We start from the raw sequence: 57,671 nt of genomic DNA, 5'->3' as shown, positions 1-57,671 counted from the left end.
GTCCTCGCCCACTGGGCCTACGACGGCACCGGCCTCACCCCCGACCTCGAACGCCTCGCCGCACTCATCGGAGGTGGCCCGACGGGCGAACAGGGGGTAGCGACTCGTGCGTGACGACGAACTCCTCACCGTCCCCGAGGCAATGGCCCGCCTCAAGATCGGCCGCTCCGCCCTCTACGACCTCCTGCGCACCCGCCGCCTCGCCTCCCTGACCATCGGCCGCGCCCGCCGCATCCCCACCCACGCCCTGGACGACTACGTCCAGCGCCACCTGGAAGAAGCCGCTCGATGACCGCCCCCAAGCGCAAGAAGGCCCGCGCCAACGGCGAAGGCACCATCTACCAGCGCAAGGACGGCCGCTGGGAAGCCGCCGGCTACGTCCTCGCCACCGACTGCAGACGAAAAGCGTGTCCGTGTCTACGGCACCACGCGCAAGAACGCGGCTGACAAGCTCGCCGAGAAGATCGCCGATAGCAACCGCGGGCTGCCGGTCGCCACCGCTGACAGCACGCTTGGTGACTACCTGACGTACTGGCTCGGCAGTGTCGCGGTCCACCGGCTCCGCGAGAACACCCACACCCGCTACGCCGCCTGCGTCCGCCTCCACCTCATCCCCGGCCTCGGCACCAAGAAGATCGCGAGGCTCACCGCCAAGGACGTCCGCACCTTCCTCGACCGGCTCCGCACCACCTGTCAGTGCTGCACCCAGGGCCTGGACACCGAACGAAAGAAGTGCTGCACGATCGGCAAGTGCTGCCAGAAACGGCTGTCCCCCTTGACCGTGACCTACGTGCACTCGGTGCTCAAGTCGGCTCTGGAACACGCTGTCCGCGAGGACGAGCTGCCGCGCAACGTCGCCCGGAACGTCAAAGCCGCCACGCCCCGGCTCAGGCACTTCCGGCCCCTGACTGCGACGGAGGCTCGTCAGTTCCTCGACGCCGCCCGCACGGACCGGCTCCACGCGCTGTACGAACTCGCGCTGCGCACCGGACTCCGCAAGGGCGAACTCCTGGGCCTCCTCTGGGAAGACCTCGACCTCACGACCGGAACGGCCAGCATCCGCCGCTCGCTCCAGCGCACCCGCACCGGCGGCCTCACGCATCTGCCCACCAAGACCCGGGCATCTGAGCGCCGTATCGCGCTCCCGACCGAATGCCTCCACTCCCTCAAGGAGCACAAACAGCAGCAGGACAAGGAGCGCGGGACGGCAGGGTCAGCCTGGCAGGACAGCGGCCTCGTCTTCACCACCCCTACCGGCCGGCCTCTCGACCCGGCCAACCTCACCCGCCGCTTCCACGACCTCCGGCACTCGACCGCCACCTTGCTCCTCGAACAAGGCGTCGACCTCGTCGTCATCAAGGAACTCCTCGGACACGCCCACATCGGCGTCACCGCCGGCGTCTACGCCCACGTCCGACTCCGCCTCCAACGCCAAGCGATCGACACCCTCGGAGTCGTCCTCGCATCAACCGACGACAACCCCGACAACCCATCCGTTACAGCCGTCGTCCGCTGACGTTGCCGTCACCGTTGCCGTCAAGGCACCCGAAAGCCCCACCGGCACCACAGCCGGTGGGGCTTTGCGATCATTCGGCGAATGAATTCTAATTGCTCGCCGCACCCGCTGAAGGGCGCGCTACTTCTTTCGCGTAACCGATCGTCTCGGCGACCACATCGACATCAGCCTCACTCGCCATGGGCATCAGATAGAGCCCCTCTGGAGAATCGATACGGATCTCGCATACGCAATCTCCATTATCCATGGCACGGCATTCAACATAGCTGGCATCTTCGTGAATGCTGGCCACCATGAAGATGCGATATTGACGCCCGGAAATCTCCGCAATCTTCACCCGAGGAACCCTTCGAACGTGAGTCTGCCTCCGCGCATACTCCAGCGTGCACCATAGCTTCCGCTTGGATGCCATATGTCGCGAACAGTTCCCCCATAGTGCGCCGAGGCGGAACCCAGGGTGTCTGTACTACCTGGATTGGTCAGCAACTCAAGGACCATATTGTCGCCCATTTCCGTACGCTCTGCATCCGACGCGAGGGTCGGGAACTTGCTCGCATGCGCTGGCCCTCGGCTGGGGTCTGCATGCTTTTGCAACGCCCGTCCTGCATTGCTTTGACCGCGAGCAATCTTACCGGTACGCGTGTCGATTTTGGCCTTCTTGTACGGCCCAGCCGCCACCTCAGCCAGCTCGTCCACGGACGCATTTCCGCAATTGTGAACAAGAACCGGAGTAGCGCCCGCCAGCACATAGTACGTATGGACGTCCGCCACCGTCAGGTTGTGGACGGTCGCGCGCTGGGTGGTGCTGGAGACCGCGGTGATCTGGACCCAGGTGCCTGCCGAGGTGTGGAGCCACTGGCCCGGCTGGAGTTGGCCGGCGTCGAGCCAGGTGTTCAGTTCCGGGACCCAGAACGGGTGGCCGTCGGTGGCGACGATGGTCGAGGTGGCTTCGCCGTCCTCGCCGTCCTCGTCGGGAGCGAGCTGGGTGGCGTCGACCGGGACCGAGCCGTCGGGCGGTGGGGTGGTGAGGGTGGTCGGGGCGCGCTCGGTGGTGGTGCGGACGGTGACGGTGACGGTGACGAGGGTCTTGTCGCCCTTGCCGATGATGGTGGCGGCGACCGGCTGTGGCTTGGTATCGCCGGTCTTCGGGTCGGTGGCGAGGACCTTGTCGCCCGTCCTGACGTCCTCGATGGGCTTCTTCGAGCCGTCGGCCATCAGGACCTTGGTGCCGGGGACGAAGCTGTTGACCTCGCAGCTCTGTGCCTGTGCCTCCTCACCGACCGCGTCCTTGGCCTGTTCGCGGGCCTCCTCCTTGACCTTGTTGGTCTTGCGCTGGGTCGGCTTGGACTTCTGGGAGGGCTTCGACTTCGGTTTCGGCTGGGACTTGGGCTTCGCCTTGGCCTTGGGGGCCTTGTTGGCGCGGGCCTTGCGGGCGGCGGCGCGGGCCGCCTGGGCGCGCTTGGCGGCGGCGCGCTGGGCCCGCTGGCGGGCGGCCGCGGCGGCGCGCTTCGCCGCCGCCCGCTTGGCCGCCGCGCGGGCCGCTGCCCGCTTGGCCGCGGCGCGGGCGGCCGCCGCGCGCTTGCGGGCCGCCTCGCGGCGGGCCTTGGCGCGGGCCTTCGCGCGGGCCTTGGCGGCGGCCCGGGCGCGGGCCTTGGCCAGGGCGCGGGCCCGGCGCTGGGCCGCCTTGCGGGCGGCGATGCGGGCGGCGCGCTTGGCGGCGGCGCGGGCGGCCGCGCGGATGGCGGCGCGGATCGCGATGCGGGCGGCGATGCCGACCAGGATCGGGAAGAACAGGCCGTCGGGGTCGGAGAAGGTGGCCGGCGCGTTGTTGGCGTAGGCGTAGGGGTTGATGGTGGCCGGGTCGGTGAAGTCGACCATGGGGTCGACGGAGAGGAAGCGGCCGGTGGCCGGGTCGTAGGGGCGGGCGCCGAGCTGGGTGAGACCGGTGTCCTCGTCCTTCAGTCCGCCGACGAACCCGCGTCCGCCGGGCCACCGGGACGGGGCCTCGCCCCGGTCCTCGCCGAACGGCGTGAGCTGGCGGCGGGTGACCGGCATGGACGCCTGCGTCATGTCGACGGAGGTCTGGGTGGAGCCGTGGTGGTCGGCGAGGAGGACCTGGAGTCCGCCGTCGCTGCTGCGGACCGTGGTGGAGCCGTCGGGGTGGGAGTAGAAGCGTTCGGTGGTGGTGGTGCCGTCGGGCTTGGCGGTCAGCTCGGTCTCGCCGAGGTAGAGCGTGGTGGAGCCGTCGGGGCCGTGGCGCAGGAGGCGTTCGCCGCCGGCGTCGTTGAGGTACTTGGTGGTCTTGGTGGTGCCGCCCTCGACGGGCTCGCTGACCTCGGTGAGGGCGCCCTCGGGGTCCCACTTGAGGGTCTGGGTGGTGCCGTTGTGCTGGCGGGAGGTGGTGTTGCCGGCCTTGTCGTAGCCGTAGACGGAGCGGGTGGTGCCGCCCGGGCCCTCGGAGGCGACCTCGGCCAGGCGGTTGGGGCCGCCGGCCTCGCCGCCGTAGGAGTAGGTGCGCTTGATGTCCTTGGCGGTGTTCCCGGCGGGGTCGTGCTCGGTGAGGGCGGTGCGGTTGCCGGAGTCGTCGAAGGTGTAGCTGTGCCAGTACGGCTGGTCGCCGCCGACCGTCGCCTTGCTGGGGCCGCCGGTGCAGGTGTCGTCGGCGGCGGTCCAGGCGGAGGTCATCCGGCGGAGCTGGTCGTAGACGAAGCACTGGGTGTCGGGGCCGGCCTGGCCGTCGGGCATGCCCTGGCCGGGCGTGCGCTTGATGGAGGTGAGGTTGCCCGCGTCGTCGTAGGTGTAGCCGGTGTCGTCGATGAGGGCGGGCTGGACGCCGCGGTCGTGCACGGTGCGGGTGAGCTGGCGGCTGAACTCGTCGTAGTAGTACGAGGAGAAGAGCTTGCGGCCGACCGGGCCGGCCTCGGTGCGCAGGACCTCGCCGAAGCGGGAGTAGGTGACGTTCGCGACGTAGGTGGTGTTGCCGGTGATGGAGAGCGGCAGGTCGTCGGTGGTGGTGTAGCGGAAGACCAGGCGCTCGGAGGCGAGGGTTCCGGCCTTGGGGAGCTGGACCCAGGCGAGGTTTCCGGTGTCGGTGTAGTCGTACCGGTAGTCGTACGTGCCGGCGACCTTGCCCGCGGCCGCCGAGACGGTGGTGCGGGTGGCGAGGGGACGGTTGGCCTTGTCGTAGGAGGTGATCTCCTCGCGATAGGCGTTGCCCTCGTCGTCGTAGCGGATCGCCGCGGTGGGCAGACCCTTGCCGAGGGTGTCGTAGGTCCACTCCAGGCGCTTCTTGCCGTCGGCGGAGTCCTCGCGCAGGGAGGTGGGGCGGCCGGCCTTGTCGTAGGTGGTGACGAGGCGTTCGCCGTTGGGGTTGGTGGTGGCGACGAGGTTGTCGGTCGCGTCGAACTCGTAGGTGGTGCGGCCGCCGTCGGGGTCGGTGGTGGCGGTCTGGCGGCCCCGCGCGTCGTAGCTGAAGGTGTACTCGGCCCCTCCGGGCTCGACGATCTTGGTGAGCTGGTCGAGGGCGTCGTAGTGGTACGTGGTGTCGCGCCAGGCGCTGCGGTCCTTCTTGGTGTACTCGCGCAGGCGGGACTGGCGGCCCTCGGCGTCGGTGTAGGTGGTGGTCACCGTGTCGCCCTCGGGCGGGACGACGGTGGAGGCGTCGCCGTCCTTCTCCAGGGTGGTGCGGGTGGTCTCCTCGCCGTAGGCGTACGAGACCTCGCGGACCGCCTCGCCGGAGCCGTCGTAGGTGACGCGGTTCTGGCTGGGGACGACGTTGTCGCCGACGACCAGGAGGGTGGTGCTGACGGGCTGGTCGTTGTAGTAGCCGTCGTTGGTGACGACCTCGCGGCCGGCGGAGTCGTAGAAGGTGTCGTTGACGATGCGGCCCTCGCCGCCGACGGCGGGGTCCTGGGTCTGGCGGACACGCAGGTGGCCGTCGAGGATCTCGTGGCTGACGGCGTAGCTGCCGTCGTCCTTGAGGGTCTCGTTGGTGACGACGGTGGGCTTGGTCTTGGTGATGGCGTACTGGTAGCGGGCGTTGGGCGCCTTGGTCTTGTCGCGGTCGATGTCCCAGACCTTGAGCAGGCGGCCCAGCGGGTCGTACTCCATGTCGACGCGCTCGCCGTTGGGCCCGATGTCGGCGGTGCTCAGGCCGCGCTGGACGTCGAACTCGGTGGTCTCGGTGTGGCCGAGCGGGTCGGTGGTGACCTGGGTGTGCGGGACGGCGACGGTGGCCGGGGTGAAGGCGACGGTGGTCTTGTTGCCCTCGGCGTCCCAGGTGGCGGTCTCGCGGCCGTGCAGGTCGTAGGAGGTGCGGTCGGTGGTGGTGTAGCTCTTGCCGTCGACGTCCAGTTCCTGGACCTCGGTGACCAGGCCCTTGGTGGGCTTGTCGCCGAAGGCGCCGCCGTCGTAGAGGGAGCGGGTGTCGTCGATGACGGTGGCGGAGGCGTCGTCGCAGGCGCCGTTCCGGGTCACCTCGCGCGACTCGGTGTCCACGATGTACGCGTCGGTGTCTCGGACGTAGCTGGTCAGGGTGCAGACCAGGCGGCCGCCCGCGGTCTTCTCCTCGACCTTGGTGGGCATGCCGTAGCTGTCGTAGGCGGTGGTCTCGGTGGAGCGGCGGTACGTGTCGCCCTTGACCAGTTCGCGGGTCTCGGAGGTGACCGGGTGGACCATCCACGCCTCCAGCGCGGTGGTGCCGGTACGGGCCCGGGAGGCCGTCTTCACGGCGGACGGGGTCACCTTGACGGCGGAGTCGACGGAGCCGCCGACGGCGTCGTAGGTGATCTCCTCGCGCAGCTGGCCCTGGAACTCGGTGCGGTCGGGGTGGGTGCCGCCCTCGGAGTCGGTGACGGAGGCGGTGCGGGTGCCCGAGGGCAGCTTGTCGCCGTGCATGCCGCGGAAGTAGCGGTGCTCGGTGAGCTGCTGGGGGTCGCCGTCGCCGGCGTCGCCGACGCGGGTGCGGACCCGCTCGTAGCCCCGGTACTGCGACCAGGTGCGTTCCTTGGCCGCGGTGTGCTCGCTGTCGTCGTACGCCCAGGCGGCGCCGCCCAGGTACTCGTAGGAGGTGACGGTGGCGCGGGCACCCGCGACGTTGTCCTCCTCGCGGACCTTGGTGACGACGTACTTGTGGAACCAGTCCTGGACCGGGTCGGTGGCGCCCTTCGGGGTCCAGAACTGCGGGTAGCAGCGCATCGTGTTGGTGTGCGGCGAGGCCGGGAGCTTCACGGGGGCGCGGGCGCTGCACTCGGCGTCGGAGTAGGTGACGCCGATGGTGCCGCCGGTCTCGGTGTCGACCGCCTGGACGCGCAGCCGGGAGAAGGGCTCCAGCCCTTCGAAGCCGTCGACGCGGTTGTCCAGCTGCTGGCCGCGGAAGGTGACCTTCGGCATGTCGGCGGTGGCGCCGTCGGCCGCGTGGCCGGTGCGGCCGATGGACTTGAGCCAGAGGGCGGGCGAGGTGCCGTCGCCGGTGGCGGGGAAGCTCTGGTCGAGGGTGAAGGTGTCGACCGGGCGGAGGGTGGAGCCGGCCAGCACCTTGGTGGTGATCTTGGCGAGCCGCTTGGTGGACCAGAAGGTCGGGGTGTTCTTGTTCTTGCACTCCTCGCCGGGCAGGCACTGCTGGTCCAGCGGGGTGTCGGGCCAGTGCTTGGCGTTGGCCGCCTTGCGGTCGGCCTCGGCGCAGGCGAACGCCTCGGTGGGCACGCACCGTTCGGTGACGCCGAACTCGACGCGGGCGGCCGGGTCGCTGGTGAAGAGCTTGTCGGCGCGCTGGCCGTAGTCGATGCGGTGCGGGTAGGCGGCCCGGTCGTAGGTGACACCGGCGGGCTTGTCGTTCTGCCCGTAGCGGTTGGTCTCCTTGGTCCACCAGACCGTCATGGCGTCGCCGAGCGGGTCGACGACCTGGTCGAGCATCCAGCGCCAGCCCTGGGTGCAGAAGGACGAGGCGAAGGCGGAAGCGTGGCAGTCCTCGCCGGGGTGGTTGCCCGCGACGGGGACGGTGAGCACGGAGTTGGTGCGCTGGCTCCCGGCGCCGGGCAGCTTGTTCAGGCCGAAGTGGTACTGGGTGCCGTCGGTGGTGGTGAGGACCCAGTACTCGCCCTTGTACGCGCCGTTGTCGGCGCCGGTCTTGCGCTCCAGCCGGGTGCCGTCGTCGTCGGCGGGGCGCCAGACGCCGGTCTTGTCGTCCTTGACCAGCTCGTTGCTGGAGCCGTCGAGGGACATGACCATCTGCTCGGTGCCCCAGCACAGGTCACCGGTTTTGCCGCTCTCGCCGGGGTTGTTGGCGCCGCTGCCCTGGTCGTCGGCGCAGGGGCGGTAGCGGCGCTCGATGAAGCCGGGCTCCCAGTCCCAGCCCTCGGCGATCCAGGAGGACTGGGAGTTGGTGGAGGCGGTGCGGCCGTCGACGGCCTGCGAGGAGTAGCCGATCTCGATGTCGGGGGCGGGGCCGCCCGGGGTCTCGGGGACGTCGACCGGGTAGCTCCAGGAGAAGCCGCCGGAGGAGCTGCCGGCCATCCAGGAGCCGGAGGGTGACAGGGAGGTGGCGCCGTAGTTGCCGCCCGCGCCGCCGGCCGAGGCGACGGCGGCGAGGGTGACGGGAGCGGCCGAGGCGGACTTGGGGAGGGTGATCTCGCCGGTCAGGGTGCGGTCGGCGGTGTCGTTGGCGGTGGTGACCTCTTCGCCGGTGGCCAGGTCGACCAGGCCCAGGCGGCTGCCCCAGTCGGCGCCGAAGTTCTTCTCGTAGGCGGAGTAGTCGAGTTCGACGCGGATCTTGCCCTCGGCGGGCGTGGCGTCGGAGTCGGCGGAGCGGGCCAGGAGACCGGGCTCGGCGGGGGCGACGGTCAGGAGCAGGCCGTCGGGGACCCCGGCCTTGCGGGCGGCGGCGCGGTCGGCGATCTCTACGGCGACGTGGGCGGCGGGGTCCTCGGCGGCGGCGCGTGCGGCGGCCTTGCCCGCGGGGCGGGCGGCGACGGGCAGGTCGGTGCGGAGGCCGGGGACGCGGTCGGCCTTCTCACCGAGGAGCGGCGCCTGCTCCTTCGCGGGGGTCTCGCCCGCCAAGGTGACGGGGGTGACGGTGCGGCCGGCGGGCCAGCTGGTGGCGCCGGGGGCGTGGGGGCGCGCGGCGTCGTCGGGTCTGGAGCGCTTCTTCGGGACGTGGTCGGTGCCGGGCACCGACTTGTCGTCGACCAGCTCGGGCCGCTCGTCCTTCAGCGAGGCCGCGTACGCGACGTCGGTGGACGGGATGAGGGCGACCAGGAGCGCCACGGCGGTGAGGACCGCCACGGAGACCAGCACTCTCGCGACGTGCTTGAGCTTCGGAAGGGTGTGGTCCACGTACACGGGTGCGCCCTTGTTCGATCCGACCGGAACGGACGCACCTTAAGAGTGATGATTGTGTAATGGCAAGGTGTGATCACCTTCATCAAATGGTCATGGTTGGCTAAAACTTGACCACACGTCAGTCACTTCAGCTCGTTTCCGTACCGCTCCGCCCCGGGCGTGCCCGCCCGGGTCCGGCTCCTTCCGAACAGAGAGACGTGCCATGCCGGTCATGAAGAGACCCGGCGCGCCGCGCCGCGGACGGCTCGCGATATCCGCCGCCGTCGCCGCGCTCGCCTGCCTGATCACCGCCGCACCCGCCCAGGCGGCCCCGCCCACCGCGCCCCCGCCGAGCACCGGCGGCGACCTCACCGAGGAGTCACGGGCGGTGGCCCGGTCCCAGGATTCCGGGACACCGGTGGAGGTGGCCTCCGCCCGCACCGAGACCGGCGAGGTGCACGCCATGCCGGACGGCACCCTGCGCCTCACCCAGCACGCCGCCCCGGTCCGTACCCAGCGGGACGGCGTGTGGAAGGACATCGACACCACCCTCTCCACCCGGGACGGCCGCGTCGCGCCCCGCTCGGCCGCCGGTGACGTGAGCTTCTCCGGCGGCGGTGACGGACCGCTCGCCGTCCTCACCGACCAGGGCCGCAGCGTCGAGCTGAGTTGGCCGGAAACACTCCCCGCACCGGCCCTCCAGGGCAACACCGCCACGTACCGGAACGTCCTCGACGGCGTCGACCTCGCGGTCACCGCCCAGGTCGACGGCTTCTCGCACGTCCTCGTCGTGCACAGCGCCGAGGCGGCCGCCGACCCCGCGCTGAAGGAGATCTCCTACGGCCTGAAGGGCGAGGGCGTCACCGTCGAGCGCGATGCGGAGTCCAACACGCTGCGCGCCGTCAACCCGGCCGGCCAGGAGTTGTTCGCCACCGCCACACCCCGCATGTGGGACTCGGGCGACGCCCCGGCCCAGCGGTCCCAGGGCGCCCGCTCCGCCGACACGCTCTCCCCCGTCGACCCGCTCGCCCCTGACGTCCGCTCCGCAGAGGTCGGCATGAAGACCTCCGACTCCACCCTGACGCTCACCCCGGACCCGGAGTTGCTCCGCGGCGAGGAGACCAGCTACCCGGTCTACATCGACCCCAACTTCAGCGGCTCCAAGCTGGCCTGGACGATCGCCTACGACCGCCACAAGAGCTCGTCCTTCTGGAACGGCACCAACTGGACCGGGAGTTACGCCAACGAGGCCCGGGTCGGCTACGAGAGCGACACCAAGGGCACCTCGCGGGCCTTCTTCCGCCTCAACTCCAAGGAGCTGGCGGGGGCCACGGTGCTCTCCGCCCAGTTCCAGATCACCAACACCTATTCGTGGTCCTGCCAGGCCCGCAACGTCGAACTCTGGCTGACCGGCGGCATCTCCGCCTCCACCACCTGGAACAAGCAGCCCTCCTGGGCGACCCACCTCCAGACCAAGTCCTTCGCCCACGGCTACACCGGCTGCGGCGCGAAGTCCGTCGACTTCAACGCCACCGAGGCCGCCAAGCGCTCCGCCGCCAACGGCTGGGCCAACATCACCCTGGGCCTGCGCGCCAGCTCGGAGTCGGACACCTTCACCTGGAAGCGGTTCAACTCCAACCCGAAGATCATCGTCAGCTACAACCGCACCCCGAACACCGCCCTGGCGATGGAGACCCGGCCCAGCACGGCCAACGACACCGCCTGCGCGGTGGCCCCGTACGTCTTCGTCGGCAACACCGACGTGACCCTTCGGGCCCGCGTCAGCGACCCCGACGGCGACAAGGTCACCGCCCGCTTCCACCTCTGGCCGACCGGCAAGCACCCCAACGACGCGGCCGACGGCGTCTTCGTCGTCAACGTCGACAAGACCAACATCACCAGCGGCGGCTGGGCCGAGCACACCGTCAGCAAGGACACCCTGAAGAAGTACGAAGGGTTCGGCAGCGGCGGCCGCTTCTCCTGGAAGGTGCAGGCCAGGGACGCGCACAGCGCCTCGGACTGGCTCCCGACCCAGGGCGCGCCCGGCTGCCAGTTCGGCTTCGACTCCGCCCGGCCCTCCGCCCTGCCCCAGGTCAGCTCGCCTGAGTTCCCCGGCAGCGGTGACGGTTCGGTCGGCGCGCCCGCCCGCACCCCCGGCTCCTTCACCTTCACCTCCGGCGGCGTCTCCGACGTCGTCTCCTACACCTACGGCCTCAACGTCTCCCCGCCCACCACCAAGGCGGAACCGGCCACCGCCGGCGGCCCGGTCACCGTCAGGCTCACCCCGGGCTACGCCGGACCGCACACCCTGTACGTCTTCAGCACCGACCGCGCCGGCAACAAGTCCGACACCCAGGCGTACTCCTTCTACGCGGACAGCCCGGGTACGCCCGACAAGCCCGGCGACGCCAACGGCGACGGCTTCCCCGACCTGTACTCGCTCGACGCCTCCGGCGGGCTGCGGCTGCATCCCGGCGCCGGCAGCGGTGGCACCGTCGGCACCGCGGCGGCCCTGCCCGCGCTCGGGCTGAAGGACGCGCTGGTCACCCGGCGCGGGGACTGGACCGCCGACTCCTTCGAGGACCTGGTGGCCCGGCACGCCGACGGCACGCTCTGGCTCTACCCGGCCGACGGCACCGGCCGGGTCGCCGACCTCACCCGGCAGCAGGTCCGCCAGTTCACCCGGCCCGGCGACGAGGGGCACATCGACCCCGCCACCTTCCGGCAGCTGGTCTCCCTCGGCGACCTCGGCCAGCCCGACCAGGCCGCCAGCCCGGACTTCCTCGCGGTGATCGGCGACGCGCTCTGGTACCTGCCCGGCTTCGGCAGCGGCTACCTGGACGAGGGCTATCCGCTGGCCGACAGCGGCTGGGCGGGCCGCACCCTGGTCTCCCCCGGCGACCTGGACGGCGACGGCCGCCCCGACCTGCTGGTCCGTGACACCGCCGACGGCAAGCTCTGGCTGTACCGGGGACGGGCCGGGGCGGACGGCTCGACCGACCCGCTCTCGCTGGCCGACGACACCCGCCGCACCGCCTACGGCACGGGCTTCACCCCCGCCGCCCACCCGCTGCTCGCCGCACCCGGCGACGCGAACGGCGACGGCGTGGGCGACCTGTGGACGACGGCGCCCTCCGCCCAGGGCGGCGCGCTCCTCTTCCACCGGGGCGGCACCTCGGCGCCCGGCACCCCGGTGACCGTGCAGGACGGCACGTGGGGCCAGGTGAGGTCACTGACCTGACGCCCAGGATGTCTGGAGCGGCCCCCGCCTCACCGGCGGGGGCCGCTCGCGTTCACACCCCCGGGTCGGCGACGCAGACGCCCGTGGCGGACGGGCCGCTGACGGTGACCCGGGCGCGCTCCCGTCCGCCGACGGTGACCACCAGATCGGCCCGGCCCCCGTCCTCGTCCAGGGTGGCGCTCAGCACCGGGATGGCGACCGGGCCGCGCATGGTGACCTCCTGGCGCCACGGCAGCCGGGGCTGGTCGACGGAGATCTCCTCCTCGCCCTCCTCCCCCTTCGGCGCGTAGGTCAACTCGACGACGCCGCGTCCCTCGACCCGGTACTCCACCCGCAGCCGCGTCCCGCCCCCGGCCACCGAGAACCGCGGCGACCCGGTGATCGCCCCGTCCAGTCCCCCGGCGTCACCCCAGCGCCCCCGCCCCTGGTCGTGCTCGCTCATGGTCTCCCCTCCCTCTGCGCGGCCCCGTGCCTGCGCCCCCGTACGGTAAGCGCCCGGCCGGCGGACGGTGCGTCAGGCCCCGGCCCTGAGCGCCGCCAGGACCCGGGCGACCGGGCCGCCGCCCTGTTCGGCGCCCCGGCGGACGGCGGCGATGACGTGGCGGCGCGGGCGGTCGGCCTCCAGGGGGCGGATCACGACGCTTCCCGGGGTGTACTCGGCGCTGACCATGCGCGGGACCAGGGCGACGCCCAGTTCCGCGCCGACCAGCGCCAGGATGGCGGGCCAGCCCGTCGCGGTGTGGGCCTGTTCCGGGCGGAACCCGGCGGCCTCGCAGGCGGCGCGGGTGATGTCCGACCAGGGGCCGTCGGCGCCGTAGATCCAGGGGTCGGCCGCCAGGTCGGCCAGGCGCAGGTCCGGGGCGCCGGCCAGGGGGTGGGCGCTGGGGAGCGCCACGTCCAGGGGGTCGGCCCGCAGGGGGACCCTCGTGAACCTGGGGTCGCGGACGGTCGGGGCGTGGGCCGCCAGCGACAGGGCGAGGTCGACCTCGCCGGCGGCCAGGAGGTCGTAGGCCTCCCCCGCCTCGGCCTCGCGGACGCGTAGCTCCAGGCCGGGGGCCTCCTCGCGCAGCCTCGTCACCAGGGGGACGACCAGGGCGGCCACCGCCGTCGAGAACGCGCCGATCCGGACCTGGCCCGCGTCGCCCCGGACCAGGGCCGCCAGGTCGGCGTCGGCCCGCTCCAGCTGGGCGAAGACCTCGTCGGCGTGGTGCAGGACCAGGTGGGCGGCGTCCGTGAGGCGGACGCGGCGGCCGTGTGCCTCCAGCAGGGGGACGCCCAGCTGCCGGGCGAAGTTCGACAGTTGCTGGGAGACCGCCGACGGGGCCATCAGCAGAGCCTCGGCTGTCGCCGTGACCGTGCCGTGCTGGTGCAGGGCACGCAGGATTCTCAGTTTGCGGAGGTCCCATTCCGGGGCGGGGGGCGCCATGTCCCGCACCTTACGCCCGGCCCCACCTGCCGCTGGGCTTGTCTTTTGCCTGGGGGCCGCTTGCCCCGCACCGGTCGGATGGCCTCAATCGCCGGCCGGGCTGCTTTTGGCTGGGCTCCGTCTCCACCGCGCCGGTCACAGATGGCCTCAATCGCCGGCCGGGCTGTGGGATTCGCGGTTCGTTCGCCGTCTGGGTCGGGCGGGGCCGCACCGGGGTACCTCCTCACAAACTGCAAGGTGCGGGGTCAGTCGCTCCAAGACGGCCGTGTGTGCAGTTTGCTGCGGGGGCACCCCGGCACGACCCCGCCCTTCCGTCTCGTCGGCGTCGTCCCGCCGGTGGGAGAGGAAAAGACAGACCGTCCCCGATTGATCTTTGTGGCCAACTGGACCGACGACGGTGGTCGCTGTGGAGAAGCCCGGTATGGGTGACGGCCTCTTCCCCCCTCCGGCGGTTGGCCGCGTACGAGACCGTGGGGTGGGGACGTGTCGGGGTGCCCCCGCAGCAAACTGCACACGAGGCCGCCATGCTCCAACTCACCCCGCACCCTGCAGTTTGTGAGGAGGTACCCCGGCGCGGCCCCGCCCCACCCACGCACCGGAGGAACCGCGACCCTCACAGCCCGGCCGGCGATTGAGGCCAATCAGTGACCGGCACGGGCAGCAAACCGGCACTCCCAAACGCGGCGCAGCCACATTCCAGCCCGGCCGGCGCTTGAGGCCTCAGTGAGGGGCGCGGGCGAGCGGGCGCCCAGGCAAAGGACAAGCCCGGCCGGGAGGCCGAGGGCCACCGAGCCGGGCAGGCAAACCAGGGTTCAGGAACGCTTGCCGGACTTGTCCATGACCATGACCAGCCCAGCGATCACCAGGAAGAGCACGATGGGCAGCGCCACGTAGAGCCCGAGGGTCTCCACCACGCTCAGCCCCGTCCCCGGGTCATCCCCGTCATCGCGCGTCAGCGCCAGCGCGGGGGACGTCATGAGCAGCGTCGTCAGCGTCGTACCGGCGACCACCGCACCGGCGCGCAGAGAGTTCTTCTTGTCCACGGTGCCAACGTAGCGAACGCCTAGACGGGCCGCGCGTCCGGGGGTGCCGTACGGGCCATGGGGGCGGGTGTCTGGTCCTCGGTGGCGACGGTGCGCAGCAGGCGGGCCACGCGCGGGGAGGCGGTCAGTTGTTCGAGGGCGACGGGGTGTCCCTGGGCGTCGGCGACGGGGAGCCGCCAGTTGGGGTACTGGTCCCAGGTGCCCGGGAGGTTCTGGGGGCGGCGGTCGCCGGTGCCGTCGGGGAGCCAGACGCCGATCATGCGGGCGGGGGTGCGGAGCAGGAAGCGGTGGACGGCGAGGACGGCGGCCTCCTCGTCGGGGGCGGCGCCGGGAAGGTGGCCGCCGGGGGCCGCGCCCATCAGGCCGAGGCCGTCGAGGACGGTGAGCCAGGTGGCGGTGGCGGCGGCCTCCTCGGCCTCCTCCTCGGCGAGGGGGCGGGTGAGCAGCCCGAGGCGGTTGCGGAGGCGGACGTGGTCGCCGGTGAGGCGGGAGGCGGTGGAGGGCAGGTCGTGGGTGGTGGCGGTGGCGACGCAGGAGGCGCGCCACGCCTCGGCGGGCAGCGGCAGCCCGGTGCCGTCCCAGTCGCGCTCGAACCAGAGGACGGAGGTGCCGAGCACGCCGTGCCGCTGGAGGGTCTCGCGGACGCCCGGTTCGACGGTGCCGAGGTCCTCGCCGATGACGACGGCGTCGGCGCGGTGGGCCTCCAGGGCGAGGACGGCGAGCATGGCCTCGGCGTCGTAGTGGACGTAGGTGCCGTCGGTGGGCGGGGCGCCGACGGGGACCCACCACAGGCGGAAGAGGCCCATGACGTGGTCGATGCGCAGGGCGCCCGCGTTGCGCAGCAGGGAGCGGAGGAGGCCGCGGTAGGGGGCGTAGCCGCCGGCGGCGAGGCGGTCGGGGCGCCAGGGCGGCAGCCCCCAGTCCTGGCCGAGGGCGTTGAAGGCGTCGGGGGGCGCGCCGACCGACATGCCGGCGGCGAAGACGTCCTGCTGGGACCAGGCGTCGGAGCCGTCGGGGTGGACGCCGACGGCCAGGTCGTGGACGAGGCCGACGGCCATCCCGGCCTCGCGGGCGGCGCGCTGGGCCTCGGCGAGCTGGGTGTCGGTGTACCAGGCGAGGCGGCGGTGGAAGTCGACCCGGGCGGCGAGTTCGGTGCGGGCGGCGGCGGTCTGCGGGGAGCGCGGGTCGGTGAGCGGGGCGGGCCATTCGGACCAGTGCGGGCCGTGGCGTTCGGTGAGGGCGGCCCAGGTGGCGTGGTCGGTGAGGGCCTGGCCGTGGGCGGCGGTGAAGTCGTCGTAGGCGGCCTGGCGGCCCGGCGGGAGCGGTACGGCGCAGAGGTGTTCGAGCGCTTCGCGCTTCAGCTCCCAGACGGCGTCGCGGTCGATGAGGGCCTGGCCGGAGAGGACCTGGCCGCGGAGTTCGGCGGCGCGGCGCAGCAGCCCGTCGAGGTGCGGGCGGACGTCGGCGGTGAGCGCGGTGTACTCGGGGATCGCCTCGACGCGCAGGTGCACCGGGTCGGGGAAGCGCCGGGAGGACGGCCGGTACGGGGAGGGGTCGGTGGGGGTGCCGGGGACGGCCGCGTGCAGGGGGTTGACCTGGACGAATCCGGCGCCGTGGACGCGTCCGGCCCAGGTGGCGAGTTCGGTGAGGTCGCCGAGGTCGCCCATGCCCCAGGAGCGGTGCGAGAGGAGGGAGTAGAGCTGGACGAGCAGGCCCCAGGCGCGGGACTCGGGCCCGCGGATGTGGTCGGGGGCGATGACGAGGTGGCTGGTGGCGGTGCGTCCGTCGGGCGTGGTGGCCTCGATCCGGTGGACGCCGAACGGTACGGCCCACAGCACGTCGGCGGCCGGGGGGAGGGCGCTGTCGGCGGGGGGCGGGGGCGCGGTGGCGGCCGGGACCAGGGGGACGGTCCAGTTCCAGGCGGGCGGCGGGGCCTCGCCGACGGGGGCGGCGCGGCGGACCGCCTCGCCCGCGTCCCGGCCCCCCGCGGGGGCGGGGCGGGCCGGGACGGGGTCGGGGTCGCGGGTCAGGCGGACCCGGGTGCCCGGGGGCAGTGCCGCCAGCTCGGGCGCGGTGCGCGGGTCGGCCGACGGGGCGGCGGACCGGAGCACCACGGTGGGCGGCAGCAGGCGGGCGGCCTGTCCGGCTTCGGCTTTCTCCAGGGCGGTCCGGATCGCTTCGGGGCTGCTCGCGTCGACGCCGAGGGCGGCCAGGGCGGCCACGACGGCGGATTCGGCGGCCGGAACGGTGCGGTCCGGGGAAGGGGAGTAAGAGGTGGCGACACCATGGAGCTTGGCGAGCCGGGACAGGGCCAATTCAGCCTCCTGAGGAAACCGCTCCGAGCAGGGCGTCCTCCGCGACGACGGCGGCGGCCGCGGCCGGCTCGCTGGTCAGCGGGGCGGTGTCGGGCAGGGGTGGTTCGCTGGTGAGCGGCGCGGCGTCGGCCAGCGGCGGCTCACTGGTGAGGGGCGGCTCGGAGAGTCCGTAGGCGCACGAGCCTTCGAGGCCGGAGTCGGGGTGGGACACCAGGGAGTAGTCGACGGTGTCGGGGTCGAAGGGGTCGTCGGGTCGGCCGGCGAGGGTGGTGGGGTGGGGAATCGCCGGGAGGTCGTGCAGTTCCGGACGTTTGGAAAGGGCGGACAGAAGCAGGTGTGCCGATGCGGCCACGGGGGCCTCCTTGGTCGCGGGTGCGAAGCACGGTCAGGGCAGCCCTACCCAGCTTGTCGACACGCAGACGTGTGCGTTCGGCCAACGTGTTCCGGGTCACATTGTGCGCGGTGGGCGGTCCATCGCGAGGGGGCGCGCCCGGGGCACGCACAATGGAGGGGCCGCCGGGAACGCCGAACGCCCCCTTCCGGCCGTTGACACCGGCACTTGGGGGTGATGGGCTTCCTAGCCGTCCGGCCGTGTGGCCGGAACAGGCTCGTCCCGCGCATGCCCCGTCATCCGCGCGCCACACCTCGCGCGTCATACTCCTTCTGGCCCACCCGTCCCCGCCGCCCGTTGGGAGAGGACCCGTGCAGCTCCGCCGCAGCAGGACCGCCGCCGCTCTGGCCGTGGCCGTGATCGCCGGAACGCTGGGGGGCGCACCGACCGCGCTGGCCGCTCCGCCCGCCCCGGACCCCGCCACCGCCGCCGACGAGGCCCCGGACGACGCGAAGGGCGAGACCGCGGGGCTGCCCTCCGTCTGGCCGCGCCCGCAGTCGCTGCGCGCCGCCGACGGCAGGGTGGCGCTGGGGTCGCGGGTGGTGCTTCTGGCGCCGATCGGTACCGACCCGTACGCGCTGAAGGCGCTGCGGGAGGTGCTGCGGGAGGCCGGGGTCCGTGACATCGACGAGGTGAGCGCCGAGAGCGACGTGCCCGCGGGCGCGACGCCGGTGGTGCGGGTCGGCGGCGAGTCCGCCGCCCGGGCCTCGGCCGGCGCGACGGGGCTGGAGAAGACGCTGCGCGCGCTGGGCGCGAGCGCCCGGGACGATCTGCCGCAGGGCGGGTACCGGCTGGCGGCCGGTGAGGCCGGCGGGCGGCCGACGGTGGCGATGGCGGGCGTCGGCGAGGACGGCCTCTTCCACGCGGTCCAGACGCTCCGTCAGCTGGTGCGCGACGGGGTGGTGCCGGGTGTGGTGGTCCGCGACTGGCCCGGGACGCCGGTGCGCGGCCTCTCCGAGGGCTTCTACGGCACCCCGTGGACGACCGAGCAGCGGCTGGGCCAGCTGGACTTCCTGGGCCGCACCAAGCAGAACCACTACCTGTACGCGCCGGGCGACGACCTGTTCCGGCAGGCGCGCTGGCGGGAGCCGTACCCGGCCGAGCAGCGCACGGCGTTCCGCGCGCTGGCGGAGCGTGCCCGCGAGAACCACGTGACGCTGGCCTGGGCGGTGGCGCCGGGTCAGGCGATGTGCCTCGCCTCCGAGGACGACGTGAAGGCGCTCAACCGGAAGATCGACGCGATGTGGGCGCTGGGGGCGCGTGCCTTCCAGCTCCAGTTCCAGGACGTGTCGTACAGCGAGTGGCACTGCGGCGAGGACGAGGCGGAGTTCGGCTCGGGCCCGGCCGCGGCGGCCCGTGCCCAGGCGCGGGTGGCCAACGCGGTCGCCGCGCACCTGGCGGAGCGTCACCCCGGTTCGCGGCCGCTGTCGCTGATGCCGACGGAGTACTACCAGAAGGGCGCGACGGAGTACCGCCGCGAGCTCGCCACCGAGCTGGAGGCGGACGTGCAGGTGGCGTGGACCGGCGTCGGGGTGGTGCCGCGCACCATCACCGGCCGGGAGCTGGCGGGCACCCGCGAGGTGCTCGACCACCCGCTGGTCACCCTGGACAACTACCCGGTCAACGACTACGCGCAGGACCGGATCTTCCTCGGCCCCTACACGGGCCGTGAACCGGCGGTCGCGACCGGCTCGGCGGCGCTGATCGCCACCGCGATGGAGCAGCCGGCCGCCTCGCGCATCCCCCTGTTCACCTCAGGGGACTACGCGTGGAACCCGAAGGACTACCGGCCCATGGAGTCCTGGCAGGCCGCCATGGACACGCTCGCCGGGGAGGACCCCGAGACCCGCGAGGCGGTCCGGGCGCTGGCCCGCAACACCGCCTCCTCGGTGCTGGGCGCCGACGAGTCGGCGTACCTGCGGCCGCTGCTGGCGAAGTTCTGGGCGACCCGGGCGGACGCGGCGCGGGCAGCCGGGCGGCCCGGCACCGAGGCCGCGAACGCCGCCGCGCGGGCAGCCAAGGAGCTGCGCGCCGCCTTCTCGGTGATGCGGGCGACGCCCGAGCGGCTGGACGGCGGCGGGTCGGGGCTGGGCGAGGAGGTGCGGCCCTGGTCGGAGCAGCTGGCGCGGTTCGGGCAGGCCGGTGAGCTGGCGGTCGACCTGCTGGCGGCGCAGGCGCGGGGCGACGGCACGGCCGCCTGGCACGCCGAGCGGGCGCTGCGGGCGGTCCGCGCGGAGACCTCGCGGAACAAGGTGACGGTCGGCGACGGCGTCCTCGGCCCCTTCCTCGACCAGGTCGAGAAGACCGCCGACAGCTGGCACGGCACGGTCGGCGGCGACGGCGAGAAGGTCGCCGACACCGGCTCGGCGTACACGGTGGCGCTGCCCCGGGTCCGCCCGCTGGCCGGGGTGACGGTGCGGACCGACCCGGGCGTCTCCGGGGTGGTCGAGGCGCGGGTCCCGGGCAAGGGCTGGCAGCCGGTGACGCGGCTGGAGCCCGGCGGCTGGACCGACGTGGAGAGCCGGGGGCTGCGCGCCGACGCGCTGCGGGTCACCGGCCCCGAGGCGGAGCGGGTCGACCGGCTGGTGCCCTGGTACGAGGACGGCGCCGAGGCCGCGCTGCGGCTGGGCCGGGGCGAGGCGGACGCCGAGATCGGCGGCAAGGCCGGCGAGGTGACGGCCCGTCTGACGGCCCACCGCCCCGGCACCGTACGCGGCGCGCTGAAGGCGAAGACCCCGGAGGGCATCCAGGTCTCCGCCCCCGGCGAGTCCGTCCTGCCGCGCGGCACCGAGGTCCGCATCCCGGTCTCCGTGCGGGTCGCGGACGGTGTGCGCCCGGGGAGTTACGAGGTGCCGGTGGAGTTCGGCGGCCGCTCGGCCACGCTGACGGTCCGCGCGTTCCCGCCCACCGAGGACCGCGACCTGGTCCGCTCCGGCAAGGCCACCTCCTCGGCCGACGAGACGGAGGACTTCCCGGCCCGGGCGGCGGCCGACGGCGACCCGGAGAGCCGCTGGTCCTCCCCCGCCGAGGACAACGCCTGGTGGCAGACGGAACTCCCCGAACCGGCCCGCGTCGGCCGCGTGGAACTCCACTGGCAGGACGCCTACGCCGCCGCCTACCGCGTCCAGGTCTCCGAGGACGGCCGGATCTGGCGCACGGCGGCGACGGTCAAGGACGGCAAGGGCGGCCGCGAACGGGTCGGCCTGGACGCGAAGAACGTACGGTTCCTCCGCGTCCAGGGCGACAAGCGCGCCACCCGGTACGGCTACTCCCTCTTCTCCGTCGAGGCGTACGCGGTCGCGGAGAGAGAGAAGGAGAAGGGCGAGGACAAGGGGAAGGGCGACGGGAAGGCGGAGGAGAAGCCCGGCCGCGACTAGGTCCTGTCCGGGCCCTCACTCCCACTCGACGGTGAGCTTGGCCTCCGTCCCCGTGCGCAGGAAGAGGTACGCGGTCGAGGCGGGCGCGTCGGCGAGGCGCAGTCTCAGCTGGGTCGGGCCGGTGCGGTTGACCTCGGTGAAGGCGGTCGAGTCGGCGCTGCCTGAGGTGAAGCGGGCCAGTTCGGCGGCGCCGGAGGCGGTGGCGGGCGCGGCCCAGTCCTCGGCGGCGGTGGCGCAGCTCGCGCCGAAGCAGCCGTTGCGCACGTCGATCAGCAGCCGGTTCCCGCCGGCCCACGGGTCCCCGCTGCCACTGGCCCGGCTGACGGTGACGTAGGCCCGGGTGACCGTGGCGTCGTCGGGCACGGCGGAGGTGTCGAAGGAGAGCAGCGTCCGGTTGTGCTGCCCGTCGGTGCCCCGCCCGACGGCGGCGCCCATGGCCCCCTCCAGCGTGCCGACCGCGGCCCCGGTCCCGCTCGCGGACGCCTTCACGTACCCGTCCTCGGCGGCGGTGCTGGGGATGACGGCCCGCTGGGCGGGGGTGCCCGGGCCGGTGCCGCCGCCGTCCTCGGCCAGGCCCCAGAACCGCCCGATGTGATAGGCGGCGCAGATGTTCACGTCGAGGATTTACGCCCCCGCCCTCCCGCACTGCTCGGCCCCGCTCCCCGGGTCGACGGGCTGCCCGTGGCCCATCCCGGTGATCGTGTACGTCTCGACGACGTCCCGGCCGCTGCCGTCCCGGTAGACGGCGTGCGGGTGACCGCCCACGGTGCCGGTGGCGTCCGGGGTGGTGTCGGTGCCGTGCACGGCGGTCCACTGCTCGACGGTCTCGGTGAGGTTGGCCGGGACGACGGTGGTGTCCGTCGTCCCCTGCCAGACGGAGACGGCCGGCCAGGGCCCGGCGTACCCGGGGTAGGCGTCGCGCACCTTGGCGGCCCAGGCGGCCGGGGTGAGGTTGCTCCCCGGATTCATGCAGGAGTACGCGGCGACGACGCTGGTGGCGCAGGCGTACGGCAGCCCGGCGACCGGCGCGCCGGAGGCGAAGACGTCCGGGTAGGCGGCGAGCATCACGTTGGTCATGGCGGCCCCGGCCGACAGCCCCGTGGCGTGCACCCGCGCCGGGTCGCTCCCCACGTCCGCCTTCATCCGGTCGGTCATCTGCTTGACCGACAGCGCCTCGCCGGCGCCCCGCCGGATGTCACCCGCCTCGAACCAGTTGAAGCAGCTGTTCAGGTTGTTGGCCGACTGCTGCTGCGGCAGCACCAGCGCGAACCCCCACTGGTCGGCCCACTTCGTCCACCCGGTCTCGTCGTCGAACCCGCCCGCCGACTGCGTGCACCCGTGCATCGCCACCACCAGCGGCCGCCCCGCGGGCAGCCCGTCCGGCACGTACCGGAACATCCGCAGATTCCCCGGATTGCTCCCGAACCCCGTCACCTCGGTCAGCGAGGCGGCCCGCGCGGGAGCGGTGAGCGAGGCCGGGCCTGCCACTCCGAGGAGGGAGACCAGCAAGGCCCCGACCGCGGCCCCCGCGAACGGCCTCCGAAAACCGCCGGGGCCGCGCCGCGCCCCCTCCCGGCCTACGCGTGCGCGGACGAATGACAGCCTCATCGCGACTCCCTCGGCTCACCCCCGCCACCCGGCCCCGGCGGGGTACTGCCAGGGACGGTAGGCCGCGCCAAAGGCCCGGCGGCACGGGGCGGCACCCCATGGAGGGGAGAGGGCTATGGGGTCCGGGCCCATTTACGGCAGGGCATCTTCAGGCGCGGCCAGAACCAGCTCCGAGCCCGGCAAAAATCAGCCCGGCCGACACACTCCAAGCCCGGCCGGCGTATGAGGCCACTTCTCAAGCCCGGCCGGCGCTTGAGGTCACCTTTCAAGCCCGGCCGGCGCTTGAGGCCATCGTGAACCGGCACAGGAAGCCGGAACTCAGCAAAATCCAGCCCGGCCGGCGCTCGAGGCCAGAAAAGCCCAGCCGGCGCTCGAGACTAGGCCCCGGCCCGGGCGGGCCGCACAGCAACAGCCTCACCCCCGCCCCCCACATGCTCGATGCGCGCCAGCGCGTCATCCCCACCGAAGGGCTGAAGATAAGGCAGCCACCGCGGATCACGGTGCCCCGTCCCGATGATCCGCCAGGCCAGCCCGGTGGGCGGCGCCGGCTTGTGGCGCAGCCTCCACCCCAGCTCCATGAGGTGCCGGTCGGCCTTGACGTGGTTGCACCTCCGGCAGGAGGCGACCACGTTGTCCCACACGTGCCGCCCGCCCCGGCTCCGCGGAATGACATGGTCCACGCTGGTGGCGACACCCCCGCAGTACACGCACCGCCCACCGTCCCGGGCGAACAGCGCCCGCCGCGTCAGCGGCACGGGCCCCCGGTACGGCACCTTCACGAAGCGCTTGAGCCGGACGACGCTCGGCGCGGGGACGGTACGGCTCTCGCTGTGCAGGAAGGCGCCGGATTCCTCCAGGCACACCGCCTTGCTCTCCAGCACGAGCACGAGTGCGCGGCGGAGCGGTACGACGCCGAGTGGCTCGTAGGACGCGTTGAGGACGAGGACGTGCGGCACGTGTGCCTCCTTGTACGCCGGCGGCGCGTGGCTCGCGCCGGGACGATCTGTTTCAGTTTCCCCTCACGCCCGGCCGGAGCGCCACCATGTCCGGGTAACGGGGTGAGGGGGTTTTTCCGCGTCCGGGCCCGCCGTGGGGCCGGACGGACGGCTGTGACCTGGGGTGCGACCGGTCCGGGGGTCGCGAAGGGTACCCGGGTGTGCGGTCGGCCACACCGGTGGCGGGGCGTGCGGGCAGCGCCGCAGGCCGGGGGTGGTGCGCCGGAGCCGGGCGCCCGGCGCGCGCATGAGGGGCCGTTAGTGTGGAGGAGCCGTCCACACCGTCTTCACCCCGCCGCACCGCGCGGCGGGGCCGCGTACTCCGGTGGACGGCTCGTCACCGCCCGGAGGTACCCCGTGTTCCCATCCGCACCGGCCGCAGGCCGGGAGGACACCGTCACGCTCGAAGAGGCCCAGGAGCGGGCCACCGACGCGGCGGGCTGGGTGTCGGAGAACTGGTCGACGTGGCTGGAGACCGGGCTGCGCATCCTGCTGATCATCGTCGTGGCGGCGGCGCTGCGGATGGTCATCCGTAAGACGATCACCAACCTCATAGACCGGATGAACCGCACCGCCTCGGCGGTGGACGGGACGGCCCTGGGCGGGCTGCTGGTCAACGCGGAGCGGCGGCGTCAGCGGTCGCAGGCGATCGGCTCGGTGCTGCGCTCGGTCGCCTCGTTCCTCATCGTGGGCACGGCCGCGCTGATGATCCTCGACACCTTCCAGATCAACCTGGCGCCGCTGCTGGCCTCGGCCGGTGTCGCCGGTGTGGCCATCGGTTTCGGCGCGCGCAACCTGGTCACGGACTTCCTCTCCGGCGTCTTCATGATCCTGGAGGACCAGTACGGCGTCGGCGACACCATCGACGCGGGGGTCGCCACCGGCGAGGTGGTCGAGGTCGGCCTGCGCGTCACCAAGCTGCGCGGCCCGAACGGCGCCGTCTGGTACGTCCGCAACGGCGAGGTCAAGCGGATCGGCAACCTCAGCCAGGGCTGGGCCACCGCCTCCGTCGAGGTCACCGTCCGCTCCGACGAGGACCTCGACAAGGTCCGCGACACGCTCACCGAGGTGGGCGCGCAGATCGCCAAGGACGAGCCGTGGAACGAGCGGCTGTGGGGCCCGGTGGAGGTCCTGGGCCTCGACTCCGTCCTGCTGGACTCCATGGTGGTCGGCGTCTCCGCCAAGACCATGCCCGCCCAGGACCTGGCCGTGGAGCGGGAGCTGCGCTGGCGGATCAAGAAGGCGCTCGACGCGGCGGGCATCTCCCTCGTGGGCGGCCCCGCGGAGATCGCCGAGGAGGACGCCGCCGACCCGTCGGCCGGGATGGCCGCGCCCTCGGCGTACGCCTCCGCGACCTCGCCGCAGTCGCTGGCCGCCTCCCCGATACCGCCGCCCGCGTCCGGCCCGAAGCTCGGCAAGTAACCGGCTCCGACCCGCCCCGCTCCGTACCGCCGCCCCGTTCCCGGTCCTCCGGGGGCGGGGCGGCGGCGTTCCCGCGCAGGTTCCCGCAGGTTCCGGAGGCTTGTCCTGCGGGGCGCGGATCGGTAGGTTCACGAACTGGCAGGAAAGTTTCCTGTCAGTTGCCGGAAGGCGCCTCGTGGGCGTCCCGGTGACCGGTGCGGAGACGGGCGGCGCGGATGGTGGCGGGGACTCCCCGGGTACTGCGGGTGATGAACGAGCGGGCCGCGCTGGACCTGCTGACCGAGCACGGCGCCCTCTCGCGGGCCCGGCTCGGCGCGCTGACCGGTCTCTCCAAGCCCACGGTCTCGCAGCTCCTGGCCCGCCTGGAGGCGGCCGGACTGGTCGGTTCCGCCGGCACCAGCGAGGGCAGGCCCGGCCCCGGCGCGCGGCTGTACGCCCTGCGCGGCGAGGTGGCGTACGTGGCCGCGCTCGACGTACGCCCCGGCCGCGTCCGTGCGGCGGTCGCCGACGTCACCGGCGCCGTCCTCGCCACCCACACCCTGGCCACCCCCGCCCGGCCGGGCCCCGGCGGTGTCGCGGCCCAGCTCACCGCCGCCCTCGACGGCGCGGCCAGGGCCGCCGGGATCGAGCGCCCGGCCCTGCGCCGGGTGGTGGTCGGCACGCCCGGCGCCTTCGACCCGCGCACCGGCCGCCTGCGGTACGCGGGCCACCTCGCGGGCTGGCACTCCCCCGGCCTGCTGGCCGAGGTGGCCGCCGCCCTGCACCCCGTACCGGTCGAGTACGAGAACGACGTCAACCTCGCCGCCGTCGCCGAGCGGCGTCTCGGCGCGGCCCGCGGCCACGAGGACTTCGTCCTGCTGTGGAACGGCACCGGACTGGGCGCGGCCCTGGTCCTCGGCGGCCGCCTGCACCGGGGCTGGACCGGCGGCGCGGGCGAGATCGGCTTCCTCCCCGTGGCGGGAACCCCGCTGGTGCGAGGCGTGGCCAGGACGGGCAGCGGCGGCTTCCAGGAGCTGGCGGGGGCGCAGGCGCTGCCCCGGCTGGCACGGGAGCTGGGAGTTCCGGTGCCGGAGGCGGGGCCCGGGGGCGCGGACCCGGCCGACGGGGAGGCCGTCGCGGCGGCGTTGCTGCGCACGGCGGCCGAGGCGTACCCGCGGCCCGGCGAGGACCCGGTCCCGGGAGGGGCGGAGCTGCCGCACGACGGGACCTTCTCCCCGCACGCCGGCCCGGTGGCGCTGCTGCGGGCGTACGCCGTGCGGCTCGCGACCGGGATCGCCTCGCTCGTCGCCGTGCTCGACCCGGCGGTGATCGTGCTGACCGGCCGGGTGCTGGCCGCCGGCGGCGAGCCGCTGCTGCGGCTGACCGAGGCGGAACTGGCCGAGCTCGCACCGTCCCGGCCCCGCCTGCTGGCCGGCGAGGTCACCGGCGACCCGGTGGTGCGCGGCGGCCTGGAGGTCGCCCTCACCACCGTCCGCGACGAGGTCTTCGACACCGCCGCCCTGTAGCGACTGCGGCGCGTACCCACACACTCCACCCACTCCACACCCGAGGAGCCATCAATGAAGCTGACCGTCGTAGGGGGCGGGTCCACCTACACCCCCGAGCTGATCGACGGGTTCGCGCGGCTGCGGGACACGCTGCCGCTGACCGAACTGGTCCTGGTCGACCCCGACGCCGGGCGGCTGGAGCTGGTCGGCGGGCTGGCCCGGCGGATCTTCGCCCGGCAGGGCCACCCCGGGACCATCACCACCACCGCCGACCTGGACGCCGGGGTGGAGGGCGCGGACGCCGTGCTGCTCCAGCTCCGGGTGGGCGGGCAGGCGGCCCGGCAGCGCGACGAGAGCTGGCCGCTGGAGTGCGGGTGCGTCGGCCAGGAGACCACCGGCGCGGGCGGCCTCGCCAAGGCGCTGCGCACCGTACCCGTCGTCCTCGACATGGCCGAGCGCGTCCGGCGTACCAACCCCGACGCGTGGATCATCGACTTCACCAACCCGGTCGGCATCGTCACCCGCGCCCTGCTCCAGGCCGGCCACAAGGCGGTCGGGCTCTGCAACGTCGCCATCGGCTTCCAGCGGAAGTTCGCCCGCCTCCTCGACGTGGCACCCGCCGAGGTCCACCTCGGCCACGTCGGCCTCAACCACCTCTCCTGGGAGACCTCCGTCCGGCTCGGCGGCCCCACCGGCGAGGACGTCCTGCCGCGTCTGCTCACCGACCACGGCGACACCCTCGCCGCCGACCTGCACCTCCCCCGCCCCCTCCTGGACCGCCTCGGGGTCGTCCCCTCCTACTACCTCCGCTACTTCTACGCGCACGACGTGGTCGTCGACGAGCTGCGCACCGGCCCCTCCCGCGCCGAGAAGGTCGCGGCCATGGAACGCGAACTCCTGGAGCTGTACGCCGACCCCGCGCTCGACGAGAAGCCCGAGCTGCTGTCCCAGCGCGGCGGCGCCTTCTACTCGGAGGCCGCCGTCGACCTCGCCGCCGCCCTCCTCGGCCGTGGCGGCAGCCCCCTCCAGGTGGTCAACGCCCGCAACGACGGCACCCTCCCCTTTCTCCCCGACGACGCCGTCATCGAGGTCCAGGCCGAGGTCGGCCCCGAGGGCGCCCGCCCGCTGGCCGTCCCCACCCTCGACCCGCTGTACGCCGGACTGGTCCAGCACGTCACCGCGTACGAGGACCTGGCGCTCCGGGCGGCCCTGGAAGGCGGCCGCGACCGCGTCTTCGCCGCCCTGTTCGCGCACCCCCTGATCGGCCAGTACGACCAGGCCGAGGCCCTCACCGACCTCCTCCTCGCCCACAACCAGGAGCACCTGCCGTGGGCCTGAGCGGAGCCGTGCTCGCCATCGACGCGGGCAACAGCAAGACCGACGTGGCCGTGGTGACCGCCGGCGGCGAGGTCGCCGGCACCGCGCGCGGCGGCGGCTTCCGGCCGCCCGCGACCGGCGTCGAGGCGGCCGTCGACACCCTGGCCGAGGCCGTCGCGCGCGCCCAGGAGGCGGCGGGACACCTCCCCGTCGCCCAGGTTTCGGCCTGCCTCGCCAACGCCGACCTCCCCGTCGAGGAGGCACAGCTCTCCGCCGCGATAACCGCCCGGGGCTGGGGCGCGTCGGTCGAGGTCCGCAACGACACCTTCGCCGTCCTCCGCGCCGGCCTCCTGGAGGACGCCGCCCCCCGAGGCGTCGCCGTCGTCTGCGGCGCCGGCATCAACTGCGCCGGCATGCTCCCCGACGGCCGCACCGCCCGCTTCCCCGCCCTCGGCCGCATCTCCGGCGACTGGGGCGGCGGGGGCGGCCTCGCCGAGGAGGCCCTGTGGCACGCGGCCCGCGCGGAGGACGGGCGGGGGGAGCCTACGGAGTTGGCGCGCGCCCTGCCCGGGCACTTCGGGCTGGGGTCGATGTACGCGCTGATCGAGGCGCTGCACCTGGGGCACGTCCCGCCCGGGCGACGACACGAGCTGACGCCCGTGCTGTTCACGGTGGCGGAGGCGGGCGACCCGGTGGCGGCCGGGCTGGTGGACCGGCTGGCGGAGGAGGTCGCCAACATGGCGGCTGTCGCGCTGGGGCGGTTGGCGTTGCTGGACTCGCCGGCTCCGGTGGTGCTGGGCGGGAGCATCCTGGCTGCGCGGCGGCCGGGGCTGGATGCGGGGGTGCGGGGGGAGTTGGCGCGGCGGGCGCCGTTGGCGGAGGTGCGAGTGGTGGAGGCTGCACCGGTGTTGGGGGCGGTGCTGTTGGGGATGGATGCGGTGGGGGCGGGGGTGGGGGCTTATGAGCGGGTGCGGGGGTGGTTTGGGTGAGGGGGGCTGTGGGGGGGCTTGAGGTGGGCTTCAATGGGGGGAGGTTGGCGTTTGCGAGGCCGGGGGGATCTCATGAACCGTTCGCGCGGAATGCCGGAATTTCTGAAGTTGGCGTGGGTCGGGGGTTGGGCGGGGTAAACCCGCAGGTTGGAGAGAGTGGTCCCCGCGCATGCGGGGGTGGTCCCATGCCGCCCGGCGCGCCCGCCGCAGGAAGCGAGTGGTCCCCGCGCAGGCAGGGCTTCACCCACGTCAAGCCCGATCCAGTGGGCTAAACCCGCACCCAACCACCCCACCCCGCACACCCCCGATCCCCCAGCCCCGGGAACCAACCCCACCCCCCACCACGTATCCCCCACAGAGCCGCCCACCGCACCCCCCGCCCACCCGGGCGCCCGCCCCCGGATCAGGTGAACGCCCGTGTGGTTCGTGGGGAGTGCGGCCATACTGGCGGCCGGGCACTAGCTTCCCCGGGAGTGGGGAAGGGTGTTCTGCGACAGGACCGAGGGGGAGGTCGCGTGAGCAGTCAGCCGACGGGCGGGGCGCCGCCGGGGTCCGCCGTGGGCGCGTTGTCGGTGCCCCCGCCTCGTTCGCCTGCGCCCCTCCCCGACCCGCCTGGTCCGGCCGGTGTGCCCGGGCCTGTTCCCGACCCACCCCAAGAGTCCGGCCTGCCCGCCCGTCTCCGGGCGCAGGCCCGTACCGTGCCCGGTGGGCTGCGGGTGGTGGCGGGGTTGTTGACGGTGTTGATCGGGGCGTTCGGGGTGGTGGCCTCGTTCCAGGTGGCGGAGAGGTCGGATGCGGCGCGGGACGTGTTGAGTCGGTCGCAGCCGCTCAGTGCCGACGCGGCGGCGGTGTACCGGTCGCTGGCCGATGCCAACACGGCGGCTTCCAGTGGGTTTCTGGCCGGGGGGCTGGAGCCGGTGGAGGTGCGGGAGCGGTACGACCGGGACATCGCGACCGCGTCGCGGAAGCTGGTGACGGCCGCTGCGGCTACCGACGGGTCGGCGGATTCGGCGGCGGAGATCGAGAAGTTGAGCCGGCTGCTGCCGGTGTACACGGCGCGGATCGAGGCGGCGCGGGCCAACAACCGCCAGGGGCTGCCGCTCGGCGGGGCCTGGCTGCGGAACGCCAACGACCTGATGCAGGAGGAGATGCTGCCCGCCGCCGAACGGCTCTACCAGGCGGAGAAGGAGCGGCTGCGTACCGACTACGCCACCGCGCAGGGCTTCCCGTGGGTGGCGGTCGGGCTGGGTGTGCTGACGGTGGGGGCGCTGGGCGGGGTGCAGCACGCCCTGTACCGGCGGACCAATCGGCGGTTCAACGTGGGGCTGCTCGGCGCCACCGCCGCCTGCGGGGTGCTGCTGGTGTGGGTGACGGCCGGTCATACGCTGGCCTCCGCCGGGCTCTCCGACTCGTACGAGCACGGCGTGCGGTCGCTGAACGTACTGAACGACGCGCGGATCAGCGCGCTGAAGGCGCGGGGCGGGGAGAACCTGACGCTGGTGGCGCGGGGGGCCGTGACGGTTCCGGCGGGGCAGAAGTTCGCGGGGCAGGACAGTTACGACGTGGCGTACCGGGCGGAGATGGCGCGGCTGCTGGGTCCGGAGGGCGCCGGCGGGAGCGGCGGGCTGCTCGGGCGGGCGCTGGAGCTGGCCGACGACGCCGGGGGCGGTGACCCGGTGCGGGCTGCCGCCGACCGGGCCGGGGAGTGGCGCGAACGCCACCTCGAAGCCCGGGAGTACGACGAGGCGGGCGAGTACGAGCAGGCGCTGAAGCGGGTGATCGGCACCGAGGAGGACGAGGCGACCGGGGCCTCCTTCGACCGGCTGGACGCCGCGCTGGAGAAGGCTCTCGCCCATGAACAGGGCGAGTTCGAGCGGGCCGCGCGGGCCGGCGGCGGCTCCCTGACCGGGCTGGTCGCCTGGTCGCTGGTGCTCGCCGCGCTGGGCACGGCGGGGGCCGGGGTCGGCATCGCCCGCAGACTGGCGGAGTACCGGTGACAGGAGACGCCATGAACCGTAGCGACCGCGAGCGGCCGCGCCCCCGCCCCCGGCTGCGCGGCTGGGGCGGGGTGAGCGCGATGGCGGTGGCGTGCGCGCTGACGGCGGCGCTGGCGCTGCTGCCGCTCCAGCGGGTGAGCGAGGCGACGCTCGGCATGGACGACACCGCCCCGCGCGGTCCGGCGGCGGCGGAGCCGGCCCGGGCCGAGGCGTGCGAGAAGCCGGAGGCGTCGACGGCGCGGCCCTCGCGGGCGGAGGGGGCGACGCTGGAGCGGATCAAGTCCCGTACGGACAAGCCGCGGAAGCTGATCGTCGGGATCGACCAGAACAGTTACCGCTGGGGCTACCGGGACCCGGCCACCGGTTCGCTGGAGGGCTTCGACATCGACCTGGTGCGGGCCATAGCGGAGGAGCTGATGGGCGATCCGGAGGCGGTGGTCTTCCGGGCGATACCGACCAACCGGCGTGTCCAGGCGATCGACAGCGGCGAGGTGGACATGGTGGTGCGCACCATGACCATCACCTGCGACCGGATCAAGGAGGTGGCGTTCTCCACCGCCTACTTCGAGACCGGACAGCAGCTGCTGGTGCCGAAGGGGTCGAAGATCACCGGTCATGACACGTCGTTGAAGGGCCGCAGGGTCTGCGCGGCGGCCGGGTCGACGGCACTGGCGGAACTGGAGACGGAGTCGCACGGCGCGGACATCTCCACCACCGTCCCCAACCAGCTGGACTGCCTGGTGCGGCTCCAGCTCGGCGAGGTCGACGCGGTCGTCACCGACAGCGCGCTGGCGGCCGGGCAGGCGGCGCAGGACCCGATGGTGGAGCTGGTGGGCGAGCCGTTCACCGAGGAGTTCTACGGCGTGGCGATGCACAAGGACGCGAAGGACCTGGTGGCCCGGGTCAACCAGGTGCTGGTGGAGTACCGCGAGGACGGCTGGGAGCGGTCGTACGACAAGTGGCTGAAGGACGGCATGGGGAAGTCCCCCGGGCCGCCGTCCGCCACCTACCGGGACTGACCGGGCCCGGGGACGGGGCGGCGGCACGGGGCGCGTGGGCACGGGACGGAAGCGGCGGCGGGCCGCCGGGCGGTACTCGCCCGGCGGCCGCACGGTGAAAGGGGAGCGATGGGTGTCGCGCGAGCGGACCCCGGGGCCGAGGGTTCCGGTGGTACGGCCGGTGGGCCGGTGCTCGACAGGGACGAGGCGGACCGCGCGCTGGCGCGGCTCGGCGCGGAGCGGGAGGCCGTCGAGACCTCGCTGCTGGCGCTCCAGGACCACGCCGGGCGGCGGCTGCTGGAGGGAGCCGAGCTGACCGGGACGACGGCCGAGCGGTGGCGGGCGACGGAGGCCGACATCACCCGGCTGTGGGCGTACTTCGACGCCTACTCGGCGGCGGTCACCGAGGCCCGTGAGGTGCGGGCGCGGCGGCGCTGGCCGGGCCGGGAGGAGCTGGCGGCCCTCAGCGGGCTGCTGCGGGGCGCCTCGGTGACGGTGCCGGGCACGCCCGGCGGCGGGCCGGGGGCCGCGGTGCTGGCCGAACGGTTGTCGCTGGCCGAGCTGGTGGACCGGATGAACACGCTGTACGCCCAGTCGCTGGCGGTGGTGGTGGCGGCCGACGCGGTGTGGTCGGCGCTGCCCGCCCGGATCGATTTGCTCGCCGCCGAGCAGCGCCGGACGAAGTCGCTGGCCGGCTCGGTGGGGGTGCTGCCGGGTGAGCATCCGGCCGGGGACGACCTGGAGCGGATCGGGCGGGTGCTGACGGTCCTGCGGGAGCAGGTCGTCTCGGACCCGCTCTCCTTCTGGGTGGCCTCGGACGGCGGCGCCACGCCCGGCGCGGGCCGCCCGGACACCCGGCGGTACGACCGGGAGGCGCGGGCGCTGGAGGAGGTTCGCCGGGAGATCGAGGCGGTCCTGCAGGTGCGCCAGGACGCCGAGGCGCGGCTCGCCCGGCTGCGGGACGTGCTGTCGCGGGCCGACCGGACGCTGGCGGAGGCGCGGACGGCGCGCGGCGAGGTGCTGGCGAAGATCGCCGCCTCGGAGGTGCCCGCGGTGAGCGGGCCGCCGAGCGCGCTGAAGGAGCAGGTGGCGGCGGCGGCGGACCACCGCAGGCACGGCCGCTGGCACCGGCTGTCACCGCTCCTGGAGGCGCTGGAGCGGCGGGCCGACGACGAACTGGAGCGGGCCCGCGCCTCGTTGACGGCGGTGACGGCACCGCTGGCGGTCCGCGCGGAGCTGCGCGGGCGGCTGGACGCGTACCGGGCGAAGGTGTCCCGGCTGGGGCTGGCGGAGGACCCGGTGCTGGCCGAGCGGTACGACGCGGCGCGGCGGGTGCTGTGGAGCGCCCCGTGCGATCTGCGGGTGGCCGAGGAGGCCGTCCTCAGGTTCCAGCGGGCGGCCGCCGAGGCGCTGGAGCCGGGGGCGAGTGACGACGGGAGGGGCGGGGCGTGAGACGGAGCTGCCAGCGGCCGGGGTGTGCCGGCGCGTACGAGGACGTCGGCGGGGGTGAGTTGTACTGCGACGAGTGCGGGATGGCACCGGTGGTGTCGCCCGACGGGTCGCTCTCCTCGCCGCCGACGGGGGTGGCGGCGGGCGGCTCGGGGCGTTCGGGCCGGTCGGCGCGGGGCTCGGTGGGGTCGGCACGGGGTTCGGGGTCGGCGCGTACGGCGGCGTCGTCCGGGTCGCGTTCCTCGCGCCGGTCGGTGTCGGGGCAGCTGTCCCGGTCGCAGTCGGGCCGGGCCACCACGCGGTCGGTGTCGGTGCGCAGTTCGGCCTCGAACAGCTCCTCGCAGCGGGGTCGGCTCGGTGCGGGGCTGGTGGCGGTACCGGACGTGCCGCGCCCCGATCCGCGCACGGCGGTGGCGGCCGATCCCCGGGTGCCGGAGCGCAAGCGGTTCTGCAGCCGCGCGGAGTGCGGGGCGCCGGTGGGGCGGTCGCGGGGTGAGCGGCCGGGCCGTACCGAGGGGTTCTGCACCAAGTGCGGCCACCCGTACTCGTTCGTGCCGAAGCTGCGGGCGGGTGAGGTGGTGCACGGGCAGTACGAGGTGGTGGGATGTCTGGCGCACGGCGGGCTCGGCTGGGTCTACCTCGCGGTGGACCGGGCGGTCTCGGACCGGTGGGTGGTGCTGAAGGGCCTGCTGGACACCGGGGACCAGGACGCCATGGAGGCGGCCATCTCCGAGCGGCGCTTCCTCGCCGAGATCGAGCACGCCAACATCGTGCGGATCTACAACTTCGTGGAACACCTCGACCAGCGCACCGGCTCCCTCGACGGCTACATCGTGATGGAGTACGTCGGCGGCAAGTCCCTCAAGGAGCTGGCCAACGAGCGGCGCACCCCGGAGGGCCGGCGCGACCCGCTGCCGGTGGAGCAGGCGTGCGCGTACGGCATCGAGGCGCTGGAGGCGCTGGGCCATCTGCACAGCCGGAACCTGCTGTACTGCGACTTCAAGGTCGACAACGCCATCCAGACCGAGGGCCAGCTGAAGCTGATCGACATGGGCGCGGTCCGCCGGATGGACGACGAGGAGTCGGCGATATACGGCACGGTCGGCTACCAGGCCCCCGAGGTCGCCACCCACGGCCCGTCGGTCGCCTCCGACCTGTACACGGTCGCCCGCACCCTGGCCGTCCTGACCTTCGACTTCCAGGGCTACACCAACGTCTACGCGGACAGCCTCCCGGACCCGCACGACGTGCCGGTCTTCTGGACGTACGAGTCGTTCTACCGGCTGCTGATCCGCGCCACCGACCCCGATCCGACGCGGCGGTTCGCGACGGCCGAGGAGATGGCGGAGCAGCTGACGGGGGTGCTGCGGGAGGTGGTGGCGCTCCAGTCGGGGCGGCCGCGCCCGGCGGTCTCCACGCTCTTCGGGCCCGAACTGCGGGTCACCGACACCGAGGTGGTGCCGGACGACGGAGTGGTCTCGCGGCTCGGCGAGCGGCCCGCGCCGGTCGCCCGCGCCCTGCGGCGGGCACGGACCTCGCCGGAGCTCGCGGCCGGGGCTCCCCCGGCGCCGGTGCTGCCGCCGGGCGGCCCGGCCGGGCACGGCGCCCCGGACCCGGCGGCGGCCGCGCTGGCCCTGCCGATGCCCCGGGTCGACCCGGGCGACCCGAACGCGGGGTTCCTCGCGGGGCTGGCGGCCGCCGCCCCCGGCGAGCTGGCCTCGGCGCTCGGACTGGCCTCGGTCGACTCGCCGGAACTTCGGCTGCGCAAGCTCCGGGCCGAGCTGGAGCGGGGCCGGGTGGCCGCCGCCGAGCAGGGGCTGCGGGAGCTGGAGGGTCACGTCCCGGACGACTGGCGGCTGGTCTGGTACCGGGGGGTCACGAGCCTGGCCTCGGGGGACTTCGAGGGGGCGGCGCTCTCCTTCGACGCGCTGTACGACGCGTTCCCCGGCGAGCCGGCGCCCAAGCTGGCGCTGGGCCTGGCCGCCGAGGTACTGGGGCAGGGGGAGAACGCCGCCGAGTACTACCGCCTGGTGTGGAGCTGCGACCCCAGCTACGTGAGCGCGGCGTTCTCGCTGGCGCGCGTGCAGTGGGCGGCCGGGCTGCGCCAGGAGGCGGTGCGGACCCTGGAGTCGGTTCCGGAAGCCTCCATCCACTACACGGCGGCGCGGGTCGCGGCGATCCGCGCCCGGCTGCGCAGACGCGACCCCACCGAACCGCTGCTGCCCGACCTGACGGCGGCCGCGTCCCAGTTGGAGGCGTTGGAGGGGCTCGGTCTCGACCCGGTCCGCCGGGAACGGCTGGCCACGGAAGTGCTGGGAACGGCACTCGACTGGGTACTCTCGGGTAGCCCGGGGCAGACGCCCGACGGAGCTTCCGGTTCCGGGCTTCGGGCCGGTGGCACGGCCCGTACGGTGCTGCTGGGCAGCGAACTGGACGAGCGCGGTCTCCGATTCGGTCTGGAGCGCGCCTACCGGACGCTGGCCAGACTCGCCCGGCGCGGCGAGGAGCGGATCGAACTGGTGGAGCGGGCCAACCGCTTCCGCCCCCGGACGATGGTGTGATTGATGTCGCGGATTCCCCAACTCTCCGCCTGCCCCAGCTGCGAGGAGCCGCTGGAGCCGGCCGACCACTTCTGCGGGGCGTGCGGGTTCGACCTGTCGTCCGTGCCCGAGCCGCCCGCCGGCCGGCCCGGAGCGGTCCCGCCCGACGGCCCGGCCCCCCAGGGCGCCACGGGCACCCCGGTCGCCTGGCCGGCCGCCCCGCCCCTCCCGCCGCCGACGGCCCCCGGCGAGACCTCGCCGCTGCACCGGGCGGAGGACCTGCCGGGCACGGACTCGGCGGGGGCTCCGCTGCCGGGCGCGCCGGCCGAGCCCCCTCCCCCGGCCGGTCCCGCCGCGCCGGACACGCCCGCCCCGGCGGGCACTCCCGCCGCCCCGGCGCCCGCGGCCGGGCAGCCGTGGGGAGCGCCGCCGGCGGCCGGGGCGCGCGTTCCGGAGGCCCGGAGCGGCGGGGCGGAACCCGCGGCTGAGCAGGGCGACTTCGCGCTGGCCGAGCCCGGGGCCGTACCGGCGCCGCCCGTACCGCCCGTGCCCGAGGCGCCGCCCGCGCCGCCCGCCGGGGACGGGCCGCCGACGCTGGTGGACCCGGCTCCGGCAGTGGAGCCCGCCGAGGGGGACGCGGAGGCGGTTCCTGCCGGGGAGGACGCGCCCGCCGATCCCCGGGAGGCCGTGGCCGCTCCCGCCGATGGTGGCGGGAAGACCTGTGTGGCGTGCCGGGCCGGGCAGGTGGACCCGGACGGGTACTGCGAGAACTGCGGGCACGCCCAGCCGCGCGAACGGGACCACATGGAGGAGGAGATCGCGGGGGCCGCGGCCGTCAGCGACCGGGGGCTGCGTCACCACCGCAACGAGGACGCGTTCGCGCTCGCCGAGGCGGCGCTGCCGGACGGCTCGCCCGCCGTGGTGGCGATCGTCTGCGACGGGGTGTCCTCCGCGACCCGGCCCGACGAGGCGTCCCTGGCCGCCTCCCGCGCCGCCAGTGAGGCCCTGGTGGCCTCGCTGGGCCAGGGCGCGCACCCGCAGACGGCGATGCACGAGGCGATCGTCGCGGCCGCCCGGGCCGTGGACGACCTGGCCGAGGAGCGGCCCGCCGACGCGGAGGCGCCCCGGCAGAACGCCCCGGCCTGCACCATCGTCGGCGCCGTCGCGGCGGGCGGGCTGCTGGTCGTCGGCTGGATCGGCGACAGCCGCGTCTACTGGGTGCCCGCCGACCGCGAGGGCCCGGTCGCCCGGCTCACCGAGGACGACTCGTGGGCGGCCCAGATGGTCGCCGCCGGGCTGATGAACGAGGCCGAGGCGTACGCCGACTCGCGGGCCCACGCCATCACCGGCTGGCTCGGCGCCGACGCCTACGAACTCGACCCGCACACCGCCTCGTTCAAGCCGGACCGGCCGGGCGTCGCGGTGGTGTGCAGCGACGGCCTGTGGAACTACGCGGAGTCCGCCGAGGAGATGGCGGCGGCGCTCCCGGCCGACGCCCTCACCCGCCCGCTGCACAGTGCCCAGGTCCTGGTGGGCCACGCTCTGGACGGCGGCGGGCACGACAACGTGACGGTCGCCGTTGTCCCGTTCGACGTACAGCCGCAGGAGGGCTCCTGACCGTCCGGCGGGCCCGTTGCTCCGCCCCGCCGGACGGCACATGACCGACACGCCGGACACGGCACAGGATTGACCGGCCGCCCGGCAGGGGCAGGATCGGGCTGACCGGGCCGGGCCGAAGCCGCCCGGCGTACGTCAACGCTGTCCGCGCGCGCCGGGTTCCGGCCCGGCCACGCGGTTCCCAGGGGGGACCGGAAAGATGGCCAACTTCGCCAAACCGGACGTACCGCGCTTCGCCGTGGAGGTCTACCAGAACGAGTTCCTGCCGGAGGGCGGGCAGGACGTCAACGCGATCGTCACCGTCACCGCCACGGGTGGCGGCACCCTCGGCGGGCTCCCCGCGCACGACGGCGCCCCGGGGACCGCGTCGGCGGTGGCGCTGATGGTGGACTGCTCGGGTTCGATGGACCACCCCTCCTCGAAGATGCGCCACGCCCGGGACGCCACCCGGACCGCCGTCTCCGCGCTCCGCGACGGCACCCGGTTCGCGGTGATCGCCGGGACCCACGTCGCCCGGGAGGTCTACCCGGGCGGCGGGCGGCTCGCCACCGCCGACGACCGGACGCGGGAGGAGGCCAGGGAGGCGGTGCTGCGGCTGCGGGCGGGCGGCGGTACCGCGATCGGCTCCTGGCTGCGCCTGGCCGAGCAGCTGCTCACCTCGGAACCGGCCGGCGTCCGGCACGGCATCCTCCTCACCGACGGGCGCAACGAGCACGAGACACCCGAGGAGCTGCGGGCGGCGCTGGACCTCTGCGCCGGGCGGTTCACCTGCGACGCGCGCGGCGTCGGCACCGACTGGGAGGTGAAAGAGGTCACAGGGATCGCCACCTCGCTGCTCGGCTCGGCGGACATCGTCGCCGACCCGGCCGGGCTCGCCCCGGACTTCGGCCGGATGATGGAGGCGGCGATGGGCAAGGAGGTCGCCGACGTGGCGCTGCGGCTCTGGACGCCGCAGGGCGCGGAGGTCACCTTCGTCAAGCAAGTGGCGCCCAGCGTCCACGACCTGACGGCCCGCCGGTCCGCCGCGGGACCGCGCGCCGGGGACTACCCGACCGGTTCCTGGGGCGACGAGTCCCGCGACTACCACGTCTGCGTACGGGTGCCCGCGGCCGACGTGGGCCGGGAGATGCTGGCCGCCCGCGTCTCGCTGGTCGTCCCCCAGCCGGACGGCGGTGCGACGCCGCTCGCGCAGGGGCTGGTGCGGGCGGTGTGGACCGACGACACGGCCGTCTCCACCTCGCTGAACCCGCAGGTCGCGCACTACACGGGCCAGGCGGAACTGGCCCAGGCGATCCAGGACGGGCTGGCCGCGCGGAAGGCCGGGGACGTCGACGGGGCGACCGCGAAACTGGGCCGGGCGGTACAGCTGGCGGGCGCCTCCGGCCACGCCGATACGGCGAAGCTGCTGGCCAAGGTGGTGGACGTGATCGACGAGGCGAACGGTACTGTGCGGCTGAAGGCACGGGTCGAGGACGCCGACGAGATGACCTTGGACACCCGCTCGACGAAGACGGCCCGCCTTCACCATCGCCCGCCGGCGCCTCGATCCGGGACGTGACGGCGGGCATTGCCGTCCGTGCGGTCACAGCGGAGACTGACGACTGCGGTCGCCGGTGCCCGGTGCCCGTGGTGGGCGGCGGTGCCGTACACCGACGAGACGACGACGTGCCCGAGGGCACGGACGCGGCCGCGTGGCCGCCGGAGGAGAGGGGAAAGGCCCACCATGCCCACCTGCCCGAACGGACACCGGTCGGACGCCGACGACTGGTGCGAGGTCTGCGGCCACCGCATGGCGGGCCCGGGTGTGCCTCCGGGCCCGGGCGGCCCCGCCGGCACCGTTCCCCCGCCGCCCCCGCCGCCACCCGCCCCCGGTTACGGCTACCCGCCGCCCGGCCCGGGCCACCAGCCCGGCGGCCCCGGCCCCGCCTTCCCCGGGCCCGGCGGCCCGCAGAGCGGACCCGGTGGCCCCGGCGGCCCGGGCGCTCCCGGCGGCCCGCCGCAGCTGTGCCCGCAGTGCCACACCCCGCGCGAGGCCGACGAGCCGTTCTGCGAGGAGTGCCGGTGGAACTTCCTCACCAACATGGCCACCTCGTACACGCCCGCCGCACCCCGGCCCCCCGCCGGCTCCCCGCCCGGCGGCTTCCGCACGCCCCCGCAGTCGTACGACTACCAGGGCTCGCGGCCCTCGCAGATGAACCGCCCGGCCGAGCCGCTCACCCCCGGCCCCGAGCAGACGCCGCCCCCGCCGGTGGTGCCGAACCAGCCGGGCGTACCGACGGCCTATCCGGCGCCGCCGTACGCGGGCGGGCCCGCGCAGGCTCCGCCGCCGCCCCCGCCCGCGACCGGCGGCGGGACCTTCCCCGCGCAGGCACCGGGCACGGCCGGGCAGGACGACGACTGGGTACTCTCCCCGCCGTCGGCCCCGGCCGGGGCTCCGCAGGGCCGGCCGCCGCAGCCGCCCGCGCCCGCGGGACCGGCGAGCTGGTCGGTGTCGGTGGGCCCGGACCGGAGCTACTTCATGGCGATGATGCAGCGCAGCGGCCCGGAGGCCAACGGGCTCAACCTGCCCGCGTACTCGCCGGAGCAGCGCCACGCCCTGGTGGGGAACCAGTTCACCATCGGCCGGCGGCGCCACTCCACGGGTGACACCCCGGACATCGACCTGTCGGTGCCGCCGGAGGACCCGGGCGTCTCGCACCAGCACGCGATGCTGGTGCAGCAGCCGGACGGCGGCTGGGCGGTGGTGGACCAGAACTCCACCAACGGCACCACCGTCAACGGCGGCGAGGACCCGATCCAGCCGTACGTGCCGGTACCGCTCTCCGACGGCGACCGGGTCCACGTCGGCGCCTGGACCACGATCACCCTGCACCGCGACTGACCCGGAGCCCCGCTCCGGCCGAGGCCGCGCCCTCCCCCGCGACGGGGTGGGCGCGGCCTCGCGCGTACACCCCCGGGGTCAGGCCAGCTGCCAGCGGTCCGGCCCCTCCGGGTCGTCGAGCCAGGCGGTCAGGGTGCCGGAGTCGGCGGTGAGGCCGAACCGTTCGCGGACGGGGTGGCGCGCACGCTGCCACACCTCCAGGGCGTCGGCGGGGCTGAGCCGGCCGGCGGTGAGCGTCAGCAGGAAGCGGAACCCGTCGTTATTGAGCAGGTGCCGGGCGATGCCGTCGGTGGGCAGGTCGCGGGCGGCGCGGGGTGTGGTGCCGCGCAGCGGGACGAAGAAGGCCGGGGTGGGCAGGAAGCGGCCCTCGGCCCGGTCGGGCCCGTGCACGGTGAGGCGGACGAGGCCGGTCGCGAAGGGGGTGAGGATCAGCCCGCCGGGCCGGGTCTGCTCCAGCCAGGGGCGCGGCACGGTGTCCAGCGCGCAGGTGGCGAGGATGCGGTCGTAGGGGGCGTCGGCGCGGCAGCCTCGGGCGCCGTCGCCGGTGACGACGTGCGGGTGGAGTCCGGCAGCCTCCAGGTGGCGGCGGGCGGAGTCGGTGATGTCCGGGTCGAGGTCCACGGTGGTGACGTGGGCGGAGCCGAGCCGGTAGGCGAGGAGGGCGGCGTTCCAGCCGGTGCCCGCGCCGATCTCCAGGACCTTGTCGCCCTCGCGGACCCGCAGTTCGGCGAGCATCTTCGCCATCAGCGAGGGCTGGCTGCTGGAGGAGAGGAGTTCGCCGTCGCGCAGCCGCGTGGCGAGCGGGGTGTCGGTGTAGACCCCTTCGAGCCAGGCCAGGCGGCGCACCGGGTCGGGGTCCTCGCCCCACATCCGCCGCCACCCGCCGGCCGAGGGCCCGAAGTAGCTCGGCACGAAGAGGTGGCGCGGAACGGCCGCGAACGCCTCCCGCCACTCCGGCTCACCGTCGAAGCCGCCCTGGTCGGCGATGTCCTGCGACAGCCGGGCCCGTGCCCGGACCACGGCCTGCTCCCACTCGCCCCCGGCCGCGTCCCCCTCCGGCGCCCGGCGCGGCCCCGGCGGCCCTTCGACTCCCTGCGGATCGGTCATACCTCCACTGTGCTGCGCGGAGCCGAAGGAGGCCAGCGCGTGCCCGTGGCTACCAGCGGCCCTCGACCTGTTCCCGGACGCGCCGGTCGTAGAGGTCGCCGATGGCCGCGAGCGTCTGTGGGGACAGTTCGGGGAGCTGGGCGGCGGCCGCGTTGGACCGGGCCTGCTCGGGCGAGCGGGCGCCGGGGATGACGGTGGTGACGCCGGGCTGCTGGACGATCCAGCGGAGCGCGAGCTGGGCCGGCGTGTACCCCTCGGGTGCGAGCGCGGCGAACTCGGCGGCGGCCTCCACGCCGGTGGCGAAGTCGACGCCGGAGAAAGTCTCGCCCTGGTCGAAGGCTTCGCCGTGGCGGTTGTAGGTGCGGTGGTCGTCGGCGGCGAAGACGGTGTCGCGGGTGTACTTGCCGGACAGCAGCCCGGAGGCGAGCGGCACCCGGGCGATGACGCCGACGCCCGCCGCACGGGCCGCGGGCAGCACCTCGCGCAGGGGCTTCGTCCGGAACGGGTTGAGGATGATCTGCACACTGGCCACGTGCGGCCGGGCGATGGCGGTCAGGGCCTCCTCGCAGGTCTCCACGCTGACGCCGTAGGCGGCCACGCGCTCCTCGGCGACGAGGGTGTCCAGCGCGTCGTAGACCTCGTCGCGGGAGTAGACGGGGGTCGGCGGGCAGTGCAGCTGCACGAGGTCGATGACGTCCACGCCGAGGTTGCGGCGGGAGCGGTCGTTCCACGCGCGGAAGTTGTCCAGCACGTAGTTCTGCGGGAGCTGCTCGGCCCGGCGGCCCATCTTGGTGGCGACGGTGACGCGCAGGTCCGGGCGGCCGCGCAGGAACGTGGCGATGGTCTGCTCGCTGCGTCCGTCCCCGTAGACGTCGGCGGTGTCGAAGAAGGTCACCCCCGACTCGGCGGCCGCCTCCAGCACCGCGTGGGCCTGCCGGTCGTCCACGTCTCCCCAGTCGGCGCCCAGTTGCCAGGTGCCGAGGCCGATCACCGAGGCGTGCTGATCCGTCCTGTCGAATGTCCGCTCGTCCATGCCGTCATCCTGCCACCGTCCCGAGGACCTAGGCCCCCGGTCCTCCGCCCCCGCGTCTGCCACCATGGTGACGTGACTAACGATCCGCGCGACACGCTTCAGGAGCAGTCCTTCTACGAGCAGGTCGGCGGCGAGGCGACCTTCCGACGCCTGGTGCACCGCTTCTACCAGGGGGTCGCGGAGGACCCGCTGCTGCGGCCCATGTACCCGGAGGAGGATCTCGGCCCGGCGGAGGAGCGGTTCGCCCTGTTCCTGATGCAGTACTGGGGCGGCCCCCGGACCTACAGCGACGAGCGCGGCCACCCCCGCCTGCGGATGCGGCACGCCCCGTTCAAGGTCGACCGGGCCGCGCACGACGCCTGGCTCGGGCACATGCGGGTCGCACTGGACGAGCTGGCCCTGCCCGAGGAGCAGGAGCGGATGTTGTGGGACTACCTCACGTACGCCGCCGCCTCCATGGTCAACACCGAGGGCTGACCCGGCCCGGCCCCTTCGTCGCCCCCGGCTCCCCGCATCCCCTCCCCTGCGTGAGGGGATGCTCACATTCCGGCACCGCGCGTACGCATTCCGGTCACAATCTGATCAAGTCGGCTCCCGGAGCGTTGTGGCGGCCGCCCCGCGCCGGAGAGGCTTCCCGGCAGACGTGCGGGAGAGCCGCGGGGGTGCGGGGGCGCCTCCCCACGACGGGGATTCGGGGGATGTTCGTGACCAGGTTCGTGCTCCTGCGGCTGCGCGCCCACCGGCTGCTGCTCACCGCGGCGCTCACCGCCGTCCTGCTCACCGCCTCCGTCCTGGCGACCCTCACCGCCTTCTCCGGCTCGGTGGGCGAGGCGGCCCTGCGCCACACCCTCGACCACCGCGCCGCCGCCGACGCCGCCCTCGTCGTCCGGGGCGAACCGGAGCCCAAGGCCCGCGAGGCCGCCGACGCGGCCGTCGCCGAAGGAGCCCGCCGCGCCTTCGGCGGACTGCCGGTCACCGTCCGTACCCTGCCCCGCTCGGCCACGTACGCACTGCCCGGGGCCCGGGGCGGCGACGAGCCGCCGCTCACCCATCTCGCCGCGCTCGACCGCTCCCAGCTGCGGCTGGCCGCCGGGACGTGGCCGGGCGACGGTGGCAGCGGGACCCGCGAGGACCCGCTGCGGGTGGCGCTGCCGGAGAGCGCCGCCGCCGCGCTGAAGCTGGCGCCGGGCGGCGAGCCGCTGACACTCACCGACCGGACCACCGACCGCACCCTGACCGTGGAGATCACCGGCCTGTACCGGCCCGCCGACACCTCGGCGCCGTACTGGCTCCTGGACGAACTGGGCGGGCGCGGCCAGCGCACCGTCGACTTCACCACGTACGGCCCGCTGCTCACCGGGCCCAAGGCGCTGGCCGCGCCCCGGGTCGCGCCGGGCCCCACCGGCTGGCTCGCCACCGCCGACTACGCCACCCTCGACACCTCCACCACCGACGCCCTCGCCCGGACCGCCACCGCCTCGGCCGCCGCCCTCGCCAAGGACCCGGTGCTCGGGACGGGCGCCTCGGCCGAGACCGGGCTGCCGCAGGTCCTGGAGCGCTCCGAGCGGGCCCTGACCGTCTCCCGGACCACGCTGCTGGTGGTCGCCCTCCAGCTGGTCCTGCTCGCCGGGTACGCGCTGCTGCTGGTCGCCCGGCTGCTGAGCACCGAGCGGGCCGGGGAGACGGGGCTGCTGCTGGCGCGGGGTGCCTCGCGCCGCCGGGTCGCCGCCCTCGCCGCCGTCGAGGCGCTGCTGCTCGCGCTGCCCGCCGTGGTCCTCGCGCCGCCGCTCGCCGGGCCGCTGACCCGGCTGCTGGCGGGGCAGGGCGCGCTGGAGCGGATCGGGCTGCGGCTCGACACCTCGCCGACGCCCGCCGTGTGGCTGGTGGCCGCCGCCACCGCGCTGGGCTGCGCGCTGGCCGTGGTCGCGCCGGCGCTCTCGGCCGCCTCCGGCGAGCAGCGGGCCGGGGCCCGGACGGGGGCGCTGCCCGGCTGGGTGAAGGCGGGCGCGGACGTGGCGCTGCTGGTCGTCGCCGGGGCCGCGTACTGGCAGCTGGACCGTCAGGGAACTCCGGGCGAGGGGGCGTTCGGCGTCGACCCGCTGCTGGTGGCCGCGCCCGCCCTCGCACTGCTCGCGGGCACCGTGCTGACCCTGCGCCTGCTGCCGCCGGTCGCCAAGCTCGCCGAGCGGCGCGCCGCGAAGGGCCGGGGGCTGGCGGGGGCGCTCGCCGGCTGGCAGCTCAGCCGCCGCCCGCTGCGCGGCGCCGGGCCGGTGCTGCTGATGGTCCTCGCCATGGCGATGGGCATGCTCGCCGTCGCCCAGGGCGCCACCTGGGAACGGTCCCAGCGCGACCAGGCCGACTTCGCCGCGGGCACCGAGGTCCGGGTGGCGGGCGGCCGCGTCCCGGAGGCCGACCGGGGGCGGGTGTACGGGAGCGTGGACGGCGTACGCGACGCGGCGCCGGTGCTGCGCTCCACCATGGACCTGGCCGCCGACCGGACGGCGGAGGTCCTGGCGGTGGACGCCGGGTTCACCGCCGAGGGGCTGCTGCTCCGCGAGGATCTCGGCGACCGGGCGGAGCTGGCCCGGCAGTTGCGGCCCGCGCCCACGCGCCAGGCGGGGCTGCCGTTGCCGGAGCAGACCGGCCGTGCGGTGCTGACGACGCGGCTGAAGGCGGTCGGCGGGGACCACGGGGAGCCGCTGGCACCCCGGCTCACGGTGGTGGTCGAGGACCGGTTCGGCGCCCGGCACCTGGTCCACGCCGGGGAGCTGCCCGCCGACGGCAGGGCCCGGGACGTCGCGGTGCCGCTCGCCGCCGGGGAGCCGGGCGCGAAACCGCGCGACGCCGCCGCGCCGTACACCGTCGCCGAGCTGCGACTCCAGGTCGAGCAGCCCTTCGAGCGCGGGCAGCAACACGAACTCACCGTCGAGAAGATCCGGGCCGTACCGGCGGGCGAGGACGGCGCGGGCGCGCCGGTGCCGCTGCCCGACGGCTTCGCCTGGGAGGGCCTGCGCGACACCGGCGAGGAGGCCCCGGAGGGCGGCCCGCCGCAGCTGACACCGCTGGAGCCCGCCACCACGGCCAGGACCCCGCTGCGCGTCAGCTACCGCACGGGGGTCGCCCCCGCCACCGAGGACTCCCGCTACCGGTTCGAGCCGGGGGTATCGCCCGGGCTCGGCATCACCGTCGGCGTGAAGCGGCCCGGGCCGCCGAAGCTGACGGCGGTCGCCACCCCACGCTTCCTCGCCTCCAGCGGCGCGAAGATCGGCTCGGTGGTCGACGTGCCGGTGGGCGCCGAGACGCTCAGCGCCGAGATCACCGGCACCGTCGAGGCGGTGCCCACCACCGGCGACCGCGCCCCGGGCACCTCCAGCGGGGACGGCGGGGCGCTCCTGCTGGACCTGGCGGCCGTCAACGCCGTCCTGCACGAGAGCGGCGCCACCGCCCCCGTCCCCGGCGAGTGGTGGCTGCGGACCGCGCCCGGCGACGCGGCGCGGACCGCCGCCGCCCTCGCCGCCCGGCCCGACACCGACCCGGAGCAGATCACCGACCGCCAGGCCATCGGCGAGCGGCTGCGCGACGACCCGCTGGGCGCCGGGCCGCAGGCCGCCCTGCTGGCCGTCGCCGTGGTCGCCGCCGCGCTGGCCGCCGTCGGCTTCGCCGTCAGCGCGGCGGGCTCCCTGCGCGAACGCGGCGCCGAACTCTCCGTCCTGCGGGCCCTCGGCGCCCCCCGCCGCCAGCTCGCCCGGCTCATCGCCATCGAACAGGCGGTGCTCATCGGCATCGCCCTGCTGGTGGGGCCGCTGCTCGGCGCGCTCCTGGCCCGTGCCGTGGTGCCGCTGGTAGTCCTCACCGGGGAGGCGACCCGCCCCCTCCCGGACGTCCTGGTCGAACTCCCCGCGGGCCAGGTCGCCGCGCTGCTCGCCGGGGTCGTCGCCGTCCCCCTCCTCATCGTCGCCGCGCTCGCCCTGCGCCGGGGCGACCCGACCGTGACCCTGCGCCACGAGGGAGGCCGCTGACATGGCCGTACGACCGGCCGCACCCTGGGTGCGCACCCGGCTGCGGGCCGCGCCGCTCCAGGCGCTCTCCCTCGCCGTGCTCGTCCTCGTCACCGCCTTCCTCGCCGGGGCGCTGCCGCGCGCCGTGGAGGGCGCCGAGGCGGAGGGGCTTCGGCACGCCCTGGCCGAGGCCGGGCCGGCCGACGGCGCGATCGAGGTACTGGCCGACACCCCGGCGCCGCACCACCCCGTCCCCGTACGGGAGAAGGCGGCGCGTCCGGCGGCGCTGCGCGAGGTCGGCGCCCGGATCGACGCACTCCTCCCGGCGCCCCTGACCCCCGCCGAGGAGCGCGGCTCGCGCGGCGTGCAGCTCTCCGAGCCGCTGCCCTCCGAGGACGCGGGCCTGCCCCGGCCGGACGGGCTCCCGCCGCGTTTCCTCGTCGCCGCCCAGGACGGCCTCACCGACCACGCCCGGCTGGTGGCCGGCGCCTGGCCCCGGGGCCAGGGGGTCCGCTCCGCCGACCGGAGCGCCGAGGCCGTCGTCACCCGCGCCACCGCGAAGACCATGCGGCTGAAGCCCGGCTCGGTCGTCCACCTCCCCGCCGTCCAGGGCCCGGACCGCGCCGTGAAGATCACCGGCGTCGTCGAACCCCTCGCCCCCGCCACCACCTACTGGTCCCACACCGACGTCCTGCGCACCCCCGGCCTGCTCGCCGCGCCCAGCAACTCCCCCTTCAACACCAGCTACTACTGGCAGGCCGCCCTGCTGCTCGCCCCCGACGCGGGCCCCTTCCTGTACGGCCTGGACCCGCTGCCCCAGGCGTACTGGCGGATCAGCCCCGACACCAGCGGGCTCACCGCGCGGGACGTGCCGGCGCTCCAGGCGGGGCTGGCCTCGCTGGAGGGCGGGCCGCTCCAGTCCACGCTGCGGAGCGAGGTCGCCTCCGGCGCCGCGGTCAGCACCGGGCTCGACGGGGCGGTGGACGCCTTCGCCGGGCTCAGCCGGGCCGTCTCCTCGGTGACCGCCGTCGCCCTCGTCGGGGCCGGCACCGTCGCCGGGGTGGTGCTGCTGATGGCGCAGGCGCTGACCGCGGCCCGGCGGCGCCCCGAACTGACCCTGCTGCGGGCCCGTGGCGCCTCCGTCGCCGGGATCGCCGGGCGGCTGCTGGCCGAGACCGCCGTGGTGGTGCTCCCGGCGGCCGCCGCCGGGCAGGCGCTGGCCTGGCTGCTGCTGCCCGAGGCCCGCGTCTGGCCCTCGCTCGCCGCCTCGGCCGCCGTCGCCGCCCTCGCCTGCCTGGCCCTGCCGGTCCGCGCCGCCCTCGCCCACCGCACGCCCCGCGTCCACGAGGCCCGCGGCGACCTGGTGCTGGCCCGCCCCTCCCGGCGCCGTACCGTCGCCGAACTCTGCCTGCTGGTCCTCGCCGCCGGAGCCGTCCTCGCTCTGCGTGGTGGCGGTACCGAAGTGGCCGCGACCAGCATCAGCCCGCTGGTCGCGGCCGCGCCGGTGCTGGTCGCGGTGATGGCCGCGCTGGTCCTGGTCCGCCTCTACCCGCTGCCGCTGCGCCTGGCGCTGCGGCCGCTCGCCCGGACCCGGGGCGCCCTCGGCTTCCTCGCCGTGGCCCGCACCGGGCGCGGCTCACCGGCGCAGGTGCTGCCGCTGCTCGCGGTGCTGACCGCGCTGACCACGGCGGCCTTCGGCGGGGCGGTGCTCACCGGGATCGACGACGCCCGCGACCGGGCCGCCCTGCTGGCCACCGGCGCCGACGCCCGCGTGGAGCGGAGCCGGGCGCCGCTCCCGGACGGTTTCGCGGACCAGGTCGCCGCCGTGGAGGGCGTACGGCGGACCACCGCCGTCCACCTCGACTACAGCCTCTCCCTGCCCGACGGCACCACCGTCGCGCTGGCCGTGGTCGAGCCCGACGGGTACGCGCGGCTGACCCGGGAGACCGGGCTCGGTGCCTTCGACGCGCAGGCGCTGCGCGAGACGCCGCCGGGCCCGGCCGCCACCAAGGACTCCGGCCCCGTCCTCTCCGCCGTCGCCTCGCCGAAGACCGCCGCACTGCTCGGCGAGGAACGGCACCGCTGGGGCGGGCCGCTCGGCTCCTTCACACTCCAGGTCACCGAGGTGCGGGCCACCACGCCCGCCCTGCCCGACCAGGAGTTCCTGGTGATCGACGGGGCCGAGCTGCCGAAGGCGCTGCCGACCCTGGTCCTCGCCACCGGCTCGGGCCTGGACACGGCCGCGCTGAAGAAGGTCACGGAGGCGGGCGGCTCGCACACCGAGCTGACCCTGCGGAGCGTCGAACGGGCCGCCTTCACCGACTCGCCGCTCCAGTCCGGCGCCGAACGCCTCTACCTCGGCGCGGTCGCGGCAGGCATCGCCTTCGCCGCCCTCGCCGTGCTGCTGGCGCTGCTCCAGTCGGCCTCGGAACGGACGGCGCTGCTGGCGCGGCTGCGCACGATGGGGCTGAGCGCGCGGCAGGGCCGGCGGCTGCTGGTCCTGGAGGCGCTGCCGCAGGCGGTGCTGGCGGCGGCCGGGTGCGTGCTCGTCGGCCGGGCGGCGGTCGCGCTCATGGCGGACGGGGTGAGCCTGGAGCTGCTCGCCCTGCCGCCCGGCTTCGACGCGGTCACCGCCGAACTGCGCGCCGATGCCTGGTCGTTGCTGCTCCCGGCCGCCGGGAGCGTCCTGCTGACCGTGGCGGTGGCGGCCGCACAGGCCTGGTGGACGGCGCGCCGCACGGCGGCGACCGAGCTGCGCGCCGGGGACGGCCGGTGAGGCCCCGCCCCGGTCCCCGGGACCGTTCCGCGCGGGCGCGTCCCCCATTCCGTACGGCATCCAAGGCGGGAGTCCGACCATGACCCACTCCACCGAATCCGGGCCCGGCACCGGCGGCGTCTCGCTGGCCGAGCTGGAGGCGCGGGCCGCCGCCCGCCGGGACCGTCCGGCGTACGGGCACAACGCGCTGATCACCTGCGACCGGCTGGTGCGGATCTTCTCCGCCGACGGGGTGGAGGTGCAGGCGCTCCAGGGGCTGGACCTGCTGGTGCGCGAAGGTGAGCTGATGGCGCTGGTCGGTGCCTCGGGCAGCGGCAAGTCGACACTGATGAACATCCTCGCCGGTCTCGACGAGCCGAGCGCCGGGGCGGCCACCGTCGCCGGGTGCGACCTGCTGGCGATGGGCGCAAAGGAGCGGCTGCGCTACCGGCGGGAGGTGGTGGGCTTCGTCTGGCAGCAGACCGCCCGCAACCTCCTGCCGTACCTGACGGCGGCCCAGAACGTCTCGCTGCCCATGCAGTTGCGCGGCGGCGCCCGCAAGCGCGCGGGCCGCGCCCAGGAGTTGCTGGACCTGCTCGGGGTGGGGCAGTGCCGGGACCGGCGGCCGCACCAGATGTCCGGCGGCCAGCAGCAGCGGGTGGCGCTGGCGGTGGCCCTCGCCAACGAACCGGCGGTCCTCCTCGCCGACGAGCCGACCGGTGAACTCGACTCGCACACCGCCGAGGAGATCTTCGCCGCCTTCCGCACCGCCAACGAGGAGCTGGGCACCACCATCGTCATCGTCACCCACGACCAGGCGGTGGCCTCCGAGGTCCGCCGCACCGTCGCCATCCGCGACGGCCGCACCTCCACCGAGGTCCTGCGCCGCACCGAGGTCGACGCGGCCACCGGCCAGGAGGCGGTGGTGGCCCGGGAGTACGCGATGCTCGACCGCGCCGGACGCCTCCAGCTCCCCGCCGACCACGTGGCCGCCCTCGACCTGCGCGACCGCGTCCTGCTGGAGCTGGAGAGCGACCACCTCGGGGTCTGGCCGGACCCCGAGCAGCACGAGAGCTGACCGGGTCGGCCGCCTGAGGGCTCGACCGGCTGCCGCCGCCGGACCGCGGTCAGCGGACGCTGACCCCGAACGCCCCTAGCCCGGCGCGGCGTACCGCCACCGAGCCGTACGGCGTGCGCAGCCGCAGCCATGCGCCGGCCGAGCGCAGGGCGAACGGCTCGGCCGGGGCGCCACCGTCGCCGGGGACGGAGGCGGCGGGCACGCGGACCGGGGCCGGGCGCAGGAAGCCCATGGCGTGGGCGGCGTGGGCGGCGCGGACCGGCAGGGCGGTGTCGCCGAGCGGCCGGGACCAGATCTCGTGGCCGATCGCGTCGAGCGCCGTGCGGGTCCGCTTCTCGGGGGCCAGCGCCTCGGTGCGGGTGCGGAACTCGGCGACGACGGCCGCGACGGCGGCGCGGATCGCGTCGGGGGCGGGCAGGCCCGGTTCGGCCCGCCAGCCGGTGCGGGGTGGCAGGACCCCGGCCCAGGGCGGGCCGGTGACCGCTTCGGGGACGCCGAAGGGCGCGCCCGGCTCGCTCTCCGCGTGGACCAGCTCCAGCAGCTCACCGGCGGAGACGGTGCGGTCCAGCTCCGCCGGGGCGTCGTCGAGCAGCACGGTGCGAACTGCCAGCACCTCGAACGAGGCGGGCCGGCCGAAGACCGCCAGCCGCTCCCCGGTGAGCTGGAGGCGGACGGCGGCGGCCTTGTCGTAGTGGACCAGGCGGCGCAGGAAGGCGGCCAGATCGGCCGCCTCCCCGCGGTCCGCCGGGCGCAGTGGTGCCGTACTCACGCGGTCCGCGCCCCCGGCACGCCCGCGTCCTCGGGCCCGGGCTCCTCCGGGAGGTACTTCTCCAGGAAGTGCCGCTCCTCCTCGGTGATGCGGCGCGGTCGCTGCGTCTCGAAGTCGTAGGGGACGACGACGGTCGAGGCGCGGACGTAGACGGTGCCCGGTCCTTCCTCGGTGTCGGGGTCCTTGACCTCGTAGGCGATGGTCAGCGAGGCGCCGCGGATGCCGGTCACCCAGGACTCGACGAGCACCGGCTCGTGCCGGTGGACGAGCGGGCGCTTGTAGTCGATCTCGTGGCGGGCGACGACGGAGCCGCCGGAGAAGGACTTGCTGCCGTTCCCCGGCGCCAGCCGGAACATGAAGTCGATCCGCGCCTCTTCCAGGTACCGCAGGAAGACGACGTTGTTGACGTGCCCGAAGGCGTCCATGTCCGACCAGCGCAGGGGGCAGCGGTAGAGGTGGCGGGCCACTGCGGTCAGCTCCGGGTCAGCTTCTTGTAGGTGGCGCGGTGCGGCCGGGCGGCGTCGGCGCCGAGCCGCTCCACCTTGTTCTTCTCGTACGACTCGAAGTTGCCCTCGAACCAGAACCACTTGGAGTTGCCCTCGTACGCCAGGATGTGCGTGGCGACGCGGTCCAGGAACCAGCGGTCGTGGGAGACGACCACGGCGCAGCCGGGGAACTCCAGCAAGGCGTTCTCCAGCGAGGAGAGCGTCTCGACGTCCAGGTCGTTGGTGGGCTCGTCGAGGAGGAGGAGGTTGCCGCCCTGCTTGAGGGTGAGCGCGAGGTTGAGGCGGTTGCGCTCACCGCCGGAGAGGACGCCGGCCGGCTTCTGCTGGTCCGGGCCCTTGAAGCCGAAGGCGGAGACGTAGGCGCGGGACGGCATCTCGACCTGGCCGACGTTGATGTAGTCGAGCTCGTCGGAGACGACGGCCCACAGCGTCTTCTTCGGGTCGATGTTGGCGCGCGACTGGTCGACGTAGCTGATCTTGACCGTGTCGCCGACCTTGATGGAGCCGGAGTCGGCCTCCTCCAGGCCCTGGATCATCTTGAAGAGCGTGGTCTTGCCGGCGCCGTTGGGGCCGATGATGCCGACGATGCCGTTGCGCGGCAGGGTGAAGGAGAGGTCGTCGATGAGGACCTTGTCGCCGAACGCCTTGCTGAGGTGCTCGACCTCCACGACCATGCTGCCCAGACGCGGGCCCGGCGGGATCTGGATCTCCTCGAAGTCCAGCTTCCGCATCTTGTCGGCCTCGGCCGCCATCTCCTCGTACCGGGCGAGGCGGGCCTTGGACTTGGCCTGGCGGCCCTTGGCGTTGGAGCGGACCCACTCCAGCTCTTCCTTGAGGCGCTTGGCGCGCTTGGCGTCCTTCTGCCCCTCGACCTTGAGCCGGGTCTGCTTGGTCTCCAGGTAGGTGGAGTAGTTGCCCTCGTAGCCGATGGCGCGGCCGCGGTCGAGCTCCATGATCCAGCCCGCGACGTTGTCCAGGAAGTACCGGTCGTGGGTGATGGCGACGACGGTGCCCGGGTACTGGGCGAGGTGCTGCTCCAGCCAGTTCACCGACTCGGCGTCGAGGTGGTTGGTGGGCTCGTCGAGGAGGAGCAGGTCCGGCGCCTCAAGGAGGAGCTTGCAGAGCGCGACGCGGCGCTTCTCACCACCGGAGAGGTTGGTGACGGCCCAGTCGCCGGGCGGGCAGCCGAGGGCGTCCATGGCCTGCTCCAGCTGGGCGTCGAGGTCCCAGGCATTGGCGTGGTCCAGCTCCTCCTGGAGCTTGCCCATCTCCTCCAGCAGCGCGTCCGAGTAGTCGGTCGCCATCTGCTCGGCGATCTCGTTGAACCGGTCGAGCTTGCCCTTGGTCTCGGCGACGCCCTGCTGGACGTTCTCCAGGACCGTCTTCGACTCGTCGAGCGGCGGCTCCTGGAGCAGGATGCCGACGGTGTAGCCCGGGGAGAGGAAGGCGTCGCCGTTGGACGGCTGCTCCAGCCCGGCCATGATCTTCAGCACCGTCGACTTACCGGCACCGTTGGGCCCGACGACGCCGATCTTGGCCCCCGGGAGGAAGCTCAGCGTGACGTCGTCGAGGATCACCTTGTCGCCGTGCGCTTTACGCGCCTTGCGCATGGTGTAGATGTACTCAGCCAAGAGAAACCGTCCGGCAGTCTGGATCAGGCGTGTGGGTGGTCAGCTCCGCCGTGAGGGCAGATACACCCATCTTGCCGCACCGGCGGCGCACGGCGAAAACGGGTATCACGGCGGACGCGCGGTCCGGCACGGGCCCGGGGCTCCCGGACGGGCACGCCGGCACCAGCGGAACGCCGGGGTCCGTCGGAAGGACGGACCCCGGCGCCGGGGCGCGGAACCCAGGTCAGGGCAGGGTCCCGCGATGCCCGCCGCGCGCCGGGACGGCGGCGGACACCAGGTGGCGCGGGTGAGGCGCCGGGATCACATCAGCTCTCGGTGGCGACCTTCTTGCGGCGGAGCAGGAAGACGGTCGCGCCGCCGATCACCACGAGCGCCACGGCGATGCCGCCGATGACGGGGGTGGCGCTGGAGCCACCGGTGGCGGCCAGGTCCTCACCGGCGCCGCCGACCGGGGTGCTGCCCGCGGAGGCCGGGCTGGGCTCGCTGGACGGCCGGCCGTCGCCGGCACCGGTCTCACCGGCGGTCTTGCAGTCGAGGACGCCGGTGACGCGCTTCTCGAAACCGTTCGGGCCGGTGATCGTGAAGTCGTACGCCTGGTCCTCCTTGAGCGGGACCGTGACCGTCTGCGTCTTGCCCGCGGCGATGGTGTGCTCGACGCCCATCAGCTCGAAGGTGAAGTCCTCGTCGCCCTGGTTGGAGGCGGTGAGGTCGATGCCCGAGGCGGAGCAGTTCTTCTCGGCGGAGACCGCCGGGATCGCGCCCTTGCCGGCCCAGTGCGCGGTGGCCGTCGCGGAGACGGTCGACTCGCTGGAACCGGCCAGGATCTGCGTCTGGCTCTTGGTGTCCGAGGCGAAGGCACGGCCGACCGGGACGGTGGTCGACGCCTGGACGGTCAGCGCGGCGCTGCCGCTGTGCTCGGCGCCCTCCTCGGCGGCGGGCACGTCGAAGAAGAGGCGGCTGCCGTCGGCGGCCTCGGTGACGGGCTTGCCCGCCTCGTCCACCACGGTGACGCCGGCGGCGGCGTCGGCCGGGCCGGTGACGCTGACACTGTCGGCGTCGGTGTGGACGGTGACCGGGCCCAGCTTCTCGCCGGCCTTGCCGGAGACGGCCGGCGGGTCGAGGGTCAGGGAGGCCTTCGGCTCGGCCAGCGCCTGCGCGCTCTGCTCCAGGTAGTCGGCGAGCTTCTCGGCCGCCGGGTCGAGCGCCTCGACGTCGGCACCGTCCGAGTATCGCCAGATGGCCACCTGCGTACCGGCGGCCGCCGTCTTCTCGGTGAGCGCGCCCGCACCGGCCTTGCTCGCCAGCGCCGCGAGGTCGTTCACCTGCGGGTAGGAGTTCTGGAGAATCCAGCGGATCTTCCCGGCGTCCTTGTTGGCGTTGAGGGAGGTCGCGTCCCAGGCGGTCTCCCGGTACTTGGCCTCCTTCTGCGTGGGGTTGTGAATGTCGATGCAGTACGTCTGGAGCGAGCCGCCGCCGTCGACCACCATCTCGAAGAGCCCAGCGGACACCTTCTGGTCGCGGCCCTCCCCGCGGATGACGGCCTGGTCGTACGTCTTCAGTCCGCTCAGCGTGGCGGAGGCGCCACCGGGGTGCCCGGCCGCCGCCTCGTCGGCCACCGCGGTCCCGGCTCCGGTCAGGACACCCGCCGCGACCAGGCCCGAGGCAACGGTCGCCGCCGCCAGGCGCGAAACAGCCCGACTTCTAACAGAAAACATGCAATTCCCCTCCGGGCAGGACGCGTTCACGAGGGGGGAAGTCGTCCCGCCAGCAGAATCAAGTGCCCCGTGAGCTATGCCGGGCATCCTATGGAGGCGAAACCAGGGCCTTGCCCACGAGAGCCTCCGCCCAATCGATCCGCGTCGGAATCGTTATTGGCGGGGCGTCAGAAGTCGGGGGGAAGAGGCGTAGAAACGGCATACGGGTGCTCTTGGGGAGGGGGTGGGGGCTTGTTGGGTGTATGGGGCACGGGATCGGCGGGCAAGCATCCTCGCGGCGCAGGGCCCTCAGTGCCCGTCCGTCGCGAGCCGCCGCAGCCGGCAGACGTACCAGGCGGTCGCCGTACAGACGGCCAGGTGGATGACGACGCCCGCGTGGCGTAGTCGCCGTAGTGGGAGCAGTAGTTGGACGATCAGCACGGCCACGTACACGCGACCGAACCCCGGGACCGTCAGGCCCTGTCCGGCGGGGCCGACGCAGGGTGTCGTCCGCCGCCGGTTATTCGGTTGCGGGCCTCCGGAAACGTTGTGTCTGATCCCGGCCATGACCATTGCGCTGGGCACGCCGACAGTCGACGGGGTATGCGAGGCCATGGCCGCGCTGCGGGAGTGGCAGGGGGACGAAGCACCGATGCAGTTGCATCCGGGGGACATCGGCTGGCACTACCGGTTCGGACCGGCCGAGACGGCCCCGGTGATCCGGACCTGGAGTCGCGCCGGGCGGATCGTCGCGGTCGGGATGCTCGACTCGCCGACGCTGTTCCGGATGACGGTCGCCCCCGACGCCTTCCAGGACGAGGACCTGGCGCGGCGGCTCGTCGAGGACCTCTCCCTGCCTGAGCGCGGCGTACTGCCGGCTGGAGCAGTCTCCGTCGAGGCGCCGGTGGGCCTGCTCCTCCACGACCTGCTGAGCACGGAGGGCTGGGGAGTCGACGAACCATGGACGCCCCTCTTCCGCGACCTCACCGAGCCCGTGGCGGACCCCGGCGTACGGATCGCACCGATCGGCCCTGATCAGGCCCAGGACTTCGCCGACGTCCTGCGGTCGGCGTTCCACACCTCCCGGCCCACGAGCGAGTACCGGCACGCGATGTCGGCGGGCCCCTTCCACGCCGACGCCCGCTGCCTGGGCGCCTACGACGACCAGGGCGAGGTGGCGGCGGTCGTGACGGTGTGGTCCGCCGGGCCGGGAAGGCCGGGGCTGGTCGAGCCGATGGGCGTCCACGAGGACCACCGCGGCCGCGGCTACGGCAGGGCGATCACCGTGGCCGGGGCGTCCGCGCTGCGGAAGCTGGGCTCGTCCAGCGCCCGCGTGTGCACACCGAGTTCCTATGCGGGAGCCGTCGCCACGTACAGGGCGGCAGGGTTCGAGGTGCGGCCGGAGGTGCGGGACCGGATTCGGCTCGGGTGAGCCGACACCTGCCTCAAGACTCCCCCCGCCCAGGCGACACCCCCTCCGTCTCCGCCTCTCCTTCCGGCTCCCCGTCCACGACCTCAGCCCCCTCCCCGCCCTCGGCCTTCTCCCCACCAGCACCACCGCCCTCGCCCCCAGCTCCCCATTCGCCACCAGCCCCCACCCCGCTCACGCTCCAGTCCGGCTCCCCCGCCGCCCGCTGCGCCGCCGCGGCGGAACGGCTGTCCTCGGTGGCCGTCCCGCCCGGCCAGGTGCCGACGGGCTTGCGCACGCGGCGGAAGGCGGCCGTTCCCCGGGTGAGGTCGTGGCCGACCGAGGCGGCGTCGATCTCGGCGGTGGTCCACTGCTGGCCACCGCGCTCGGTCTCGCGGACGCGCAGGCGGCCCTGGACGATGACGGGCTCGCCGACGGTGACCGACGCCGTGACGTTGGAGGCCAGTTGCCGGGTGGTCCAGATGGTGAAGAAGCTGGTGGGCCCGTCGGTCCAGCTCTGCCGTTCGCGGTCCCAGCGGCGCGGGGTGGCCGCCATCCGGAAGCGGGCCATGGGGCCGTGCGCCGACTCGCGGTAGACCGGCGTGGTCGCCACGTTGCCGACCACGGTGACCATCGTCTCGTTCATCCTCGTCCACTCCCGCCAGGTGCGGAGGGAGGCCGCGCGGACCGCCCGCGCCGTCACCTGCCCACCGGTGCGCGGGACCGGTGTCCCGCGCACCGCCCACTCTGGCCGGGCCGCAAGGGGCCCGCCGGGACCTGTGGGTTACCGGCCGGTTGTGGACAACTCCGTCACCCGGACGTGCCTGCCGCCGGCGCGTCCCCGCGCGCCGTCCCCGCCGACCGGGTCGAGCACCCGCGCGTACTGTTCGCGCACCTCCCGGTACCGCAGCAGTTCCGCCGCGACCGGGTCGAGGACGCGGGCCCGTCCGCAACCGGCCGCCGCGTCCCGCAGGGCCCGTTCGGCGTCGGCCCCGTACCGGCGGGCGGGCCCCCGGGCGGCCAGCCTGCTGCCGTACTCGACGCAGGGGCCGCCGAGAATGCCCGCGACCATCAGCAGGACCGGCGGGAGGAGGTCGGGGGTGAACACGCCGAGCACCTGGCCGAGGAGCCAGATGCCGCCGACGACCTGGAGGAGGGTCATCGACACCTGGGCCAGCACCGCCACCGGCCACCAGCCGGGCCGGGGCGGGCGGGCCGGGGCCGGCTCGGGCGCGGTGAGGCCGTCCAGCGCCTCGGGCAGGCCGTCGGCGCCGCGCGCCGCGGCCTCCCGTACGGCGTCGGCCCAGGGGGTGGGGAGTCCCGAGGCGGCCTCGTCGGCGACGACGCGGACGGCCTGTTCGACGCGCTGGCGGGCGGCGGTCGCCTCGGCGCCGGGAGTGCCGCCGGGGGGCCGCTCGGCGGTCCCCGGCGTGCGGCGGGCCTCGTACCAGCGCCACAGGCGCAGCCACGGGGTGCCGCAGGCGCGGCCCGCGTTGCGGCGCCAGGCGCGTTCGGCGGTCTGGCCGGCTGCGGCGGCGCCGACGGCTTCGGCGAGGCGGTCGGCGAACTCCTCGCGGGCCTCCTCGCTGAGTCCGACCCGGCCGGTCGGCACGTAGGCGGGGCGCAGCCGGTCGGCGGCGGCGTCGAGGTCGGCGCCGATGCGGCGGGCGGCGGCGCGGCGTTCGGAGGTGAGCTGGCCGAGGCAGTCGCGGAGTTCGCCGACGCCCTCGCCGGTGAGGGCGGAGAGGGCGAGGACGGTGGCGCCG

Annotated in this window: 36 protein-coding genes and 3 pseudogenes (2 of these 39 only partly in view); 21 read left to right on the top strand and 18 right to left on the bottom strand. The window is 74.5% G+C overall.

Annotated features, from left to right (window positions below):
* From OIM89_RS30045 to OIM89_RS21175, 3 genes and pseudogenes are all read left to right on the top strand, one after another.
* A pseudogene (locus OIM89_RS30045) lies at positions 1 to 114 on the top strand (replication initiation protein) (its annotated part extends 52 nt beyond the left edge of the window); the annotation flags it as partial.
* On the top strand, positions 107 to 292 hold the full coding sequence (locus OIM89_RS21180; protein ID WP_047465243.1) for a helix-turn-helix domain-containing protein: 186 nt from the start codon (positions 107 to 109) through the stop codon (positions 290 to 292). The pseudogene OIM89_RS30045 and the gene OIM89_RS21180, both read left to right, overlap by 8 nt.
* Positions 289 to 1,516 (top strand): annotated as a pseudogene (locus OIM89_RS21175) (tyrosine-type recombinase/integrase). The gene OIM89_RS21180 and the pseudogene OIM89_RS21175 overlap by 4 nt, the downstream one beginning before the upstream one ends.
* A gap of 88 nt (positions 1,517 to 1,604) precedes the next feature.
* Here the strand turns inward: OIM89_RS21175 and OIM89_RS21170 are convergent.
* Positions 1,605 to 1,853, bottom strand: coding sequence for a hypothetical protein (locus OIM89_RS21170; protein ID WP_264491530.1), 249 nt, complete (start codon positions 1,851 to 1,853; stop codon positions 1,605 to 1,607).
* Positions 1,850 to 8,848: an RHS repeat-associated core domain-containing protein gene (locus OIM89_RS21165; protein ID WP_264491529.1), complete on the bottom strand. Its 6,999-nt coding sequence runs from the start codon at positions 8,846 to 8,848 to the stop codon at positions 1,850 to 1,852. The genes OIM89_RS21170 and OIM89_RS21165 overlap by 4 nt, the downstream gene beginning before the upstream one ends.
* A gap of 217 nt (positions 8,849 to 9,065) precedes the next feature.
* On the opposite strand from OIM89_RS21165, the gene OIM89_RS21160 reads away from it, so the two are divergent.
* A complete protein-coding gene (locus OIM89_RS21160) occupies positions 9,066 to 12,074 on the top strand; it encodes an FG-GAP-like repeat-containing protein (RefSeq protein ID WP_264491528.1) in 3,009 nt (1,002 codons plus the stop codon).
* A gap of 52 nt (positions 12,075 to 12,126) precedes the next feature.
* Here the strand turns inward: OIM89_RS21160 and OIM89_RS21155 are convergent, their stop codons facing one another.
* The 5 genes from OIM89_RS21155 to OIM89_RS21135 all read right to left on the bottom strand — a co-directional run bounded on the left by OIM89_RS21155 (position 12,127) and on the right by OIM89_RS21135 (position 17,210).
* Positions 12,127 to 12,516: a hypothetical protein gene (locus tag OIM89_RS21155; RefSeq protein WP_030700005.1), complete on the bottom strand. Its 390-nt coding sequence runs from the start codon at positions 12,514 to 12,516 to the stop codon at positions 12,127 to 12,129.
* A gap of 72 nt (positions 12,517 to 12,588) precedes the next feature.
* Positions 12,589 to 13,500, bottom strand: coding sequence for a LysR family transcriptional regulator (locus tag OIM89_RS21150; RefSeq protein WP_264491527.1), 912 nt, complete (start codon positions 13,498 to 13,500; stop codon positions 12,589 to 12,591).
* Between the two features lie 812 nt (positions 13,501 to 14,312).
* On the bottom strand, positions 14,313 to 14,543 hold the full coding sequence (locus OIM89_RS21145; RefSeq protein WP_030700003.1) for a hypothetical protein: 231 nt from the start codon (positions 14,541 to 14,543) through the stop codon (positions 14,313 to 14,315).
* 20 nt (positions 14,544 to 14,563) lie between these two features.
* Positions 14,564 to 16,858, bottom strand: a complete 2,295-nt coding sequence (gene malQ, locus OIM89_RS21140; RefSeq protein WP_264491526.1) for a 4-alpha-glucanotransferase — start codon at positions 16,856 to 16,858, stop codon at positions 14,564 to 14,566.
* Between the two features lies 1 nt (position 16,859).
* The gene (locus tag OIM89_RS21135) at positions 16,860 to 17,210 is read right to left on the bottom strand and encodes a hypothetical protein (protein WP_030699968.1); all 351 of its coding nucleotides are present in this window, start codon (positions 17,208 to 17,210) and stop codon (positions 16,860 to 16,862) included.
* A 350-nt stretch (positions 17,211 to 17,560) separates the two neighbouring features.
* On the opposite strand from OIM89_RS21135, the gene OIM89_RS21130 reads away from it, so the two are divergent.
* Complete coding sequence (locus tag OIM89_RS21130; RefSeq protein ID WP_264491525.1) at positions 17,561 to 20,626, top strand: beta-N-acetylglucosaminidase domain-containing protein; 3,066 nt, start codon at positions 17,561 to 17,563, stop codon at positions 20,624 to 20,626.
* Positions 20,627 to 20,641: 15 nt separating this feature from the next.
* Here OIM89_RS21130 and OIM89_RS29900 read toward each other — a convergent pair.
* Positions 20,642 to 22,234 (bottom strand): annotated as a pseudogene (locus OIM89_RS29900) (alpha/beta hydrolase family esterase).
* A 377-nt stretch (positions 22,235 to 22,611) separates the two neighbouring features.
* The gene (locus tag OIM89_RS21115) at positions 22,612 to 23,190 is read right to left on the bottom strand and encodes an HNH endonuclease (protein WP_030699971.1); all 579 of its coding nucleotides are present in this window, start codon (positions 23,188 to 23,190) and stop codon (positions 22,612 to 22,614) included.
* A gap of 396 nt (positions 23,191 to 23,586) precedes the next feature.
* Between OIM89_RS21115 and OIM89_RS21110 the strand changes: the two genes are divergently transcribed.
* The 11 genes from OIM89_RS21110 (at position 23,587) to OIM89_RS21060 (ending at position 39,926) form a co-directional block, all read left to right on the top strand.
* Positions 23,587 to 24,651, top strand: a complete 1,065-nt coding sequence (locus tag OIM89_RS21110; RefSeq protein ID WP_195731023.1) for a mechanosensitive ion channel family protein — start codon at positions 23,587 to 23,589, stop codon at positions 24,649 to 24,651.
* Positions 24,652 to 24,899: 248 nt separating this feature from the next.
* Positions 24,900 to 26,156 carry an ROK family transcriptional regulator gene (locus OIM89_RS21105; protein ID WP_226965220.1) on the top strand — a complete coding sequence of 419 codons (1,257 nt, stop codon included), beginning with the start codon at positions 24,900 to 24,902 and terminating at the stop codon, positions 26,154 to 26,156.
* Positions 26,157 to 26,210: 54 nt separating this feature from the next.
* Complete coding sequence (locus tag OIM89_RS21100) at positions 26,211 to 27,476, top strand: 6-phospho-beta-glucosidase (protein WP_195731022.1); 1,266 nt, start codon at positions 26,211 to 26,213, stop codon at positions 27,474 to 27,476.
* Entirely contained in the window at positions 27,467 to 28,444 is a 978-nt protein-coding gene (locus tag OIM89_RS21095; RefSeq protein WP_195731021.1) for an N-acetylglucosamine kinase, read from the top strand. Before OIM89_RS21100 ends, OIM89_RS21095 begins: the two co-directional genes overlap by 10 nt.
* Before the next feature lie 698 nt (positions 28,445 to 29,142).
* Positions 29,143 to 30,441, top strand: a complete 1,299-nt coding sequence (locus tag OIM89_RS21090) for a hypothetical protein (RefSeq protein ID WP_030700023.1) — start codon at positions 29,143 to 29,145, stop codon at positions 30,439 to 30,441.
* 11 nt (positions 30,442 to 30,452) lie between these two features.
* Complete coding sequence (locus OIM89_RS21085) at positions 30,453 to 31,460, top strand: glutamate ABC transporter substrate-binding protein (protein WP_151169487.1); 1,008 nt, start codon at positions 30,453 to 30,455, stop codon at positions 31,458 to 31,460.
* A gap of 108 nt (positions 31,461 to 31,568) precedes the next feature.
* A complete protein-coding gene (locus tag OIM89_RS21080) occupies positions 31,569 to 32,891 on the top strand; it encodes a hypothetical protein (protein WP_030700021.1) in 1,323 nt (440 codons plus the stop codon).
* Positions 32,888 to 35,449, top strand: a complete 2,562-nt coding sequence (locus OIM89_RS21075) for a serine/threonine-protein kinase (RefSeq protein WP_175458607.1) — start codon at positions 32,888 to 32,890, stop codon at positions 35,447 to 35,449. Before OIM89_RS21080 ends, OIM89_RS21075 begins: the two co-directional genes overlap by 4 nt.
* A gap of 3 nt (positions 35,450 to 35,452) precedes the next feature.
* Positions 35,453 to 37,045 (top strand): protein phosphatase 2C domain-containing protein, encoded by a 1,593-nt coding sequence (locus tag OIM89_RS21070; protein WP_264491522.1) that lies wholly within the window; start codon positions 35,453 to 35,455, stop codon positions 37,043 to 37,045.
* Between the two features lie 199 nt (positions 37,046 to 37,244).
* Entirely contained in the window at positions 37,245 to 38,603 is a 1,359-nt protein-coding gene (locus OIM89_RS21065; protein ID WP_030700018.1) for a vWA domain-containing protein, read from the top strand.
* A gap of 165 nt (positions 38,604 to 38,768) precedes the next feature.
* The gene (locus OIM89_RS21060; RefSeq protein ID WP_226965224.1) at positions 38,769 to 39,926 is read left to right on the top strand and encodes an FHA domain-containing protein; all 1,158 of its coding nucleotides are present in this window, start codon (positions 38,769 to 38,771) and stop codon (positions 39,924 to 39,926) included.
* A 78-nt stretch (positions 39,927 to 40,004) separates the two neighbouring features.
* Here the strand turns inward: OIM89_RS21060 and OIM89_RS21055 are convergent, their stop codons facing one another.
* Positions 40,005 to 40,946 carry a methyltransferase domain-containing protein gene (locus OIM89_RS21055; protein ID WP_030699252.1) on the bottom strand — a complete coding sequence of 314 codons (942 nt, stop codon included), beginning with the start codon at positions 40,944 to 40,946 and terminating at the stop codon, positions 40,005 to 40,007.
* Between the two features lie 136 nt (positions 40,947 to 41,082).
* Entirely contained in the window at positions 41,083 to 42,066 is a 984-nt protein-coding gene (locus tag OIM89_RS21050) for an aldo/keto reductase (protein ID WP_030699251.1), read from the bottom strand.
* Positions 42,067 to 42,138: 72 nt separating this feature from the next.
* Here OIM89_RS21050 and OIM89_RS21045 point away from each other — a divergent pair, with 72 nt between their 5' ends.
* The 4 genes from OIM89_RS21045 to OIM89_RS21030 all read left to right on the top strand — a co-directional run bounded on the left by OIM89_RS21045 (position 42,139) and on the right by OIM89_RS21030 (position 49,897).
* Entirely contained in the window at positions 42,139 to 42,543 is a 405-nt protein-coding gene (locus OIM89_RS21045; protein ID WP_047465202.1) for a globin, read from the top strand.
* A gap of 221 nt (positions 42,544 to 42,764) precedes the next feature.
* Complete coding sequence (locus OIM89_RS21040) at positions 42,765 to 46,085, top strand: ABC transporter permease (RefSeq protein WP_264491521.1); 3,321 nt, start codon at positions 42,765 to 42,767, stop codon at positions 46,083 to 46,085.
* Position 46,086: 1 nt separating this feature from the next.
* Positions 46,087 to 48,840: an FtsX-like permease family protein gene (locus OIM89_RS21035; protein ID WP_264491520.1), complete on the top strand. Its 2,754-nt coding sequence runs from the start codon at positions 46,087 to 46,089 to the stop codon at positions 48,838 to 48,840.
* 79 nt (positions 48,841 to 48,919) lie between these two features.
* Positions 48,920 to 49,897: an ABC transporter ATP-binding protein gene (locus OIM89_RS21030; RefSeq protein ID WP_030699248.1), complete on the top strand. Its 978-nt coding sequence runs from the start codon at positions 48,920 to 48,922 to the stop codon at positions 49,895 to 49,897.
* Between the two features lie 49 nt (positions 49,898 to 49,946).
* Here the strand turns inward: OIM89_RS21030 and OIM89_RS21025 are convergent, their stop codons facing one another.
* The 5 genes from OIM89_RS21025 to OIM89_RS21005 all read right to left on the bottom strand — a co-directional run bounded on the left by OIM89_RS21025 (position 49,947) and on the right by OIM89_RS21005 (position 54,950).
* Positions 49,947 to 50,666 (bottom strand): hypothetical protein, encoded by a 720-nt coding sequence (locus OIM89_RS21025; protein WP_264491519.1) that lies wholly within the window; start codon positions 50,664 to 50,666, stop codon positions 49,947 to 49,949.
* Positions 50,663 to 51,133: an acyl-CoA thioesterase gene (locus tag OIM89_RS21020; RefSeq protein ID WP_003948109.1), complete on the bottom strand. Its 471-nt coding sequence runs from the start codon at positions 51,131 to 51,133 to the stop codon at positions 50,663 to 50,665. The genes OIM89_RS21025 and OIM89_RS21020 overlap by 4 nt, the downstream gene beginning before the upstream one ends.
* Before the next feature lie 5 nt (positions 51,134 to 51,138).
* Positions 51,139 to 52,803, bottom strand: coding sequence for an energy-dependent translational throttle protein EttA (gene ettA, locus OIM89_RS21015; protein ID WP_030699246.1), 1,665 nt, complete (start codon positions 52,801 to 52,803; stop codon positions 51,139 to 51,141).
* Between the two features lie 305 nt (positions 52,804 to 53,108).
* Positions 53,109 to 54,518: a Cys-Gln thioester bond-forming surface protein gene (locus tag OIM89_RS21010; RefSeq protein ID WP_030699245.1), complete on the bottom strand. Its 1,410-nt coding sequence runs from the start codon at positions 54,516 to 54,518 to the stop codon at positions 53,109 to 53,111.
* 288 nt (positions 54,519 to 54,806) lie between these two features.
* Positions 54,807 to 54,950, bottom strand: a complete 144-nt coding sequence (locus OIM89_RS21005; RefSeq protein WP_157877540.1) for a hypothetical protein — start codon at positions 54,948 to 54,950, stop codon at positions 54,807 to 54,809.
* 112 nt (positions 54,951 to 55,062) lie between these two features.
* Here OIM89_RS21005 and OIM89_RS21000 point away from each other — a divergent pair, with 112 nt between their 5' ends.
* On the top strand, positions 55,063 to 55,929 hold the full coding sequence (locus tag OIM89_RS21000; protein ID WP_257380452.1) for a GNAT family N-acetyltransferase: 867 nt from the start codon (positions 55,063 to 55,065) through the stop codon (positions 55,927 to 55,929).
* 13 nt (positions 55,930 to 55,942) lie between these two features.
* On the opposite strand, the gene OIM89_RS20995 is transcribed toward OIM89_RS21000, so the two are convergent.
* Together OIM89_RS20995 and OIM89_RS20990 are read right to left on the bottom strand one after the other, a co-directional pair.
* Positions 55,943 to 56,551, bottom strand: a complete 609-nt coding sequence (locus tag OIM89_RS20995; RefSeq protein ID WP_191835073.1) for a single-stranded DNA-binding protein — start codon at positions 56,549 to 56,551, stop codon at positions 55,943 to 55,945.
* Between the two features lie 138 nt (positions 56,552 to 56,689).
* Positions 56,690 to 57,671, bottom strand: partial view of a GTPase gene (locus OIM89_RS20990; protein ID WP_257204423.1) — the 3' portion only. 887 nt of this gene lie beyond the right edge of the window; the window shows 982 of its 1,869 coding nt (coding positions 888-1,869); the start codon falls outside the window, past its right edge; its stop codon occupies positions 56,690 to 56,692.

The organism is Streptomyces sp. BI87 (assembly GCF_025957665.1).
Classification (GTDB): Bacteria; Actinomycetota; Actinomycetes; order Streptomycetales; family Streptomycetaceae; genus Streptomyces; species Streptomyces albidoflavus.
Note: the sequence above shows the minus strand (reverse complement) of the source record. Positions and strands in the feature narration are given on the sequence as shown.

Bases quoted from the DNA above. Each gene is read 5' to 3' on its own strand.
- OIM89_RS21160 (WP_264491528.1), top strand. From the start codon at position 9,066: ATGAAGAGACCCGGCGCGCCGCGCCGCGGACGGCTCGCGATATCCGCC.
- OIM89_RS21155 (WP_030700005.1), bottom strand. From the start codon at position 12,516: ATGAGCGAGCACGACCAGGGGCGGGGGCGCTGGGGTGACGCCGGGGGA.
- OIM89_RS21150 (WP_264491527.1), bottom strand. From the start codon at position 13,500: ATGGCGCCCCCCGCCCCGGAATGGGACCTCCGCAAACTGAGAATCCTG.
- OIM89_RS21105 (WP_226965220.1), top strand. From the start codon at position 24,900: ATGAACGAGCGGGCCGCGCTGGACCTGCTGACCGAGCACGGCGCCCTC.
- OIM89_RS21100 (WP_195731022.1), top strand. From the start codon at position 26,211: ATGAAGCTGACCGTCGTAGGGGGCGGGTCCACCTACACCCCCGAGCTG.
- OIM89_RS21085 (WP_151169487.1), top strand. From the start codon at position 30,453: ATGAACCGTAGCGACCGCGAGCGGCCGCGCCCCCGCCCCCGGCTGCGC.
- OIM89_RS21080 (WP_030700021.1), top strand. From the start codon at position 31,569: ATGGGTGTCGCGCGAGCGGACCCCGGGGCCGAGGGTTCCGGTGGTACG.
- OIM89_RS21070 (WP_264491522.1), top strand. From the start codon at position 35,453: ATGTCGCGGATTCCCCAACTCTCCGCCTGCCCCAGCTGCGAGGAGCCG.
- OIM89_RS21065 (WP_030700018.1), top strand. From the start codon at position 37,245: ATGGCCAACTTCGCCAAACCGGACGTACCGCGCTTCGCCGTGGAGGTC.
- OIM89_RS21060 (WP_226965224.1), top strand. From the start codon at position 38,769: ATGCCCACCTGCCCGAACGGACACCGGTCGGACGCCGACGACTGGTGC.
- OIM89_RS21050 (WP_030699251.1), bottom strand. From the start codon at position 42,066: ATGGACGAGCGGACATTCGACAGGACGGATCAGCACGCCTCGGTGATC.
- OIM89_RS21040 (WP_264491521.1), top strand. From the start codon at position 42,765: ATGTTCGTGACCAGGTTCGTGCTCCTGCGGCTGCGCGCCCACCGGCTG.
- OIM89_RS21035 (WP_264491520.1), top strand. From the start codon at position 46,087: ATGGCCGTACGACCGGCCGCACCCTGGGTGCGCACCCGGCTGCGGGCC.
- OIM89_RS21030 (WP_030699248.1), top strand. From the start codon at position 48,920: ATGACCCACTCCACCGAATCCGGGCCCGGCACCGGCGGCGTCTCGCTG.
- OIM89_RS21010 (WP_030699245.1), bottom strand. From the start codon at position 54,518: ATGTTTTCTGTTAGAAGTCGGGCTGTTTCGCGCCTGGCGGCGGCGACC.
- OIM89_RS21000 (WP_257380452.1), top strand. From the start codon at position 55,063: ATGACCATTGCGCTGGGCACGCCGACAGTCGACGGGGTATGCGAGGCC.
- OIM89_RS20995 (WP_191835073.1), bottom strand. From the start codon at position 56,551: ATGAACGAGACGATGGTCACCGTGGTCGGCAACGTGGCGACCACGCCG.